Annotated in this window: 42 protein-coding genes, 2 tRNA genes and 1 riboswitch (1 of these 45 running past the window's edge); of the genes, 23 read left to right on the forward strand and 21 right to left on the reverse strand. The window is 54.5% G+C overall.

Features of this window, described 5'->3' with window-relative positions:
* Positions 1 to 174 carry the 5' portion of an NADPH-dependent FMN reductase gene (ssuE, locus tag DD606_RS05150; RefSeq protein WP_003858180.1) on the reverse strand. Its footprint begins 402 nt before the window's first position, so the window shows 174 of its 576 coding nt (coding positions 1-174); its start codon is at positions 172 to 174; the stop codon falls past the left edge of the window.
* Positions 175 to 423: 249 nt separating this feature from the next.
* Between ssuE and pyrD the strand changes: the two genes are divergently transcribed.
* Together pyrD and zapC are read left to right on the forward strand one after the other, a co-directional pair.
* Positions 424 to 1434 carry a quinone-dependent dihydroorotate dehydrogenase gene (gene pyrD, locus DD606_RS05155; protein ID WP_015570907.1) on the forward strand — a complete coding sequence of 337 codons (1011 nt, stop codon included), beginning with the start codon at positions 424 to 426 and terminating at the stop codon, positions 1432 to 1434.
* A 166-nt stretch (positions 1435 to 1600) separates the two neighbouring features.
* Positions 1601 to 2143, forward strand: coding sequence for a cell division protein ZapC (gene zapC, locus DD606_RS05160; protein WP_022650736.1), 543 nt, complete (start codon positions 1601 to 1603; stop codon positions 2141 to 2143).
* Here zapC and DD606_RS05165 read toward each other — a convergent pair.
* A complete protein-coding gene (locus DD606_RS05165; protein WP_050871134.1) occupies positions 2140 to 3249 on the reverse strand; it encodes a YcbX family protein in 1110 nt (369 codons plus the stop codon). The two genes, zapC and DD606_RS05165, sit on opposite strands and share 4 nt — an antisense overlap.
* A gap of 98 nt (positions 3250 to 3347) precedes the next feature.
* On the opposite strand from DD606_RS05165, the gene rlmKL reads away from it, so the two are divergent.
* From rlmKL to rmf, 6 genes are all read left to right on the forward strand, one after another.
* Positions 3348 to 5456, forward strand: coding sequence for a bifunctional 23S rRNA (guanine(2069)-N(7))-methyltransferase RlmK/23S rRNA (guanine(2445)-N(2))-methyltransferase RlmL (gene rlmKL / locus DD606_RS05170; RefSeq protein ID WP_003858171.1), 2109 nt, complete (start codon positions 3348 to 3350; stop codon positions 5454 to 5456).
* Positions 5457 to 5468: 12 nt separating this feature from the next.
* Positions 5469 to 7376, forward strand: coding sequence for an ABC transporter ATP-binding protein (locus tag DD606_RS05175; protein ID WP_006809352.1), 1908 nt, complete (start codon positions 5469 to 5471; stop codon positions 7374 to 7376).
* A gap of 13 nt (positions 7377 to 7389) precedes the next feature.
* A complete protein-coding gene (gene pqiA / locus DD606_RS05180) occupies positions 7390 to 8643 on the forward strand; it encodes a membrane integrity-associated transporter subunit PqiA (RefSeq protein ID WP_017693685.1) in 1254 nt (417 codons plus the stop codon).
* Between the two features lie 4 nt (positions 8644 to 8647).
* The gene (pqiB, locus tag DD606_RS05185) at positions 8648 to 10288 is read left to right on the forward strand and encodes an intermembrane transport protein PqiB (RefSeq protein ID WP_003858166.1); all 1641 of its coding nucleotides are present in this window, start codon (positions 8648 to 8650) and stop codon (positions 10286 to 10288) included.
* Positions 10285 to 10851 (forward strand): membrane integrity-associated transporter subunit PqiC, encoded by a 567-nt coding sequence (gene pqiC / locus DD606_RS05190; protein ID WP_017384809.1) that lies wholly within the window; start codon positions 10285 to 10287, stop codon positions 10849 to 10851. Before pqiB ends, pqiC begins: the two co-directional genes overlap by 4 nt.
* Positions 10852 to 11105: 254 nt before the next feature.
* Positions 11106 to 11273 (forward strand): ribosome modulation factor, encoded by a 168-nt coding sequence (gene rmf / locus DD606_RS05200; protein ID WP_003858162.1) that lies wholly within the window; start codon positions 11106 to 11108, stop codon positions 11271 to 11273.
* A 71-nt stretch (positions 11274 to 11344) separates the two neighbouring features.
* Here the strand turns inward: rmf and fabA are convergent, their stop codons facing one another.
* Both fabA and DD606_RS05210 read right to left on the reverse strand, forming a co-directional pair.
* Complete coding sequence (fabA, locus tag DD606_RS05205) at positions 11345 to 11863, reverse strand: bifunctional 3-hydroxydecanoyl-ACP dehydratase/trans-2-decenoyl-ACP isomerase (protein WP_000227926.1); 519 nt, start codon at positions 11861 to 11863, stop codon at positions 11345 to 11347.
* 68 nt (positions 11864 to 11931) lie between these two features.
* Positions 11932 to 13692 (reverse strand): Lon protease family protein, encoded by a 1761-nt coding sequence (locus tag DD606_RS05210; RefSeq protein WP_045894109.1) that lies wholly within the window; start codon positions 13690 to 13692, stop codon positions 11932 to 11934.
* 186 nt (positions 13693 to 13878) lie between these two features.
* On the opposite strand from DD606_RS05210, the gene matP reads away from it, so the two are divergent.
* A complete protein-coding gene (gene matP / locus DD606_RS05215; protein WP_003858158.1) occupies positions 13879 to 14331 on the forward strand; it encodes a macrodomain Ter protein MatP in 453 nt (150 codons plus the stop codon).
* A 65-nt stretch (positions 14332 to 14396) separates the two neighbouring features.
* On the opposite strand, the gene ompA is transcribed toward matP, so the two are convergent.
* Together ompA and sulA are read right to left on the reverse strand one after the other, a co-directional pair.
* Entirely contained in the window at positions 14397 to 15449 is a 1053-nt protein-coding gene (ompA, locus tag DD606_RS05220; protein WP_017694761.1) for a porin OmpA, read from the reverse strand.
* 356 nt (positions 15450 to 15805) lie between these two features.
* A complete protein-coding gene (gene sulA, locus DD606_RS05225) occupies positions 15806 to 16315 on the reverse strand; it encodes an SOS-induced cell division inhibitor SulA (RefSeq protein ID WP_048209418.1) in 510 nt (169 codons plus the stop codon).
* 217 nt (positions 16316 to 16532) lie between these two features.
* Between sulA and DD606_RS05230 the strand changes: the two genes are divergently transcribed.
* Entirely contained in the window at positions 16533 to 17159 is a 627-nt protein-coding gene (locus DD606_RS05230; protein ID WP_023315767.1) for a TfoX/Sxy family DNA transformation protein, read from the forward strand.
* Here the strand turns inward: DD606_RS05230 and yccS are convergent.
* Entirely contained in the window at positions 17116 to 19278 is a 2163-nt protein-coding gene (gene yccS / locus DD606_RS05235) for a YccS family putative transporter (RefSeq protein ID WP_003858151.1), read from the reverse strand. The genes DD606_RS05230 and yccS overlap by 44 nt on opposite strands.
* Before the next feature lie 18 nt (positions 19279 to 19296).
* Positions 19297 to 19743: a YccF domain-containing protein gene (locus DD606_RS05240; protein WP_003858149.1), complete on the reverse strand. Its 447-nt coding sequence runs from the start codon at positions 19741 to 19743 to the stop codon at positions 19297 to 19299.
* Positions 19744 to 19865: 122 nt separating this feature from the next.
* Between DD606_RS05240 and helD the strand changes: the two genes are divergently transcribed.
* Complete coding sequence (gene helD, locus DD606_RS05245; protein WP_129258342.1) at positions 19866 to 21920, forward strand: DNA helicase IV; 2055 nt, start codon at positions 19866 to 19868, stop codon at positions 21918 to 21920.
* A 53-nt stretch (positions 21921 to 21973) separates the two neighbouring features.
* Here helD and mgsA read toward each other — a convergent pair whose 3' ends face one another.
* Both mgsA and DD606_RS05255 read right to left on the reverse strand, forming a co-directional pair.
* Complete coding sequence (mgsA, locus tag DD606_RS05250; RefSeq protein ID WP_003858146.1) at positions 21974 to 22432, reverse strand: methylglyoxal synthase; 459 nt, start codon at positions 22430 to 22432, stop codon at positions 21974 to 21976.
* Between the two features lie 80 nt (positions 22433 to 22512).
* Complete coding sequence (locus DD606_RS05255) at positions 22513 to 23175, reverse strand: DUF2057 family protein (RefSeq protein ID WP_129258344.1); 663 nt, start codon at positions 23173 to 23175, stop codon at positions 22513 to 22515.
* 171 nt (positions 23176 to 23346) lie between these two features.
* Between DD606_RS05255 and DD606_RS05260 the strand changes: the two genes are divergently transcribed.
* The gene (locus DD606_RS05260) at positions 23347 to 23760 is read left to right on the forward strand and encodes a CoA-binding protein (RefSeq protein WP_003858138.1); all 414 of its coding nucleotides are present in this window, start codon (positions 23347 to 23349) and stop codon (positions 23758 to 23760) included.
* Between the two features lie 32 nt (positions 23761 to 23792).
* On the opposite strand, the gene hspQ is transcribed toward DD606_RS05260, so the two are convergent.
* Positions 23793 to 24110, reverse strand: coding sequence for a heat shock protein HspQ (gene hspQ, locus DD606_RS05265; RefSeq protein ID WP_003858136.1), 318 nt, complete (start codon positions 24108 to 24110; stop codon positions 23793 to 23795).
* A gap of 60 nt (positions 24111 to 24170) precedes the next feature.
* Complete coding sequence (rlmI, locus tag DD606_RS05270; protein WP_023315772.1) at positions 24171 to 25361, reverse strand: 23S rRNA (cytosine(1962)-C(5))-methyltransferase RlmI; 1191 nt, start codon at positions 25359 to 25361, stop codon at positions 24171 to 24173.
* Between the two features lie 93 nt (positions 25362 to 25454).
* On the opposite strand from rlmI, the gene yccX reads away from it, so the two are divergent.
* Positions 25455 to 25736 (forward strand): acylphosphatase, encoded by a 282-nt coding sequence (gene yccX, locus DD606_RS05275; protein ID WP_172745090.1) that lies wholly within the window; start codon positions 25455 to 25457, stop codon positions 25734 to 25736.
* On the opposite strand, the gene tusE is transcribed toward yccX, so the two are convergent.
* Both tusE and yccA read right to left on the reverse strand, forming a co-directional pair.
* Positions 25733 to 26062, reverse strand: coding sequence for a sulfurtransferase TusE (gene tusE / locus DD606_RS05280; RefSeq protein ID WP_003858129.1), 330 nt, complete (start codon positions 26060 to 26062; stop codon positions 25733 to 25735). The two genes, yccX and tusE, sit on opposite strands and share 4 nt — an antisense overlap.
* An 88-nt stretch (positions 26063 to 26150) precedes the next feature.
* Positions 26151 to 26810 (reverse strand): FtsH protease modulator YccA, encoded by a 660-nt coding sequence (gene yccA / locus DD606_RS05285; protein WP_003858127.1) that lies wholly within the window; start codon positions 26808 to 26810, stop codon positions 26151 to 26153.
* A 270-nt stretch (positions 26811 to 27080) separates the two neighbouring features.
* Here yccA and DD606_RS05295 point away from each other — a divergent pair, with 270 nt between their 5' ends.
* Positions 27081 to 28706 (forward strand): ABC transporter substrate-binding protein, encoded by a 1626-nt coding sequence (locus tag DD606_RS05295; protein WP_129258348.1) that lies wholly within the window; start codon positions 27081 to 27083, stop codon positions 28704 to 28706.
* A gap of 144 nt (positions 28707 to 28850) precedes the next feature.
* A tRNA-Ser gene (locus tag DD606_RS05300) sits at positions 28851 to 28938 on the forward strand.
* Between the two features lie 60 nt (positions 28939 to 28998).
* Here DD606_RS05300 and DD606_RS05305 read toward each other — a convergent pair.
* Genes DD606_RS05305 through DD606_RS05315 form a run of 3 tightly spaced genes read right to left on the reverse strand, consistent with a single transcriptional unit; the run spans position 28999 to position 31792 of the window.
* Positions 28999 to 29760, reverse strand: a complete 762-nt coding sequence (locus DD606_RS05305; protein ID WP_129258350.1) for an ABC transporter ATP-binding protein — start codon at positions 29758 to 29760, stop codon at positions 28999 to 29001.
* Positions 29757 to 30788, reverse strand: a complete 1032-nt coding sequence (locus tag DD606_RS05310; RefSeq protein WP_022650751.1) for an iron ABC transporter permease — start codon at positions 30786 to 30788, stop codon at positions 29757 to 29759. The genes DD606_RS05305 and DD606_RS05310 overlap by 4 nt, the downstream gene beginning before the upstream one ends.
* Positions 30785 to 31792 carry an ABC transporter substrate-binding protein gene (locus DD606_RS05315; RefSeq protein ID WP_032657972.1) on the reverse strand — a complete coding sequence of 336 codons (1008 nt, stop codon included), beginning with the start codon at positions 31790 to 31792 and terminating at the stop codon, positions 30785 to 30787. Before DD606_RS05315 ends, DD606_RS05310 begins: the two co-directional genes overlap by 4 nt.
* Positions 31793 to 31965: 173 nt before the next feature.
* Here DD606_RS05315 and DD606_RS05320 point away from each other — a divergent pair, with 173 nt between their 5' ends.
* Complete coding sequence (locus DD606_RS05320; protein ID WP_129258352.1) at positions 31966 to 33579, forward strand: mechanosensitive ion channel family protein; 1614 nt, start codon at positions 31966 to 31968, stop codon at positions 33577 to 33579.
* Positions 33580 to 33619: 40 nt separating this feature from the next.
* Here DD606_RS05320 and DD606_RS05325 read toward each other — a convergent pair whose 3' ends face one another.
* A complete protein-coding gene (locus DD606_RS05325) occupies positions 33620 to 34138 on the reverse strand; it encodes a LuxR C-terminal-related transcriptional regulator (protein ID WP_032657976.1) in 519 nt (172 codons plus the stop codon).
* Between the two features lie 254 nt (positions 34139 to 34392).
* On the opposite strand from DD606_RS05325, the gene DD606_RS05330 reads away from it, so the two are divergent.
* Positions 34393 to 34480: transfer RNA gene (locus tag DD606_RS05330), tRNA-Ser, on the forward strand.
* 42 nt (positions 34481 to 34522) lie between these two features.
* On the opposite strand, the gene DD606_RS05335 is transcribed toward DD606_RS05330, so the two are convergent.
* On the reverse strand, positions 34523 to 35524 hold the full coding sequence (locus DD606_RS05335) for a magnesium transporter (protein ID WP_109948744.1): 1002 nt from the start codon (positions 35522 to 35524) through the stop codon (positions 34523 to 34525).
* 60 nt (positions 35525 to 35584) lie between these two features.
* A riboswitch (M-box (ykoK) riboswitch) is annotated at positions 35585 to 35754 on the reverse strand.
* Between the two features lie 158 nt (positions 35755 to 35912).
* On the opposite strand from DD606_RS05335, the gene DD606_RS05340 reads away from it, so the two are divergent.
* Both DD606_RS05340 and agp read left to right on the forward strand, forming a co-directional pair.
* Positions 35913 to 36413 carry a DedA family protein gene (locus DD606_RS05340; protein WP_003858113.1) on the forward strand — a complete coding sequence of 167 codons (501 nt, stop codon included), beginning with the start codon at positions 35913 to 35915 and terminating at the stop codon, positions 36411 to 36413.
* A gap of 92 nt (positions 36414 to 36505) precedes the next feature.
* Positions 36506 to 37747 (forward strand): bifunctional glucose-1-phosphatase/inositol phosphatase, encoded by a 1242-nt coding sequence (gene agp, locus DD606_RS05345; protein WP_045331451.1) that lies wholly within the window; start codon positions 36506 to 36508, stop codon positions 37745 to 37747.
* Positions 37748 to 37779: 32 nt separating this feature from the next.
* On the opposite strand, the gene DD606_RS05350 is transcribed toward agp, so the two are convergent.
* Complete coding sequence (locus DD606_RS05350) at positions 37780 to 38007, reverse strand: YccJ family protein (RefSeq protein ID WP_003858110.1); 228 nt, start codon at positions 38005 to 38007, stop codon at positions 37780 to 37782.
* An 18-nt stretch (positions 38008 to 38025) separates the two neighbouring features.
* Positions 38026 to 38622 (reverse strand): NAD(P)H:quinone oxidoreductase, encoded by a 597-nt coding sequence (wrbA, locus tag DD606_RS05355; RefSeq protein WP_099543892.1) that lies wholly within the window; start codon positions 38620 to 38622, stop codon positions 38026 to 38028.
* A 391-nt stretch (positions 38623 to 39013) separates the two neighbouring features.
* On the opposite strand from wrbA, the gene DD606_RS05360 reads away from it, so the two are divergent.
* The 4 genes from DD606_RS05360 (at position 39014) to DD606_RS05375 (ending at position 41077) form a co-directional block, all read left to right on the forward strand.
* Positions 39014 to 39184 carry a general stress protein gene (locus DD606_RS05360; protein ID WP_001273664.1) on the forward strand — a complete coding sequence of 57 codons (171 nt, stop codon included), beginning with the start codon at positions 39014 to 39016 and terminating at the stop codon, positions 39182 to 39184.
* A gap of 116 nt (positions 39185 to 39300) precedes the next feature.
* The gene (locus DD606_RS05365) at positions 39301 to 40206 is read left to right on the forward strand and encodes a DMT family transporter (protein ID WP_045894130.1); all 906 of its coding nucleotides are present in this window, start codon (positions 39301 to 39303) and stop codon (positions 40204 to 40206) included.
* 73 nt (positions 40207 to 40279) lie between these two features.
* Entirely contained in the window at positions 40280 to 40549 is a 270-nt protein-coding gene (locus DD606_RS05370) for a DUF1778 domain-containing protein (RefSeq protein ID WP_001303459.1), read from the forward strand.
* A 6-nt stretch (positions 40550 to 40555) separates the two neighbouring features.
* Entirely contained in the window at positions 40556 to 41077 is a 522-nt protein-coding gene (locus DD606_RS05375; protein ID WP_032670168.1) for a GNAT family N-acetyltransferase, read from the forward strand.
* Positions 41078 to 41197: the final 120 nt, after the last annotated feature.

Here is a 41197-nt window from a genome sequence, read left to right on the forward strand (position 1 = left end):
TTTCAGCGCCGGGCTGTCGAAACGGGCGTAGAGCAGATCTTCAGGCGCGAAATTGTGCAAATTCCAGTGACACACTTCGACATCCAGAGCATTAAGCTTTTCGCGAGCGTATTCCAGCAGTGCGCTGGAGCGAGAGGGGAAGCGGGGGCTTCCGGCCAGGGTAATGACGCGCATGGTTGCTCCTTATAACTAATTGTTTGCTTTTATCTAACATTCATAACAATTTTCAGGAGTGTGACATTGCGTGGTTATTCCACTAAATGATTTATCCTCAGGATGAATGCAGAAAAATGCATAAGAAGCGAACCGATAAGTAAACGATTGCGTTTTACGTGGCTTTTTTTGCCACAGGTCAATTCCCTTTCCGGGCGGGATCGCACATAATCCCCTCCCGGTTTGCACACCGGGAATCCAGGAGAGTTCATGTACTACCCCTTCGTTCGTAAAGCCCTTTTCCAGCTCGATCCTGAGCGCGCTCATGAATTTACATTTCAGCAGTTACGCCGTATTACAGGAACGCCTCTGGCCGCGCTGGTGCGTCAAAACGTGCCGGAAAAACCAGTTCAGTGCATGGGCCTGACTTTCAAAAATCCACTGGGCCTGGCGGCCGGTCTGGACAAAAATGGCGAATGCATTGATGCACTCGGTGCGATGGGCTTTGGCTCGATCGAAATCGGGACGGTAACGCCGCGTCCGCAGCCGGGAAATGACAAGCCACGTCTGTTTCGCCTGGTTGAAGCCGAAGGGCTGATCAACCGCATGGGCTTTAATAACCTTGGCGTCGATCATCTGGTTGAGAACGTTAAGAAAGCCCATTTTGATGGCGTGCTGGGTATAAATATTGGCAAAAATAAAGACACGCCGGTCGAGCAGGGTAAAGATGACTATCTGATTTGTATGGAAAAAGTCTATGCCTATGCCGGTTATATTGCGGTGAATATTTCCTCGCCTAACACCCCAGGGCTGCGTTCATTACAATATGGCGAAGCGCTCGACGATCTTCTTAGCGCCATTAAAAATAAACAAACGGCGCTACAGGCGATCCACCATAAATATGTTCCGGTCGCGGTTAAGATCGCCCCGGATCTTTCGGCAGAAGAATTGATCCAGGTTGCCGACAGTTTAGTTCGCCATAATATTGATGGTGTGATTGCGACCAATACGACACTCGATCGCTCTCTCGTTCAGGGAATGAAAAACTGTGACGAAGCGGGTGGATTAAGTGGCCGTCCGGTACAATTAAAAAGCACCGAAATTATTCGCGCACTCTCCGCGGAATTAAAAGGCCAGCTGCCGATTATTGGCGTGGGTGGCATTGACTCCGTCATCGCTGCACGTGAGAAGATGGCGGCAGGCGCATCGCTGGTGCAAATTTATTCCGGCTTTATTTTTAAAGGGCCGCCGCTGATTAAAGAAATCGTCACGCATATCTAATCTTTTCTCTTAATCAGACAACCAGGGCTTTATTTCCAGCCCTGGTTGTTTTATATTCCGTCATTGTTGCTTATTTAGACATTATAGTCTTTTATTACTAGTGTTATAAGCGAAGCGGCAAACAGGACATTTTTAGTACAGGACGTTTAGGGGACGGGAGAGAAACATGCGAATTAAACCTGACGATAACTGGCGCTGGTATTTTTGTGAAGAGCATGACCGTATGATGCTCGACTTAGCCAATGGCATGTTGTTTCGCTCTCGTTTTGCGCGCCGAATGTTAACGCCAGACGCGTTTGCTCCCTCAGGCTTTTGCGTTGACGATGCTGCACTCTATTTCTCTTTCGAAGAAAAATGCCGCGAGTTCGATCTCTCCAAAGAACAGCGCGCTGAACTGGTATTAAATGCACTGGTGGCGATCCGTTTCCTGAAACCGCAAATGCCGAAAAGCTGGCATTTCCTTGCGCACGGCATGAGCTGGACCCCGGCTATCGGCGATGCGGCGAGCGTCAATCTGAGCGATACCGAAGAGGAGGTGAATTTGCTGGTGGTTGAACCCGGTGAAAACGCTGCGCTCTGTTTGCTGGCCCAACCCGGCGTGACCATTGCCGGGCGAGTTATGCAGTTAGGTGATGCCATCAAAGTGATGAACGACAGGCTGAAGCCACAGCTGCGCGTTGATTCCTTCAGCCTCGAACAGGCGGTTTAAGCTTCCAGCTGTACGGATGTTTTCGGGACACAGCTACAGCACAGGATCGTGCCGTCACCGCCAATCGCAGATTTCTTCAGGGCACTCACTTCACCATCGACCAGTTTAATGCGACAGCATCCGCAAATCCCCGCGCGACAGGAATACGGTACGCGGATACCCGCCTGTTCCAGTTGTTCCAGTAGCACCTGCTGATTGTTACCACGGATAACTTTGCCTTCCCAGTGAATATCCACCGCGGAAGCGACGTTGGCTACCACGTCAACCATCTCTTCTTCCTGACCTGCGCCGTACACCCTGGCAGGCCCGCGGGTAAGGATCTCGATCTCGTCGCCCACGCGGATCACACCGCTGGAGCGGGGGATCAGGTTCTGGCCGAAGTCGACATCACCTTTATCCTGCGCGGTGCGAAATGACTGCAATGTTTTTAGCGGTTCACCGGAAGGATGCTTCTGGCCTTTCTCCGGGCTAATGGTGGTGAGAATACAGCGGCTGCACGGTTTCACCACGTCAAAAATAACGCTGCCGATGCGGATGACTTTCCAGGTATCTTCATCCCAGGCCTCCGCTCCGGTCACCACCAGATTCGGGCGAAACTGCTCCATCTGCACGCTGGCTTTGCAACGTTTTTGTAAATCTCGCAGCGAGGCCTCGCTGGTCAGCAGAAAGGGAAAACCATCCGCGAAGGAGAGGGGAACCGCATCGTGGCGCTTCACGCGACGGGTCAGCGCAGGCCCAACCCAGCGCAGCTGAACGTCACGGGAGAAAAAGCCGCTGAGCCACTGGTTAATGTTATCCGGCGCGATACGCGCGGTAAAATGATTGCCCCACACTTCCGTTGGCGCATCAAGCGGCGCAAAATCAGCAAAGCGGATCACGACGCTTGAACCGTCTGGCGCGGTCAAATGCAGCCCGTCATGAAGCGGGGAAGGCGTAAAGCGAACCATCTGCGGGAACTGACGTGCGGTGATAAACGTACCGTCAGGCTCGGTGACCATAAAAATACGATCGAAGGCGAATCCGCTCATATCGGCCAGCGCGTGAGTCACGCCGATACCGCGCATCGATTTCACCGGATGAATAAAAAGCCTGGATAACGTCGCCACTACACACTCCCGCTAAAGAAAATAAGCCTTCAACTTTATGACATACACGCCATATTAGCTATAATGCGCGACAATTTTCTATGAGTAAAAGTGACGATATGAATTCTCTGTTTGCCAGTACGGCCCGTGGGCTGGAAGAGCTGTTAAAAACTGAACTGGAAGCCCTGGGCGCGAAAGAGTGCCGGGTGGTTCAGGGTGGTGTCCATTTTGAGGGCGACACGCGGCTTATTTACCAGAGCCTGATGTGGAGCCGTCTGGCGTCGCGCATCATGCTGCCGATGAAAGAGTGCAAGGTCTACAGCGATCTTGATCTCTACACCGGCGTACAGATGATCGACTGGACAGAGATCTTCACCCCGGACGCCACCTTTGCGGTGCATTTCAACGGCGTCAACGATGAGATCCGCAACAGCCAGTACGGTGCCCTGCGCGTTAAGGATGCCATTGTGGACTGCTTCACGCGTCGTAATAAAGAACGTCCGAACGTTGACCGTGAAAACCCGGATCTGCGTATCAACGTCTGGCTGAACGGCGATACGGCCAGTATTTCCCTTGATCTGAGCGGCGCAGGCCTGCATCTGCGCGGTTATCGCGATCGCACCGGGATGGCGCCGATCAAAGAAACGCTGGCTGCCGCTATCGTGATGCGCTCCGGATGGCAGCCAGGTACGCCGCTGCTCGATCCGATGTGCGGTTCCGGTACGCTGCTGATTGAAGCCGCGATGCTGGCCACCGACCGTGCGCCAGGGCTGCACCGCGGCCACTGGGGCTTCAAAGGCTGGGCGCAGCACGATGAGGCCATCTGGAAAGAGGTCAAAGACGATGCGCAGACCCGCGCCCGTAAAGGGCTGGCGGAATACACCTCTCACTTTTACGGTTCGGACAGCGATGCACGGGTGATTGAACGTGCGCGCAGCAACGCCCGTCGTGCCGGTATCGGCGAGCTGGTCACCTTCGAGGTGAAAGACGTGGCGAACCTGACCAACCCGTTGCCAAAAGGCCCGTACGGTACGGTGATCAGCAACCCGCCGTATGGTGAGCGTCTGGACAGCGAGCCGGCGCTGATTGCACTGCACAGCCTGCTGGGCCGCAACATGAAAGCGCATTTCGGCGGCTGGAACCTCTCCCTGTTTAGCGCCTCGCCGGAGCTGCTGAGCTGCCTGCAATTGCGTGCCGATCGCCAGTTCAAGGCGAAAAACGGCCCGCTGGACTGCGTGCAGAAAAACTACCATCTGGCAGAGATAGCGGCGGATAGCAAACCGTCAGGCGTGGCGGAAGATTACGCCAACCGCCTGCGCAAAAACCTGAAGAAATTTGAGAAGTGGGCAAAGCAGGAAGGCATCGAATGTTATCGCCTGTACGACGCTGACCTGCCGGAATACAACGTGGCGGTTGACCGCTATGCGGACTGGGTAGTGGTTCAGGAATACGCCCCGCCGAAAACTATCGATGCGCAAAAAGCGCGTCAGCGTATGCTGGATGTGATTGCGGCCACCATCGCCGTACTCGGCATTTCGCCAAACAAGCTGGTGCTGAAAACCCGTGAGCGTCAGAAAGGCAAAAACCAGTATCAGAAGATGGGCGAGAAGGGTGACTTCATCGAAGTGGGCGAATATAACGCGCGCCTGTGGGTTAACCTGACTGACTACCTTGATACCGGTCTGTTCCTCGACCACCGTATCGCCCGCCGCATGCTGGGCCAGATGAGCAAGGGCAAAGACTTCCTGAACCTGTTCTCCTATACCGGCAGCGCCAGCGTTCATGCGGGGCTTGGCGGCGCGCGTAGCACCACCACGGTCGATATGTCCCGTACTTATCTGGAGTGGGCAGAGCGCAACCTGCGTCTTAACGGCTTAACCGGTCGTCAGCATCGCCTGTTACAGGCCGACGTGCTGGGCTGGCTGCGCGATACCGACGAGCAGTTTGACCTGATCTTTATCGATCCGCCGACCTTCTCTAACTCCAAGCGTATGGAGGATAGCTTTGACGTTCAACGCGATCACCTGCGCCTGATGACCGACCTGAAGCGCCTGCTGCGTAAAGGCGGCACCATTATGTTCTCGAACAACAAGCGCGGATTCCGCATGGATCACGACGGCCTGGCCGAACTGGGACTGAAAGCACAAGAAATCAGCCAAAAAACGCTGTCTCAGGACTTTGCCCGTAACCGTCAAATCCACAACTGCTGGCTGATTTCCGCAGTCTGAAAGGAAAAATAAATGTCTTTAATTAGTATGCACGGCGCGTGGCTCTCTTTCAGCGACTCACCGCTTCTCGATAATGCAGAGCTGCATATCGAAGATAACGAGCGCGTCTGTCTGGTGGGCCGTAACGGCGCAGGTAAATCGACGCTGATGAAAATCCTCAACCGTGAGCAGGGGCTGGATGACGGCCGTATTGTTTACGAGCAGGATCTGATCGTCTCTCGTCTGCAACAGGATCCGCCGCGTAACGTCACCGGCAGCGTTTACGATTTTGTGGCCGAAGGGATTTCAGAGCAGGCGGAATACCTCAAGCGTTACCACGAGATTTCGCATCTGGTGATGACGGACCCGAGCGACAAGAATCTCAACGAGCTGGCAAAAGTGCAGGAGATGCTCGATCACCACGGTCTGTGGCAGCTGGAAAACCGCATTAATGAAGTGCTGGCCCAGCTTGGCCTGGAAGCGGATATGGAGCTGTCGGCGCTCTCCGGCGGCTGGCTGCGTAAAGCGGCGCTGGGCCGTGCCCTGGTGAGCGGGCCTAAGGTGCTGCTGCTGGACGAACCGACGAACCACCTGGATATCGAAGCGATTGACTGGCTGGAAGGGTTCCTGAAAACCTTTAACGGCACCATTATCTTCATCTCCCACGACCGTTCGTTCATCCGCAATATGGCCACGCGCATTGTCGACCTCGACCGCGGCAAGCTGGTGACTTACCCGGGCGATTACGATACCTATCTACTGGAGAAAGAAGAGAACCTGCGCGTCGAAGAGCTGCAAAACGCCGAGTTCGACCGCAAGCTGGCACAGGAAGAGGTCTGGATCCGTCAGGGCATCAAAGCCCGTCGTACCCGTAACGAAGGCCGCGTTCGCGCCCTGAAGGCGATGCGCCGCGAACGTAGCGAACGCCGTGAAGTCATGGGGAGCGCCAAAATGCAGGTTGAAGAGGCGTCCCGCTCGGGCAAGATTGTCTTCGAAATGGAGAACGTGAATTATTCGGTTGACGGCAAAGTGCTGGTGAACGATTTCTCCGCTCAGGTTCAGCGCGGCGACAAAATTGCGCTGATCGGCCCGAACGGGTGCGGTAAAACCACGCTGCTGAAACTGATGCTCGGTCAGCTCCAGGCCGACAGCGGTCGTATCCACTGCGGTACCAAACTGGAAGTGGCGTACTTCGACCAGCACCGCGCAGAGCTGGATCCAGACCGTACGGTGATGGATAACCTCGCTGAGGGCAAACAGGAGGTCATGGTTAACGGCAAGCCGCGTCACGTGCTGGGCTACCTTCAGGACTTCCTGTTCCACCCGAAACGCGCCATGACGCCGGTGCGCGCGCTGTCCGGCGGTGAGCGTAACCGTCTTTTGCTGGCGCGTTTGTTCCTGAAACCCAGTAACTTATTGATTCTCGATGAACCGACTAACGATCTGGATGTCGAAACGCTGGAACTGCTGGAAGAGTTGATTGATGGTTATCAGGGAACCGTGATGCTGGTCAGCCACGATCGTCAGTTTGTCGATAACACCGTGACCGAGTGCTGGATCTTCGAAGGCGAAGGACGCATCGGGCAATATGTAGGCGGCTATCATGACGCGCGTGGACAGCAATCACAGTCGCTGGCGCAAAAACAGGCGAAGACCAAAAATGTCGCTGAACCTGTTGTTGCAAAAGCAGAAACTGTCAAAAAGTCTCCTGCTAAAATGAGTTATAACTTGCAGCGCGAGCTGGAGGGGCTGCCGCAGCGTCTGGAAGAGCTGGAAGCTGCACTGGAAGCACTGCAAATCCAGGTCGCTGATGCGTCATTCTTTACGCAGCCTCACGACTATACTCAGAAAGTATTGGCTGAACTCTCCCAGGCTGAACAGGCGCTGGAAGAGGCATTTGAGCGCTGGGAGTACCTTGAGTCTCTGAAAAACGGCGCATAAACAGGGATAATCTATGTGTGACCAGCACCATGCCGATCGGCATATATTATGCTCGCAATGCGATATGCTCGTGGCGTTGCCAGAGCTTGGTCACGGACATAAGGCTGCCTGCCCGCGCTGCGGCGCTACGCTGACGACCGAGTGGGACGCGCCAAGGCAGCGTCCTACGGCTTATGCGCTGGCAGCCTTATTCATGTTACTGCTCTCCAATCTCTTCCCTTTCATCTATATGAAAGTAGGTGGGATGACCAGCCAGGTAGATTTACTGGAAATTCCTGGCGTGATGTTCTCGGAAGATTACGCCAGCCTTGGCACCTTCTTTCTTCTGTTCGTGCAGATCGTCCCGGCTTTTTGCCTGGTCGTCATTCTGCTGCTGGTCAACCGCGTCAGGATGCCCACTGTCCTTAAAATCAAACTCGCGCGGATCCTTTTCCAGCTGAAAAGCTGGGGGATGGCGGAAATTTTTCTCGCGGGTATCCTGGTCAGCTTCGTGAAGCTGATGGCCTACGGCGATGTGGGGATTGGCAGCAGCTTTATTCCGTGGTGTCTGTATTGCGTGCTGCAACTGCGCGCGTTCCAGTGCGTGGACCGACGCTGGGCCTGGGACGATATTGCCCCGGCGCCGACGCTCTCGCAGACGGTAAAGGTGGGCGTACCGGGTATCCGTCAGGGGCTTCGCTCCTGCTCGTGCTGCACCGCCGTGCTGCCCGCGGATGTCGAGGTGTGTCCGCGCTGTGAAACAAAAGGTCACGTCCGGCGCAAAAATAGCCTGCAATGGACCATGGCGCTGCTGGTGACCTCTGTCATGCTCTATCTGCCCGCCAATATCTTGCCGATCATGATCACCGATTTGCTCGGCGACAGAATGCCCTCGACCATACTGGCCGGGGTGATTTTGCTGTGGAGCGAGGGATCTTACCCTGTAGCAGGCGTCATATTCCTCGCCAGTATTATGGTTCCGACCTTAAAGATGATTGCCATTGCCTGGCTTTGCTGGGATGCAAAAGGGCACGGTAAGCGAGACAGCGAGCGCATGCATCTGATTTATGAGGTCGTGGAATTTGTTGGCCGCTGGTCGATGATTGACGTGTTCGTGATTGCGGTTCTCTCAGCGCTGGTGCGTATGGGGGGGCTGATGAGTATTTATCCCGCTATGGGAGCGCTGATGTTTGCGTTGGTCGTCATTATGACCATGTTTGCGGCCATGACCTTCGACCCTCGTTTATCGTGGGATCGTGAGCCCGATTCAAGCCATGAGGAAGAGTAAGAGCATGGAAAATAAGAGTGGAGAGGCTAAAGTGCAGAAGGTCAGAAACTGGTCGCCGGTGTGGATTTTCCCCATCGTGACCGCGCTGATCGGTGCATGGATCCTGTTTTATCATTACAGCCATCAGGGACCGGAAGTCACGCTAATTACCACCAATGCAGAGGGGATTGAGGGCGGAAAAACCACCATCAAGAGCCGCAGCGTGGATGTGGGTGTCGTGGAAAGCGCGACCCTGACGGATGATTTAACCCATGTTGAAATCAAGGCCCGCCTGAATGCTGGCATGGAAAAACTGCTCCATGAAGATTCTGTTTTTTGGGTAGTGAAACCGCAGGTTGGTAGAGAAGGGATCAGCGGCTTAGGGACGCTATTGTCCGGGGCTTATATTGAACTCCAGCCCGGCAACAAAGGCGCCCAGCCAGCAAACTATCAGCTGCTGGATTCACCGCCGCTTGCGCCACCGGATGCAAAAGGGATCCGCGTTATTCTGGACAGTAAAAAAGCGGGCCAGCTCTCGCCGGGCGATCCGGTGCTGTTCCGTGGGTATCGCGTCGGTTCGGTTGAAACAAGCACCTTCGATCCGCAAAAACGGACCATCAGCTATCAGCTATTTATCAACGCGCCTAATGACCGCCTGGTGACCAGCAACGTTCGCTTCTGGAAAGACAGCGGGATCGCGGTAGATCTCACCTCTGCGGGGATGCGCGTTGAGATGGGTTCACTCACCACGCTGTTTGGTGGGGGCGTCAGTTTTGACGTGCCGGAAGGTATAGATCTGGGACAACCGGTGGCGGAGAAAACCGCCTTCAGACTGTTTGACGATCAAAAAAGCATTCAGGATGCGCTCTATACCGATCACATCGACTACCTGATGTTCTTTAAGGACTCTGTACGCGGCTTGCAGCCAGGGGCGCCAGTTGAGTTCCGCGGTATTCGTCTGGGGACAGTGGGACAAGTGCCTTACTTTGTTCCGGGACTGAAGCAGATGCTTGATGATGATTATCGTATTCCGGTGCTGATCCGCATTGAGCCTGAGCGTTTGATTAACCAGATAGGCGAGGACCAGGATATTGGGGAGCATATCAGCGACCTGCTGAATCGCGGGCTGCGCGGCTCGCTGAAAACCGGCAACCTGGTCACAGGGGCGTTGTATGTCGATATGGACTTCTATCCAAAAGCGCCACCAATGACGGGTATCCGTGAATTTGGTGGCTACAAAATCATTCCTACGGTCAGCAGTGGCCTGGCGCAGATCCAACAGCGCCTAATGGAAACGCTGGATAAGATCAACAATCTGCCGCTGAATCCAATGCTTGAAGCTGCGACGGGATCACTGCATCAGAGCCAGGCGACGATGCAACGTCTGCAAACCACCCTGGATAATATCAACAAGATCACGGCCAACCAGTCCATGCAGCAGCTGCCGCAGGATATGCAGAAAACGTTGCGCGAACTGAATCGTAGTATGCAGGGCTTCCAGCCGGGCTCAGCGGCCTACAACAAGATGGTGGCGGATATGCAACGTCTTGATCAGGTTTTACGCGAGCTACAGCCCGTTCTGAAAACGCTCAATGAAAAGAGCAACGCACTGGTGTTTGAAGCGAAAGACAAAAAGGATCCTGAGCCTAAGAGGGCGAAACAATGAAAAAATGGCTAATCATCGCAGGCGCACTGGTATTAACGGCCTGTAGCTCTGGAAGCGATAACAAAAGCTACTACCAGCTGCCGTTAAGCGCCCAGTCCGGTGCGCAGAGCAGCACCTCGCAGGGCAGCCGTCTGCTGTGGGTTGAACAGGTTGCCGTGCCAGATTACCTGGCGGGCAACGGGGTGGTCTACCAGACCAGCGATGTGCAGTACGTAATCGCCAACAATAACCTGTGGGCCAGCCCGCTGGATCAGCAGCTACGCAATACGCTGGTGGCGAATCTGAGCAGCCAGCTCCCCGGTTGGGTCGTTGCCTCGCAGCCTCTGGGAAGCGATCAGGACACTCTGAATGTTAACGTGACGGGATTCCATGGCCGCTATGATGGTGCCGTTGTTATCAGCGGGGAGTGGCTGCTGAATCACCAGGGTCAGCTGATTAAGCGTCCTTTTCATCTTGAACTCAAGCAGCAGAAAGATGGCTATGACGAAATGGTGAAAGTACTTGCGCAGGGATGGGCACAGGAGTCGGCTGCTATCGCAAGAGAGATTTCCCGCCTGCCATAAGTAAAATTCATCGACGAAAGCCGCACTCAGCTTCTTGCTGATTGCGGCTTTTTTTTCGTTTTGCGTTCAGGTTGTTACTTGTCCCGCGTCACATTTTTTGTACAAACGATCTTCCATGTAGCTCACAAATATGACACCCGTATGAATTTTGAACGTTGACGCTGACGTCGATTCGGGGTATTCGTTAACTGTGCTTGCACATATTGCAACCACTGTTTTCTTTCCACCAGACAAAAGAATGAGGGAAACGAGGCATGAAGAGACAGAAACGAGATCGCCTGGAAAGGGCTCATCAACGTGGTTATCAGGCTGGCATCGCCGGACGTTCAAAAGAAATGTGTCCCTATCAGGCCCTGAATCAAAGGTCCCAATGGCTAGGGGGCTGGCGAGAAGCCATCGGAGACAGGGCAGTACTTGCTTGATACCGTCTCTTTAAAAAGAAACCTCCGCAATGCGGAGGTTTCGCCTTTCTGGATGGGGCTAAAAGCCGTTATCAGAAAGCGGAGGTATCCTGGAACAGACCCACTTTCAGGTCGTTCGCGGTATAGATCAGGCGACCATCTACCAGCACTTCACCGTCCGCCAGGCCCATAATCAGGCGGCGGTTAACGATGCGTTTGAAATGGATACGGTAGGTGACTTTCTTCGCGGTAGGCAGAACCTGACCGGTGAATTTCACTTCGCCTACGCCCAACGCACGGCCTTTGCCTTCACCGCCAAGCCAGCCCAGATAGAAGCCAACCAGCTGCCACATGGCATCGAGGCCCAGGCAGCCAGGCATTACCGGATCGCCAATAAAGTGGCAACCGAAGAACCACAGGTCCGGGTTGATATCGAGTTCTGCTTCTACGTAACCCTTATCAAAGTTGCCGCCGGTTTCGGTCATTTTCACGACACGGTCCATCATCAGCATATTTGGGGCTGGTAACTGCGGGCCTTTCGCGCCAAACAGTTCACCGCGACCAGAGGCAAGAAGGTCTTCTTTAGTATAGGATTCGCGTTTATCTACCATGTTCTCAGTAAGCCTTATTTTAGTGAAGGACGCAGGATAGCTAACACGTGTACGCTGAACAAGTCCGATCAGTTCGCACTAAACCAACTTAACCAGCGTAACGGCCACGGATAACGATGACGAGCATCCTGCTGTGTCGCCTGAGCTATACGTTCCTGAATGGTCTGCATCAGGGTTGTCTGGCCTTCGCCGTCCCAGACCAGGTTTGTCAGTAAGGGTAGTGCATCCTCAACCCCTTCGATGGCCCAGACGGTGAATTGTTCCTGCTCTACCGCATCCAGAATCGCCTGGCTCAGGCTCAAATGGCGAGCGTTTGGCGCCGGAATAATCACGCCCTGTTTGCCGTTTAAACCGCGCTGCTGGCAGATAGCGAAGAAGCCTTCGATTTTCTCATTCAGTCCACCCACCGGTTGGGCACGGCCAAACTGATCCACGGACCCGGTAATCGCAATATTCTGGTTAATCGGCACGTCTGCAAGCGCGCTGATCACGGCGCACAGCTCCGCCATCGAGGCGCTGTCGCCGTCGACTTCGCTGTAGGACTGTTCAAAGGTCAACGAGGCAGAGAAGGGGATCTGCTGCTCGAGCTGAAGTTCAGACATCAGGAATGCCTGCATGATCATCATGCCTTTGGCATGAATGTTTCCGCCCAGTTCGGCCTTGCGTTCGATATCGGTAAATTCGCCGTCACCAATGTGTACGACACAGCTGATACGGGAAGGCTCACCAAAGGCGCGCGGGTGTCCGGGGAACTCGATGACGGACAAGGCGTTGATTTGCCCGATACGTTCGCCTTCGGTCTCCACCAGAATCTGTTCCAGCAGAATTTCATCCTGCATACGGTCAGCAAGATAACCTTCACGCCATTCACGCTGGGCCAGCATCTGGCTCAGTTGCTCACCGTTGAACGTACCGTTGCCGCTGATAACCCCCACTTCACGCAGCTGTTTACCGATCCAGAGCGGGCAGAGCGGCAGGGTTTCCTGATCGCCAGTGTAGCGTACGGCCTCGCGGATTAAGCCCGGCCACGCATCCTCGGCAGGCGAGGGCAGTGCGAAACGTTCCGCCACGGCCATAACCCACTGACACCACTGCGCCATGTCATCGGCATCGGCGATCTGAATATTGTCTTCAAATTCGCTATAGACAGCCTGCTCCGCGAGTTCTGGCTCCATTTCCTGGAAATCAGCCAGAGATTCACGGTCGCCCGTCAGCACGACGGTCAGCGACAGCGGCATAGACGGAATGGATACAGGCAGCGGACGCGAATCGTCGTAGCCTACCCAGTCAAAACGTTGCTGTGTCACCACCGTTTTCAGGCGCATCCACAGCAGAGGCTGCGCAAGCAGGGTGCGAAGGGAGATGAGCAACACGCCGCCATTCGCGCGGTGTACCAGCCCCGGTTGCAGTGACACATCGCCATTGAACTGACGAAGGCAGCCGAACAGCTGTTCTGCTTCCACCCAGTTGGCGGTGATCACCTCGCCTTTTGCAGCGAACTGTCCGTCTGCCTGCGTGGCAGGTTCGTACGTCACGTCACGTCCGGCAATATGATACTGGCCACCAAAAACGGCATTCGTTTTTGGCTGCAACTGGCGCATGGCATCACCGAGAAGCGTCAGATACTCGGCTTCTTCCGGGGCTTTGAGCAGCATGAAAGGAGATGTAGCCCATGGGGATGACATCTGCTCCAGCGCGTAATGCAAACGCGGTTGTGTATCGCTAAGTATGAATTCGTGTTCTTTTGTGAGGTCTGGCTGTGCAAACAGCTCCTGATAGCTCTCGGTATCCGGAACCAGGTCACGCCATGCAAGTTTCGTAATGGTCAAAGTTGATGTTTTTTAGTCAGAAGTAAAACCGTGGAGTATACCGTAAGCGGCGCACTCTGCCCAATCAGGATTCGGGTTTTCGTCATGCGGATCGCCTGCGGCGTTTCACAGGATATGATTTCTTTTCAGCAGATTGCCAAAAAACTGATATTCTGAACAGAGTTACACGGTAACACTGAGATCGCAATGAAATATCAACAACTGGAAAACCTCGAAAGCGGCTGGAAATGGAAGTACCTGGTCAAAAAGCACCGTGAAGGGGAGCTGATCACCTGCTACATCGAAGCCAGCGCGGCGCAAGAAGCTGTGGATATGTTGCTGACCCTCGAAAACGAACCGGTACTGGTCAACGGCTGGATTGAGAAACACATTAATCCGGCCCTGTTAAACCGGATGAAGCAAACTATCCGTGCTCGTCGTAAACGGCATTTCAATGCCGAGCATCAGCACACCCGTAAGAAATCCATCGACCTGGAGTTTATGGTCTGGCAGCGTCTGGCCGGGCTTGCGCAACGGCGCGGGAAAACCCTGTCGGAAACGGTGGTGCAGCTGATTGAAGATGCCGAGCACAAAGAGAAGTATGCCAGCCAGATGTCGACGCTGAAGAACGATCTACAGGCACTGTTAGGTAAAAAATAAGCGTTTTGCTTTTCTTCAGATAATAAAAAACCCCGCATGGCGGGGTTTTTTTATAAGACGATAACTTATGCCGCAGGCTGAGTTACAACGTCTTTGATACCTTTAACTTCGATCTCTACGCGACGATCTGGTGCCAGGCAGTCGATCAATGCAGCGCGTGGTTTCACGTTGTCACAGGTAGAACCGGTAACTGGGTTAGATTCGCCCATACCACGTGGGGAGATCTTGTTAGCTGGGATACCTTTAGATACCAGGTAATCAACTACAGACTGAGCACGTTTCTCAGACAGACCCTGGTTGTAAGCGTCAGAACCGATACGGTCGGTGAAGCCCAGAACCACTACAGAACCGTCTTTAGGATCCAGGTTGCTCAGCTGGGTGTACAGCTGATCCAGTGCCTGCTGACCTTCTGGTTTCAGGGTAGCTTTGTTGAAGTTGAACAGAACGTCAGACTTCAGAGTGAAGTGCTTGGTCTGTACTTCTGGCGCTGGAGCCGGAGCTGGAGCTACGACTGGCGCATCTTCCTGCTGACCGAAACGGTAAGAAACACCAACGCTCAGCATGCCGTTGTCTGGACGAACGCCAACGGTAGCACCGTCACCGATGTTGTTAACCCACTGGTATTCCAGACGGGTAGCGATGTCACGGGTCATTGCCCACTCAACGCCACCAGCGAATACTGGGGAAACACCCGTGTCGTGGTCGTCACCAGCGATGCTGTTGCTGGAGTCTGCACGCCATACCATGCCGCCCAGACGGGTGTACACGTCCAGATCGTCAGTTACTGGGTAACCCAGTTTAGCGGTCAGCTGTACGCCTTGAGCTTTGAAAGCGCCATTTACGTTGTCGCCTTTGTAAGGCATACGACCTAACCAGTCGTAACCCATTTCAAAGCCAACATACGGGTTAACCTGATAGCCACCGAACGCACCTGCACCCAGCTGGCTCTCGTGAGTAGGGCCATCGTTGTTCAGGCTGCTGTTGTACCAACCGGTGTCATGGAACTGAGACCAGCCCAGTTTACCACCTGCATACCAGGTATTATCTTTCGGAGCGGCCTGCGCTACGGTAGCGAAGCCAGCCAGTGCCACTGCAATCGCGATAGCTGTCTTTTTCATTTTTTGCGCCTCGTTATCATCCAAAATTTGCCATGAATATCTCCATCGGAGGAATCACGGTTAAATCCTTCACCGGGGGGCGTGGTCAAATATAAACCTACCGATATCTTCGGCTTAGGCCGAGCACCCCTGGCGATGTAAAGTCTACAACGTAGCTGAAAACTTACAAGTGTGAAGTCCGTCAGGCATATGAAAAAAAAAGTTCCGTATACCTAATATTTAACAATTTTTGAACGAATTTTGTGCAGTAAAATTAACGAGAACCGCGTCAGACAAGACTTGCCGCAGTTTTGGCGCGTTGAACTTTTTTTGCATACTGCGGTCGAAAAAAATTCCAGGAAAACTCTTAAAATCACTCAATGGTACACATTTGAGTGAATTTTTAGCCCGGGATGTTGTCCTCTGCGATAGGAATCTCCACGAACTGGCCGCATGATGAAACCCATCGCGTTACCTTCTTCAGCCGCTTCAGTCAGACGCAAATGTTCCTCTTGCGACAGATCCTCATGCAACCACCCAATCACGACGCTATAGTTCCCGGTACGTAATGCCCGGACCATCGACTCGACCGTATCGCAAGGGGAGAGTTGATTAATCTGCATCACCTTCGCTAACGGCAGCCCAGCCGACTGAACCCATTCGCGACTTAATTTTTGCTGTGGCGTCAGCCAGAGCTGCCAGCGAGACTGTTGCCCGAGCTGCTGCAAAAGCGGCAGGAGTAAGAGTTGTGTCAACAGCGGCTGGTCTTCACGGTAAACCACTTCACTGATAAGCCCTGTCGATTCACGCCCGATAGAATTCTGCGCAGCATTGCCTGCGGCAGAAGTAGAAGGTGTTAAGTGATTTGCATAGCCTGAAGTGTACATAATCATTCCAGCCCTGTAGTTACTGTATGGATATACAGTAACCCCTGTATGCATAAAGATCAACCTCATTTTCGGAAAGCGACTCGCAAATTTCATCCATTCCTGGTGAACATGAAAAAATCATCTTGCCCAACGGCAATAAGTTGCCTATTTTCCTGCTAACGGATCCGTTAGTAAGAAATATCGTGGTTACTGTATGATTTTTAATGGAATTATCATGAAAAAGATATCTTATGAGCGGATTTATCAATCTCAAGAATACCTCTCTCCGCTGGGCGAAATTCATCATCGCGCCCTGTTTGGCGGTTATACCCTGGCCGTGGATGAAGCGGTGTTCGCGATGGTGTCTGACGGCGAGCTGTACCTTCGCGCCTGTGAGCAAAGTGCAAAATACTGTGTAAAAAACGCTTCCTCTTTTCTGACCCTGATGAAACGAGGACGCCCAGTGCTGCTTAATTACTACCGTGTGGACGAAGGTCTGTGGCAAAACAGGGAAAAACTGCTTCAGCTCTCCTCGTTTGCGCTCGATGCCGCCAGGAAAGAGCGCTACCAGCGCCATCAGCGTAACCGGCTTAAAGATCTGCCGAACCTGACCTTTCAGATTGAGGTCCTGCTTATGGAGGCGGGCATTACCAATGAAGAGACGCTACGACAGTTGGGGGCGAAGACGAGCTGGCTGAAAATGCGCTCGAAGAATAAAGCGCTGAGTATCCGGGTATTGTTCGCGCTTGAAGGCGCGATTGAAGGGTTACATGAAGCGGCACTCCCGGCGGATATTCGCCGGGAGCTTACGGAGTGGTTTAATGCGCTGCCTGAGTCGCAGGGCCATCATTCCGCCAGGTAGCGATCTGCTGTCGCAGCCGACAAATTTCCGGCAGCAAAGCGATAAGCAGGCCAATTTGCTGAAGGACCAGTGGAGCTTTGTTGTCGGTGCCTGGATCAAGGTGTGCGATACGTTGCACCAGTTCATCCAGTGCCTGGTGAACCCGTGGCTCATCCGCAGGTTGATGATGAAGCGCATCATCAACGTAGCAAACGGCGTCGTCCAGCAGCGCCAGGATGTCCGGATTCGTCAGTTTCTCTCGGTGGGCGCCAAGGGTAGAGATATAGCTGGTGAACGTGTGGTTCAGACACAGCAGGCGGAAGGCTGTCTCACGGATTTCTGCCGTAGCGCGCGGCTCAGTTGACATATTCGAGACAACGGAAGCCAGCTCTGCGTCAGTGTTATGCGCATCGCGACGGGCAATCCGATAGGCCAGACGGTTATCGCGACCCTGATGGTATTGCTCAAGAATAGCATCCAGGTAGCGGCAGTTGGCGTTCATTGCTCTGTCGGACACGCGCGGTAAATTTCGGAAACGCCAGTCAGGCCAGATAAAACTCACCGCCGCCCAGGCGATGGCGCAGCCGATTAGCGTGTCAATCACACGGGGGAGGGCCACCTCAAAGCCTTCACCCAGCAGATTGAAGCAGAGCAGCACCAGCAGCGTGATGAACATCGTGGCGTGGGCATACTGCACATTGCGGAAAGCGAAGAACAGTACACCGGTAATCACAATCAGGATCAGTTGCCCTTCTACGGATGGCACAAAGTAGAGCACCGGCAGCCCGATGGCGACCCCGACTAATGTCCCGACAATACGCAGCGCGAGCCGATGGCGGGTAGCGTTATAGTTCGGCTGGCAGACAAATAGGCTGGTCAACAGGATCCAGTAGCCGTGGTGCAATCCTGTTATCTGGATAAACGCGTAGCCGACGCACAGTACCAGCGACATCCTTACCGCATGGCGAAAGAGGGCGGATTCCGGCGTAAAATGACGGCTCAGGCGCAGCCACATATCGCTGAAACCGTTGAGACTGTCGTCGGCAAGCTGGTTGTCAGCGTCATTGCCCGGCATCGCCATCGCCTGTTCAGACTCAATGGTGGCGAGCTGAGCATCAATGGCTCTCAGGTTGTTGAGCAGGAATCCCAGGGCTTTGAACTGTTCCGGTGATGTCCCACTGGCCTGAACGCGATCGAGCGCCGCATCCAGGTGGCTGAATGCGCGTTCAAAGCGCGGATCGTGCTGATAGGGCGTGCGCAGCAGTATTGAGCGCGCAAGTTGCTGGCAGGCCTGAGACTGCATCGACAGCAGGCGCTGGAAACGGAACATCACGTCGCTATAGCGGAATTTCTCGCGCAGGTCAGCGTACTGCACATGCGAGGAGCTGGCGCGCTCGTGAATATCCTGGGCGACAAAATAGTAGTGCAGTGTGCGCCGTGTACCGCGCTGACCGCGATCGCCGCGCAGACGGGTGAGCAGAGACGCTTTGGTCTGATTCAGCGTGGCGACCAGCTGGCCATTTGCCAGCGCCAGATCGTACAGGGGCGCCTGACTGTCCTCTTCAATATCCGGATCAAACAGCCGGGATTTCAGCTCCAGATAGTGGGCCAGCTGTTCGTAACTGCGGGCAATGTTGTCCTGTAAGGCACGAACCGGAAAAATAAGATGCCCGGTTAAGGTCAGCAGGTTATACCAGATAGCACCCAACAGCAGCAGGACCGGTTGCTGATACCACTGCTCGTAAAGAGAGACGCCCAGCATGGTGTAAATGGCAATCAGCAGGGCGCCAAACGCGATAGTGGCGTAGCGTTGCCCGAGGCCGCCGAGCAAAATGAAGCCGCTGGTGGACACCGTCAGCCCTAAGGCAAACAGCCAGGGCCACGGGAAAAGCAGCTCAACGGAGGCGGAAGCAATAAAGAAGCAGACCAGCGTGATGACCAGATTACGCAAACGACCGGCCAGGCGGTCGTCGAGATCCGCCAGCGCACCGGCCACCACCCCAAGCGTGAGGGGGATGGTGAGCTTCACATCATTCAGCCACCACGGCAGAGCGACGGTGCCGCAGAGGGCGATAAAAATCCTGACGTTATACAGCCAGTTACTGTTCCATGTATAGCGACGAAGCAGGGGGCTTAGCATGAGAGCGGCCAGTCCTTATTACTGAAAACGACGACGGGCATTGGCTTCACGCGCGGCTTGCGCGACTTCGACCGGGACAACTCGGCGTCCTACCGGCCACAGGGCGATGGTGGCAATTTTGAAATTAGCGATGCCAACCGGAATGCCAATAATCGTAATGCACTGGGCGATGCCGGCGAAAATATGCATCAGACACAGCCACCAGCCAAAGAAGATCAGCCATAAAATATTCAGCAGCGTGCCGCCGGTATTCATCAGGGCATTTTTTCTTTCCGGCTCCAGCTCATCCACGTGCACGGCTTCATTTCCATAAGGAACGAGGGACAGTTTGGTGATTTCCCAGCAGGAGCGCGTCAGCGGAAGGGTGAAGATGAGCACAATGCTCACCAGGGTGGCAAAAAGCCAGGAAAGGGTGGTGGCAAAACCGCCAAGGACAAAATTCAACACATTCAGAACGGTACGCATAAACCCTCATTTCCTTCGATATGATTAACGCCCGGTGATTGTAACGTTTTTTTGGGCTGGAGCACCTTAAAACTGGCAGTTAAACTGTCTGACAAATTATGACCTCGTGGATCCGGCAGGATATGGAACTGAAAGCAACTTCAATGGGCAAACGCCTGGCGCAGCACCCTTACGACAAGGTTGTCCTTCTCAATGCGGGAGTGAAAGTCTCCGGGGAACGCCACGAATATCTTATTCCGTTTAATCAGCTACTGGCCATTCATTGTAAACGAGGGCTGGTATGGGGGGAGCTGGAGTTCGTCTTGCCGTCAGACAAAGTGGTGCGGCTTCACGGGACCGAGTGGGCGGAAACCCAACGCTTCCACTACCATCTGAATACGCGCTGGCAACAGTGGAGCCAGGAGATGAGCGTGATAGCCGCACAGGTGCTGCAACAGGTGCTGGACGATATCGCGCTAAGCAATACGCAGCAGAAGTGGCTGACGCGCCAGCAAACCGCCGGGCTTCAGCAAAAAATTGCCCAGGCGCTGACGGCATTGCCTTTACCGGTGGCGCGGCTTGAGGAATTTGATAACTGCCGCGACGCGTGGCGGAAGTGTCAGGCCTGGCTGAACGATATCGAGAAAAGCCGTCTGGCGCATAACCAGGCCTGGACTGAGGCGATGCTTACGCAATATGCCGATTTTTTCAGTACGGTGGAATCATCACCCCTCAATCCTGCCCAGGCGCGCGCCGTGGTGAATGGCGAGCAGTCTCTTTTAGTGCTGGCAGGCGCCGGGAGCGGCAAAACGTCGGTGCTGGTGGCACGCGCGGGCTGGCTTCTGACAACGGGCGAGGCGGTTGCCGACCAGATTTTGCTGCTGGCCTTTGGTCGCAAGGCGGCGCAGGAGATGGATGAGCGCATTCAGGCGCGTTTGCATACCCAGGATATCTCGGCGCGCACGTTCCACTCCCTCGCTTTACACATCATTCAACAGGGCAGCAAAAAAGTCCCTGTTGTCAGCAAGCTGGAGAACGACGCTCAGGCTCGCCAGACGCTGTTTATCAAGGCATGGCGTCAGCAGTGCAGTGAAAAAAAGGCGCAGGCGAAAGGCTGGCGTCAGTGGCTTGAAGAGGAACTCAACTGGGAGGTGCCGGAGGGCAGCTTCTGGCAGGATGAAAAGCTGGCGCGCCGGCTGGGCTCTCGTCTAGACCGGTGGGTAAGCCTGATGCGCATGCACGGCGGCTCTCAGGCGGAGATGATAGAAAGCGCACCGGAGTCGATCCGCGCCGTGTTTTCTAAGCGGGTTAAGCTGATGGCGCCGATGCTGAAAGCGTGGAAAACCGCGCTGAAAGACGAAAACGCGGTCGATTTTTCGGGGCTGATCCATCAGGCCATTATCATTCTGGAGAAAGGGCGCTTCGTCAGCCCGTGGAAACACATTCTGGTGGATGAGTTTCAGGACATCTCGCCGCAGCGCGCTGCGCTGCTTTCGGCGCTGCGGGCGCAGAATAAACACACGTCGCTGTTTGCCGTGGGCGATGACTGGCAGGCTATCTACCGTTTCAGCGGGGCGCAACTTTCTCTCACGACGGCCTTCCACCACTATTTTGGGGAAGGCGATCGCAGCGATCTGGACACCACCTACCGCTTCAACGCGCGGATTGGCGAAATAGCCAACCGTTTTATTCAGCAGAACCCGCATCAGCTGTCGAAACCGCTTAACAGCCTGAGGTCTGGGGATAAAAAGGCCGTCACGCTGCTGGCGGACGATCAGCTGGAACCGCTGCTGGATAAACTGAGCGGCTATGCGAAACCGGATGAACGAATTCTGGTGCTGGCGCGTTACCACCACCTCAAGCCGACGGCGCTGGAAAAAGCGGCGACGCGCTGGCCAAAACTACAGCTCGATTTCATGACCATTCATGCCAGTAAAGGGCAGCAGGCCGACTACGTGATTGTGGTGGGGCTAAAAGAGGGGAGCGACGGTTTCCCGGCGCCGGCGCGGGAATCCGTGATGGAAGAGGCGTTATTACCTGTTCCGGAAGATTTTCCGGATGCAGAGGAGCGGCGCTTACTGTACGTGGCGATAACCCGCGCGCGCCATCGCGTGTGGCTCTTGTTCAACAAAGAGGAGCCGTCGGTGTTTGTCGATATTTTGAAGAGTATTGACGTGCCGGTGACGAGAAAGCCGTAACGCGCCGGGCAAATTCTGTAGGCCCGGTAAGCGCAGCGCCACCGGGCAAAAAACTACTTCAGTCTCTCCGCAAGATAACGCTGATAATCCGGGATCAAAATCTCCACCGGATCGTTAAACTGCGGCGATTCAATGATGAAATCTGCCGTTGAAAGATTGGTGGCTACCGGAATGTTCCACACCGTAGCCAGACGCAGCAGCGCTTTAACGTCCGGATCATGCGGAACCGCGTTCAGCGGATCCCAGAAGAAAATCAGAACGTCAATTTTACCTTCTGAAATCTGAGCGCCTACCTGCTGGTCACCCCCCATCGGGCCGCTCAGCATGGCATTCACTTCCAGACCAGTTTCGCGGTGGATCAGGTTGCCGGTTGTTCCCGTAGCAGAAAGGGCATGATGCTGTAAAAGAGGCTGATGGCGACGAACCCAGTTAAGCAGCATTTGTTTACAGTGATCGTGCGCAACCAGAGCAATGTGCTTGCGCGCCGGAAGTGTGCGTGTTGTCAGTTCCATAATCTTATCCGTGAGGTTACCTCGCTACACGATGACGGGAACTGACTGATGCTGCAAGAGAAAGGACAAAAAAATGTGGCTTACGACGAAGGTTGCTGTTTCGCCCATTGCAGAAAACGGGCGCGCGTGTCCGGATCGGCATTCTGGAACCAGAACTTGAGACGTTGCTCAGTAAGGGTCTGCGACTGAGGGGGGAGTACATCCAGCTCCGATACGCCCGAAAGCAGGGTACTGTCATCCGCCATCATGGTGGCGAACTGGGGCAGCGAGGCGCGCCTGCTGGCCCTGTTGTAGGTCTCGGTGTCCGCTTCATAGTCAGTTCCCTTTGGCCTTTTTGTCAGCGCCAGAATATCCAGCTTTACCGGGATGGGCATGGAATCCCCGTCCACCAGTTCAATGCGCGGCGAGGCATCAAATGCCAGTGACTCCTTTTCTGTCTCAAGGCGCGGGAGACGAAAATTGACCTGGCTGATACGCTGGGTATTAAAGCTGACCACCAGCGGAGGCGAAATGTACACCTGCTGTTCGTTGTCGGCGAGGCGAATGGTCTTTTCCACCCGAAAAACCACCTGGTGCGGGCCGTTATCCAGCTCGATGCTGTCTGCGCCCCGCAGCAGGGAGCTGGAGACTTTTTTCCCGTCCAGCACCAGCAGGTCAATGTCGGTTGTGAGTCTGAGAATAGTTGCGAAAACACAAACCGGCATGATTAACGCAACCACAGCCCAGGCAATGCCGGTTTTCATAGCAGACTCCTGTAGACAAACTACCCGGTAAGAATGTATCAAAATTTTTCGATAAACACGTTTACTAACATATAGACATATTCTGCCGTTTTGCCCTCATACTTCTGTATGGGATGCGTGGTTGAGATGTTCGCTTTGACGTACACTTTGAAAAAAACCAGGAGGAACAGCATGAAAGAGAACGACATTGTCGAGATTCTGACGACCACGCGCACTATCGCGCTGGTCGGCGCGAGCGATAAACCGGATCGCCCAAGCTATCGGGTCATGAAATACCTTCTGGACCAGGGATATCACGTGATCCCGGTCTCGCCGAAGGTGGCGGGGAAAACGCTGCTGGGTCAGCAGGGTTATGCGACGCTCGCGGACGTGCCGGAAAAGGTGGATATGGTGGACGTTTTTCGTAATTCAGAAGCGGCCTGGGGCGTGGCGCAGGAAGCGATCGCCATTGGCGCGAAAACGCTGTGGATGCAACTGGGCGTGATTAATGAGCAGGCGGCCGTGCTGGCACGCGATGCCGGGCTGAAAGTGGTGATGGATCGCTGTCCGGCAATCGATATTCCCCGTCTGGGGCTGGCAAAATAAAAAAAGCCCGTTTGACGGGCTTTTTTACACCTTTAGTTACGCAGTCTTGGTGCCTGTAACTGTTTGCGGATGGTCTGAGCAAGCTCGTCCATAGTGGGTTGTTCCGGATGCTCATCCTGTAGTTCACCACTCAGCTGCGCTTCGGCAAGATAGGTATGGACAGGCTGACCATCGTCGCCCTCCATAACCACATGATACCAGGGCGCGGCGCGAAGCTCTGCGTCAACGGCCAGATCGTCTGCTGACGGTTCATCAAGGGAATACTCCGGGTCGATATCCACGACCACACCCAAATATCCGAGCAAGGTGTGGCGGACCTGCTGGCCGATACCGAATTTGCTGGCAATCATAGTCACCTCCCGGGAAACATTACATACACACTATGTGCGGGCAATATTTCTCTTTTCAAGTTACATGACGCGACAGGCAAACCCTTTCAGATACAGCCCTTCCGGGTAGGTAGCGATCACCGGGTGATCGGCGGCCTGACGGAACTGCTCTATAAATTGTACATCACGACCCGCATCTATTGCGGCATCGGCGATGATTTTTTGGAATAAATCTGTCGTCATCAGGCCAGAGCAGGAGAACGTCAGCAGTACGCCGCCCGGGTTCAGCAGCTGGATCGCCAGCATGTTAATGTCTTTATAGCCACGGCAAGCGCCCATCAGCTGGCTTTTATTTTCTACAAACTTAGGTGGGTCCATCACGATAACGTCAAATTTCTCGCCCTGGTCGCGGTATTTACGCAGCAGTTTGAACACGTCGTCGCGCACAAACTCCGCTTTGCTCAGATCCAGCTTGTTCAGCTCAACGTTCTGTTTCGCCACGTCCAGCGCTTCCTGTGAGGTGTCGACGCTCACAACCTGGGCACAGCCGCCCATCAGGGCAGAGACCGCAAAGCCGCCGGTATAAGAGAAGCAGTTCAGCACGCGCCTATCGGCAACGTACTGGCGCGTTGCCAGACGGCTGTCACGCTGGTCGAGGTAATAACCGGTCTTATGGCCGCCCTGGATATCCACCAGCAGCTTCATGCCATGCTCTTCAATAGGCAGCAGGGCAGGCGGCAGTTCGCCGGTGACCGGGCCTTGCGTCAGCTCCATGCCCTCTTTTTTACGTACCGCCACGTCGCTGCGGTCGTAAATGGCACATTCCGGGAACAGGGTTTGCAGGGCGCTAATCAGCGCGGCACGCTGGTATTCCGCCCCGGCGCTCAGCAGCTGCAACACCAGGAAATTGCCGAAGCGGTCAATGGTCACGCCCGGCAGCCCGTCGGACTCTCCGGCAATCAGACGATAGCTGTCCAGCCCGTCACGCTTTGCCAGCCACTCACGCCACTGCTGCGCCTGTTGCAGACGACGGACAAAGAAGTCGATATCGATGGCTTCTTCTTTATCGAACGTCCAGACGCGCGCGCGGATCTGAGATGCAGGCGAGTATGCGCCGCGTGCTAACCATTTCCCCTGATGGTCAACAATATCGATGGTTTCACCGAGGCTGGCTTTACCTTCCATGCGGGCAACCGCGCCGGAAAAGACCCAGGGATGACGGCGCAGTAATGACTTCTCGCGCCCTTTGGCTAACACTAAACGTACACTCATAATTTGCTATTCTGTCGATTCCAATGAAATGGCCGCCATTTTCCCGACTTCAGTGAGGAAATGCAACGCGCCAGTCGGATAAGGAGAAGGATGATGTCAAATGTTTGCACCATTGCCTGGGTCCATGGCCTTGTACAGGGCGTCGGATTCCGCTACAGCACCCAGCGCGAAGCCCTTCAGCTCGGGCTGACGGGGTATGCGCGTAACATGGATGATGGCAGCGTGGAGGTTGTGGCCTGCGGTGAGGCGGATCGGGTAGAGAAGCTGGTGGCGTGGCTGAAAGCGGGCGGACCGTGCAGTGCGCGGGTTGATAAGGTGCTAACGGAACCGCATCAACCCGGCCGGGAATACGCTGACTTCAGTATTCGCTATTAAATGCATTTTACCGGCTTTGGCAGGCCGGCGATTTTTGTCGCCTGTTTAGCCGGGCCTTTCGGAAACAGGCGATACAGATAACGGCTGTTGCCTTTCTCTTCGCCAAATTTATTCGCCATGGCTTTGACCAGCATGCGGATAGCTGGCGACGTGTTGAATTCAAGGTAAAATTCTCGCACGAAGCGCACCACTTCCCAGTGTTCCGGGGAGAGGGTAATTCCTTCGTTTTCCGCAATTTTCTCCGCCAGCGCTTCGCTCCACTGGCTGCTCTCTTTCAGATAACCGTCGTTATCGGTTTCGATCTCTTTGCCTTCAAAACTCAACATATTCATTCACGCGTTAGTCAAAAACCGCCTCAGTCTACCAAAAAAACAAAGCCCCGCATAAGCGGGGCCCTGTTCACAGCACGGTGAGTTAATCGCGGCTGGCGAAGCCCAGGATGCTCAGCAGGCTGACAAAAATGTTGTACAGCGACACATACAGGCTCACGGTGGCGCGGATATAGTTCGTCTCACCGCCGTGAATGATGTTGCTGGTTTCATACAGGATTGCGCCGGATGAAATCAGGATAAACACCGCGCTGATTGCCAGATGCAGCGCAGGCAATTGCAGGAAGATGTTCGCCAGCATACCGACCAGTACAATCACGATACCAGCCATCAGCATACCGCCAAGGAAGGACATGTCCTTACGGGTGGTCAGCACGTAGGCCGAGCAGCAGAAGAACACCAGCGCGGTACCGCCCAGCGCCATACCAATCACGTCGCCCATTCCGGCAGACAGATAGGCATTCAGGATTGGCCCCAGAATGTAGCCCAGGAAGCCGGTAAAGGCGAACGCGGAGAGAATCCCCACCGGTTTATCCGCGGTTTTGTAGGTCAGGAACATCAGACCGTACATACCCACCAGCGTCAGGATCAGGCCTGGAGAAGGCAGCATCAGTACGGTGCTGGCCGTTGCGGTGATCGCCGAAAACGCCAGCGTCAGGCTGAGCATGAAATAGGTATTGCGCAGCACCTTATGGGTGCTGAGTAGCGATGTGCGGTCGCGTGAAGAAGTAATTATACGATCCATGAGTCACTCTCTTATGACAGATGTAATTAGCGCAAAGAATAGGAAACGGCGCGGCAGACGCAAAGTGGTTTTACCCATCTTTACTCAGCCCCTTAGGGATTATGCTGGTTTTTTATTCTGGCAAAGCCTTTGTACTCAGAATGAAGTGCGGTTTGTAGGGCGTATTCAGATCAACCTCTTATAGGTCACTGAAAAATATTGCGTTATTTCCCTAAGGCCGCTAAGAGTTATTTCCGGATCGTCATAAAAACAGACAATAAGGCGAAGGAAATGAAACCACAAACACGCACGCGCTTTACGCTCTCTTTGTTAACCGCAGGGGTCCTGTGCGCCAGCACGGCAACCTGGGCGGCTAACGTGCCGGCAGGAACCCAGCTGGCAGATAAGCAGGAACTGGTCAGGAACAACGGCACTGAGCCCGCCTCGCTCGACCCGCATAAAGTCGAAAGCGATGTCGAATTTAATATTATCAGCGATTTATTCGACGGGCTGGTCAGCGTCTCTCCGGCAGGTGAAACCCAGCCGCGCCTGGCGGAGAAATGGGAAAATAAAGACAACACCGTCTGGACGTTCCATCTGCGCCCGGGCATTACCTGGAGCGATGGAACCCCCATCACCGCGGAAGATATTGTCTGGAGCTGGCAGCGGCTGGTCGACCCGAAAACCGCCTCTCCGTATGCCAGCTATCCCGGTAGTATGCGTATCGTCAACGGCACTGATATCGCAGAAGGCAAAAAAGCGCCCGAGTCGCTGGGGGTGAAAGCCATCAATGACACCACGCTGGAAGTGACGCTCACGCAACCTAACGCCGCTTTCCTGGCGATGCTGGCTCACCCGTCTCTGGTGCCAATTGATAAAGTCCTGGTAGGCCGTTTCGGTGATAAGTGGACCAAACCGGAGCACTTCGTCAGCAGCGGGGCCTATAAACTGTCACAGTGGGTGGTTAACGAACGCATTGTGGCGGTGCGTAACCCAAAATATTGGGATAACGAACATACCGTCATTAACAAGGTGACCTATCTGCCCATTTCCTCTGAAGCTGCTGACGTTAACCGCTACAAAGCGGGCGAAATCGACATTGTCTACACGGTGCCCATCAACCAGTTTGCTCAGCTGAAGAAAACGCTGGGGAGCGAGCTGGATGTATCGCCGCAGCTTGCCACCTATTATTACGAATTCAACACCACCCGGCCGCCGTTCAACGACGCCCGCGTGCGCAAGGCGCTGAACCTGGCGCTGGATAAAGACATTATCGCCAAAGTATTAGGGCAGGGTCAGCGCCCGGCATGGCTCATCAGCCAGCCGGATATTGGCGGCGTCAAGCTCCAGAACCCGGATTACGCCAGCTGGCCGATAGATAAACGCATTGCCGAGGCGAAAAAGCTGCTGGCCGAAGCCGGATTTAACGACAGCCATCCGCTCAGCTTTAATCTCCTCTATAACACCTCGGAATCGCACCAGCGTATTGCCATTGCCGCCAGCTCAATGTGGAAGAAGAACCTCGGCGTGGAGGCGAAGCTGCAAAATCAGGAGTGGAAAACCATGCTTGATACCATGCACACCCATAACTTTGACGCGGTACGCTACGCCTGGATTGCCGATTACGACGATGCGGCAACCTTCCTGAACAACTTCCGTACCGGGGACAGCCAAAACACCACTCAGTACAGCAATCCGGACTACGATCGGGCACTGGTGAACGCGGCGAAATCGAAAACGGCGGAGGAGCGCGGTAAATTCTACCAGCAGGCAGAAGATCTGCTGGGACGGGATGTACCGGCGATCCCGGTCTATCATTACGTGCGCACGCACCTGGTGAAACCGTGGGTAGGGGGCTTCACGCCAGACAAGCTCGGGTACTACTACACCAAAGATATGTACATCAAAAAGCACTAACGATCCGCGGTGGATATTATGCTGTCAAAACGGCCAATCTGTCGTCTATTCAACCGATTAAACGCATTTTGGCTATTTTTAAAGCGAACGAATGCGCGCACTCTTTACAGCGCGCGGTGAGGTGTTTATAGTTCGCCTCACTTAGGAAGCGTGGCCGAGCGGTTGAAGGCACCGGTCTTGAAAACCGGCGACCCGAAAGGGTTCTAGAGTTCGAATCTCTACGCTTCCGCCAAATTCGAAACCCCTGCGATAGCAATATCGCAGGGGTTTTTGCTTTTGCGCCAGTCTTCCGTCATGCCACCATGTTGTAGCTTATCGTGATCCCGGCGTCGGCCTTGCAGACCTGAGCTTTTACGCACCAGGTGTCCTCGATGTTTACCGGCGTCAGAACCGCTTCGGGCGCGCCCGTGGCGGCGATCTGCCCGGCCTTCAGGAGGATCAGACGCTGGCAATAATTGGCTGCAAGATTGAGATCGTGCAGTGCAACCACCACCGTAAGCGGCAGCTGTGAAACGAGCCGCATCAGCTCCAGCTGGTGCTGAATGTCCAGGTGGTTTGTCGGTTCATCGAGCAACAGCACCTGCGGCTGCTGGGCCAGCGCGCGGGCTATCTGGCTTCGCTGGCGCTCTCCGCCAGACAAAGAGTGCCATCGCCGCTGGCGTAAGCGGCATAACTGCATCAGGCCAATCGCCTGCTCAACCGCAGCCTCATCGTCGCGCGAGGTTTTCTGGAATGTTTTCCGGTAGGGCGTACGCCCCAGTCTGACAATGTCCTCAACGGTCAGTTCTCCGTCGACCTCAGCATGTTGCGGGACAAACGCCATGTGCTGCGCGCGTTTTTTCAGCGGCATCATGCCGAGCGTTGTGCCATTAAGCGCCACGCGTTCGCTGAGTCGTGGAAACAGCCCGGCGAGACAGCGCAGCAGCGTCGACTTGCCCGAGCCGTTTGGCCCTAACAGGCCGATAATCTGCCCGGATGGCAGGTCGAGATCGATATCCTTAAGCACCGTCTGCGCTTGTCGGGTTACGGTTAACCCGGCCACAGTAATATTCATGGATGCTCCTTTCGGTTTTGATAAAGCAACGCCACAAAGACGGGGGCGCCCACCAGCGCAGTCACTACCCCGATGGGCAGAACCTGGTGCACAATCAGCGTGCGTGAGACGATATCGGCGAGGATCATAAAGTGGGCGCCGATAAGAAACGTCAGCGGGATCGAGCGACGATGGCCCGGCCCGCATAGCATGCGCGTCACATGGGGAATGACCAGCCCGACAAACCCCACTGCGCCGGTGGCGCTCACCAGCGTTGCGGTAACAATGGCACAGGTCAGCAATAAGACAATACGCACGGCGGTAACCGGGATCCCCAGCGTGGTGGAGACCTCATCCCCGAAGGTGAAGGTGTCCAGCGCCCGTGAAAAGAGCAATACCACCAGTAAACCCGCCAGCGTAACGGCCAGCGCCAGCAGCGCGTCAGGCCAGCGCACGCCGCTCAGACTTCCCAGCAGCCAGAACATGACGCTACGGGACTGCTCGGCATTGGCGGACGTGCTGACGACGTACGCGGTCATGGCGTTGAAGAGCTGGGTGCCCGCAATGCCAGCCAGCAAAATGCGCGACGGGCTTTCACTCATCCCGTTTGTTATCACCATGATGAGCGCAAAGGCGGCGCATGAGCCGACAAACGCACCGCTGCTCACGCCAATCACGCTTCCCCCCATGCCGAGAAGCATCACGCAGACGGCCCCCAGCGAGGCGCCCGCGGAAATCCCCAGCAGATAAGGCTCAGCCAGAGGGTTACGCAGGATCGACTGTAACACCAGCCCGCACATCGCCAGGCCGCCGCCGTTGCACGCGGCCATTACTGCCCGGCTCATGCGATATTGCCAGACGATACCTTCCTCCGTTTGCGGCAACGCATAAGAGGTCAAACCCAGTCCGTTGAGGATCGCTTTCCCGGTACTGGCATACGACACCGGCATATCCCCGATACTGGCGGCAAAGACCAGCATCAGCGGCAGCGCCATGGCACCTGCTGCCAGTAAACCCTGCTGGCGGCGGTCAAAAGCGAAATGACTCATTGTTCATCCTGGAAAGAAGCCAGCCGATCGCTGATAAGCTCAACCGCATCGACGTTACGCAATGAAGGGTTTAACGACATCGCTGGCACCACGATGATGTGGTTGTTCCTGACCGCAGGCATGTTCTTTGTCACCGGGTCACTGCGCAAGAACGCTTTTTTTACCTCAACCTCATCGGCAGGATAGAGCCTGCGGGACATCCCGGCGATAACAATCACGTCCGGCTGCGATCGGGCAATATGTTCCCACGTTACAGCGGGCCATTCGTCGTGAGAGTCAATAATGTTCTTCAACCCCAGCGTGCGGCTGATCCAGCCAGGCGCGCCGTAATTCCCCGCCACCCAGGGATCGCCATTCAGACGGCTGCTGGAGAACCAGAATACGACGCTAAGTTGTTTCGCGGAGGCGCGCGCCTGGGCCTTTTTAATACGCTCCGCCAGCGCACGATTGAGCTGCTCACCTCGCGCGGAAACATCAAAAATCGTCGCCAGATCTGTCACTTCCCGTGTAATTTCCGCCAGTGAAAACGGCGCGCTACGTGCTCCGTCTGCGTTTGAGGTTTCCGTTACCGTTTTATCCGTGCAGTCGGCAGGGGAGATCCACGTATTAATCCCCAGCGACGCAAACTGTTCACGGGTTCCCACTTCTCCCTGCGGACCAATGTGCCAGTGATACTGCGCGAGAACGAGTTCAGGTTTCTGCCCTACCACGGCCTCAAAGGAGGGGGAATTATCCGCAAGCCGGGGGAGGTTTTTCCCGGCATCCTCCAGCGTGGGTGGCAGCGTGCCGAACCAGACTGACGTCGCGGCGATCGTTTTCTCCAGCCCCAGTGCGAGCAGTAATTCTGTTTCATGCTGACCCACGGTCACGACGCGCTGAGGAGCCTGCGTAAAGGTCTGCTTTACGCCGCAATTTTCAATCGTGAGGGGCCAGGTGGTTGCGGCGAAAGCGGCAGGTGCCATGAAGAGCAGTGAAGCCAGAAATAACCCTTTTTTAAGTAACATAGAACGCAATCCGAAATTGTTATGTTATAACATAATACATATATTGCGATTGAGAGCAACACGCTCACCGTCGCTTGTTGCAGAAACGAAAGGCTGGACTATTCTCAACATACCCACCTGGCATTCGCGGGTTGCCTGAAAAATAACAAGATTTCTGACCTGGGGGAGTGAGGATGAAAAAGATCCTGCTCGCGTTTGCGTTCTGTTTTGCCGCCCTGAGCGCCTTCTCATCGTATGCCGCAGAGCCCCGCCAGGCGCCTACGGAGCAGGAGCGCGCCCGAACGGTCTATATCTTCCATCAGCCCATCGTCATGCTACAGGCGAAATTTGGCCTGACCACGCCGGAAGAGCGCGTTTTACGCATCCGCAACACCCTGCGCAATTTTACCGAGGCGGATGTGCGTGAGCCGCTCAGCATCGTCCCCGTGACCCGCTATAACCAGCAGGGACGGCTGATAGTGATGAACGGTAAGCCCGTGATGCTGCTGACGGAAGGGGATTTGGACGAAGGGGACGATCTTACCCTCGATCAGGCCGCACAGCGCGTGCTGGCGCGCATGGAAGCGCAGAGAATGGCGCTGCGCGATCAATACGATTCCGGCTGGCTGGCGCTGTCGACGGTAAAAACAGCCGCTGGCCTGCTGGCGCTGTTGCTGCTCTGCTACGGCGCGTGGCGATCCTGGCGCTGGTTTCGACGCGTCTACCGTCTGCGTATTGTGGAGAATCGCAGCCGGGTGCCGCAAAGCTGGCGGCGGTACATTGGCGCCATTGAGATTCGGCTTTACGCCTTGCTGATGTTCCTGCTGGGTTTGATTGGCTTTTACGTCTGGCTGAGCTGGGCATTCAGTCTGTTTCCGTGGACGCGGGTGTGGGGCACGTCGCTGGGAGACTGGACGCTTCGCGTGGTGCAGCAAATCGCCCTGGCGATTGTCTCGGCCTTGCCGGGGCTGACGATTGTTCTGATCATTTTCCTCATTACCGCTTTTATTCTGAAGCTTCTTAAGATGGTGCTGAATCAGGTGGAGGCTGGTCGTCTGCAACTTCCCGGCGTACATCCGGAAACCGTGGGGGCTACCCGTAAGCTCATTTCCGTTGCCGTCTGGCTATTTGCTCTCTCCGCCGCCTGGCCGTTTCTTCCCGGTGCAAACTCGCTGGCGTTTAAAGGTATTAGCGTCTTCTTTGGACTGATGTTAACGCTGGGTTCGGCAGGGGTGATGAACCATGCCATGAGCGGTCTGGTCCTGATTTACTCCCGCGCACTGCGTAAAGGCGATGTCATTCGGGTGGCGGATAACGAAGGTAAGGTCAGTGAAATTGGCATGCTGGCGACCAAAATTATTACCCGGGAAAATTATGTCGTTACCGTGCCCAACGCGGTGGTGGTGAGCGGTAAGATCACCAACCTGAGCGCGCTACAGCCCGATGGCAGCCTCAATCTGACGGTCAGCGTCACTATCGGTTATGACACCCCATGGCGTCAGGTGCATGCCATGCTGGAGCTGGCCGCGAAACGGGCAAAAGGGATTGACCTTTCCGAGCCGCCGCTGGTGCGCCAGTTAGGGTTAATGGACTGGTATATCGCTTACGAATTGCAGGTCCGCCTGCTGCCCGATCAGTCCCTCGCGGTTGCCCGCAATGAACTGCATAGCCAGATACAGGATGTGTTTAACGAATTTAACGTGCAGATCATGTCCCCGAATTTTGTTATGCAGCCAGAGGGCAGCGTGATGGTTGCCAAAGAGAACTGGTATACCGCGCCAGCCAAACCCCCTCAGGGCGAAACGTGACGGCCCGGTTTTTCCGTGGCAAGGCAAAATGTTACAGCTTTTAATCGACGATCGCCGATTTTACACGGGTCATTGCCAGAATGTTTTTTGAGCGCATATTTAATTTCTCGATGATCCTCACGCGGTAGGTGCTGGTCGTTTTTTGTGACAGTTGCAGCTTTTTCGCGATCTCATGGTTTTCCAAATGAAACAGCTTCAGCACGTCATACTCGCGTCGCGTAAAGGAGTGTGTCCTGAGCGCCCGATAAAAACGCATCAGCTGCTGAAAAGGGTGAGCAGTAAAATGCATCGACGAATAGATAATATTATCGATTCTCACTGCGCGGTTGGCTTCTATCTCATGCATCAGGACAATGTAATCACGCTTAACTTTTTTGACCTGCCGAATGGTTTTATTGCGTAACTTATCCTGTTCAATCGCAATGATAAAATCCATCGCCTGATCGACCCCATCAAGATCGTGAATATCCGCGTCATCGCGAATCAAATGGGTTGATGTCAGGGAGCTTGATACACCATGGCAAAGGTAATAGTTATCACTGATAAATAAAAAATTCATAATCGTCGTTAAATAAAGTCATGGCTAATCTCTTATCGCAGTGATCCACGGTTAATGGGTGTTGTGCGAAAAAGAGTCTAAATGACCACCCGCGAATCTAATAAACGTTATGAATGTAAAAATAAATGTTTACATTTTAACCAGTCGATGACGAAGAAATCAGCGGGACGGAAGGGGACGACGAAAGACGTGTAACGTTATGCAATTTCGTGCTTTACATCATGCTCAGAGATGTTTATAGTGCGCCTCACTTTGGAAGCGTGGCCGAGCGGTTGAAGGCACCGGTCTTGAAAACCGGCGACCCGAAAGGGTTCTAGAGTTCGAATCTCTACGCTTCCGCCAAATTCGAAAACCCTGCGATAGCAATATCGCAGGGTTTTTTCGTTATTCCAGCCCCAGCGTATACTGCGCAATTTTGAAGTAGATAATCAGCCCGGTGCCGTCGATTAGCGTGGCGATAAACGGTGCGGAGACCACCGCTGGGTCGATTTTGCAGCGTTTCAGTACCATCGGGATCACCGACGAGACGATAGCGCTCCACAGCGTAATGCAGACCAGCGTCAGGCTGACGATGAGCGTGATTTCCATCCCAATGCCCATCATCCAGGCGCGAACGCAACCCGCCAGACCCAGCGTGGCGGCAATCATTAACGAGGTGCTCATCTCTTTGCGCAGCACGCGACCCACATCGCGAAGGTGGACTTCACCCAGCGCCATGGCGCGCACCAGCGTCGAGGTGATCTGCGTCCCGCTGTTTCCGCCGGTGCCAATCAGCAGCGGAATAAAGAACGCCAGCGCAATGGCGGATTCCAGCGCCTCTTCAAAATGCTGGATCACCGAGCTGGTATACGCTTCCGCGACAAACAGCAGCAGCAGCCAGACGGAGCGTTTCTTCCACAGGCTAAAGGCGCTGGTTTCCAGATAGGGCTTCTCCAGCGGCAGCGTCGCCCCCTGAAGCTGGGCATCTTCAGTAACGTCATCTTCCAGCAGATGGGCGATTTCACGCTCGGTAAGGCAGCCCACCAGCTTGCCGTGGGTCACCACCGGAACTACATCCGCACCCGCGTGCGCCAGCACCCCGGCGACATCCGCCCGCTCATCTTCCGGTTTGAGCTGAATAAAATCCGATATCATCAACCCCTTAACGGGCTGCACGGTGTCGGTGGCCTGCAACAATTTGCGTACGGCGATCAAACCCGCGAGGCGACCGTTATCTTCGATAAAAATATGCGACGGAATATCATCATCTTTTAATTTTTCAAAGAACTGCTCGCGTGCCAGAGCCACGCATAATGAAATATCAATAACGATAAAATCGGTATTCATATATTGCGCGATGGCGCTGTCGTTAAAAGCCAGGTTTTGGTTATGAATAGCGTAAGACATAGTAAATTCCCTTTGAATAATAAAATCTCTCAGGGGCGAGCAAGACAGGGCATGTCGGAAAGGAGATCCCCACGTCCTGGGTTCAGCACTGTACACCGTATCCCGCTAGGGAAGTTATACTGACAAAGCCTTGATTCGACAGTGCCTGTTTTACCCTGTGCCGGTTCTCTCGAACCCACCAGAGCGATAACGTTTATTTGTACAGGAGCCTCGCCATAACGAGATCGTTGTAAAACGAGAGGGATAATACGCTTATTTAAAACTGCTGCTGAGGAATTTTAATAATGTTGAAGAACGGTTTAAATGAATAGTATTAAACGCATGTTGAGGTTTTATTTAACTGTTTTCTTTTTAAATGGAGAATTCATTTGTTACCGGAGAGAGTAAAATGGCATGGCTGGACACGCTGCTGGATCATTTTGCGCATTATCCGACGCATCTGTTCGCGCTGCTCGTTGTTATGGCGTTGAGTAAATCGACGGTGCTGGTCTCCTCGGTGCTGCCGCCCGCATCGGTCATGCTGATGGCGGGGATCGCCGTCAGCCAGTCGAGTCTGCATCCCGGAATGACGTGGCTGGCGGTGGTGATGGGCGCTACGGCAGGTTCGGTGCTGAATTACCATATCGGCCAGCTGATGGGGCATACCCGGCTGGTGTCACGCCTCACCGCAAAACATGCCGATAAGATTCTGCGGGTACAGCATCAGCTGCAAAAGAACGGCGTAGTCGCGCTGTTCACGTCGCGTTTCCTGGCGGTGCTGCGTTATATCGTGCCGCTGGCGGCCGGCATGCTCAGGATGAGCGCGATGAAGGTTTACGTCGTTAGCCTGCTGTCAGCCTGCGCATGGGCGGCGCTGTATGTCGGCATCGTCACCGGCATCAGCATCTGAACGTATTCATCAGTTTGAGAAATGCTTCCCGAAAAAACGGTCACCAGTCTGTCACACTCAGCGTAACGATAAAAACGCATGAGGAAAAAGGGATGAGAAAAGCACTACTCGCTGTCGCCGTGGCAGGAACGCTTTCAGTGACGTTTGGGGCGCAGGCACAGGACACGCCGGATGGCTATCAGCTGGAACAGGTGCTCATCATGAGCCGCCACAACCTGCGCGCGCCGCTTGCCAATAACGGCAGCGTGCTGGAGCAGTCCACGCCGAAGCAGTGGCCGGAGTGGGACGTCCCGGGTGGACAGCTCACCACCAAAGGTGGCGTACTGGAAGTGTATATGGGTCACTATATGCGCGAGTGGCTGGCAGAGCAGGGAATGGTGAAGACGGGTGAATGCCCGCCAGCGGATACCGTCTATGCCTACGCCAACAGCCTCCAGCGCACCGTGGCGACCGCGCAGTTCTTTATCACCGGCGCGTTCCCCGGGTGCGATGTTCCTGTGCATCATCAGGAAAAAATGGGCACCATGGACCCCACCTTCAATCCGGTCATTACCGATAACTCCCCTGAGTTTCGCGAGAAAGCGCTGAAAGCGATGGAGACGGAACGGCAGAAAATGCATCTGGATGAAAGCTACAAACTGCTGGAACAGCTGACAAACTACAGCGACTCGCCGTCCTGCAAGGAGAAAAAAGTCTGCTCCCTGACGGAGGCGAAAGATACCTTCAGCGCCGATTATGAAAAAGAGCCGGGCGTCTCCGGGCCGCTGAAGGTGGGTAACTCGCTGGTGGATGCGTTCACGCTACAGTATTACGAAGGCTTCCCGACAGACCAGGTGGCCTGGGGGGAAATCAAAACCGATCAGCAGTGGCGCGTGCTGTCGAAGCTGAAAAACGGCTATCAGGACTCGCTGTTTACGTCGACGGAGGTGGCGCAGAACGTGGCTAAACCGCTGGTGAAGTACATTGATAAAGCGCTGGTGACCGACCAGGCAAAAGCGCCAAAAATCACCCTGCTGGTAGGGCACGACTCTAACATCGCCTCGCTGCTGACCGCGCTGGACTTCAGGCCTTATCAGCTGCACGACCAGCAGGAAAGAACCCCGATTGGCGGTAAAATTGTCTTCCAGCGCTGGCATGATAAAAACACTAACCAGGAGCTGATGAAAATTGAGTATGTTTACCAGAGTTCAGATCAGCTGCGTAACGCCAGCGTACTGTCGCTGCAATCCCCTGCGCAGCGCGTGACGCTGGAGCTGAAGGGCTGTCCGGTGGATGGCAACGGCTTCTGTCCTGTCGATAAATTCAATGCGGTGATGGATAACGCGGCGAAATAGAAAATAACCCCCCGCGTGGGCGGGGGGAACGTTCAGACGTTTTTACGTTCGATGGTTTGCTCGCCCCAGAACAGCGAGTCTTTGTCGGTTTTTTTGAAGGCGCGAACCAGCACTTCATCGTTGCCTTCTTCCCAAATCTGTTCAGCCAGCTTTTCGTCATAATTGGCGACTTCAAAGATGGCTTCGGCAATCTCCGGAGAGGTATTGCGTAAACTTGCCCATTCGCCCACGTGGTGAGCTTTGGATTCTTGAGTTGGCATACTTGTCCTCCTGTTAGGTTAGCCGTTCAGTTTTTTGGCAAGACCCGCGACGTATTCACCCTGATAGCGGGCGATTGAAAGTTCTTCATTGCTTGGCTGACGTGAACCATCCCCACCGGCAATGGTGGTCGCACCATACGGTGTCCCGCCACGAACCTGGGAAACATCGAACAGTTCCTGCGCGCCGTAGCCAATCGGCACAATGACCATCCCATGATGGGCAAGAGTAGTCCAGGTGGAGGTGATCGTCTGCTCCTGGCCGCCGCCCGTGCCGGTAGAGCTGAACACGCTGGCCAGCTTGCCGTATAACGCGCCGGAGGCCCAGAGCCCGCCCGTCTGGTCGAGGAAGGTGCGCATCTGGCCGGACATATTGCCGAAGCGGGTCGGGGTGCCGAAGATAATGGCATCATAGTCCGCGAGCTCCTGCGGGGTGGCGATCGGGGCGTTTTGTGTTTTCCCCCCGGCTTTGGCGAAGGCTTCCGCCTGCATGGTTTCCGGTACGCGTTTAACCACGACCTCAACGCCGTCTACTCTGTTTGCGCCTTCTGCTACTGCGTGAGCCATGGTTTCAATGTGTCCATACATGGAATAATAGAGCACCAGAACTTTTGCCATTTTGCATCACTCCTCGTTGGTTTTTCTTACAGCGGATCGCTGCGTTACTTTAAAGATATGACATCACGGCCAGACTGCAAAAATGAACGGCATTTATTTGATATATAACAATATCTTTTCGTTACGTGCTTTGTAGCAAAATGAAACAACTTTCGCGGCGCGGATTTTTCAAAATATAAGAATGGCTTATGAATGACTTCCTCAATATTTCATACGAAAGGCTGAGATCATGTTGCAGAATATTACCTCTCGCTTGCCGGATAGCCGCATTACACTAAGCTTAGTTTCACGCGGCACAGATAAAGGCACTGTCCTTGAGTCGCGAGGTGAAAGAATCCTCTTTTACTGAATGCAATATGATGTCTAATGTTTCACACTCTGGAGGTTAGAGATGGCAAACCATCGTGGTGGTTCAGGTAATTTCGCTGAAGACCGTGAAAGAGCATCAGAAGCAGGTCGTAAAGGTGGCCAGTCTAGCGGGGGCAACTTTAAAAACGACCCTCAGCGCGCATCAGAGGCTGGTAAAAAAGGGGGTAAAAATAGCCACGGCAGCAACAAGTAGTACGCCGGGTTAACTCTCTGCCGCCGGGTTTCCCGGCGGTTTTTTTATGTCTGCTACATTGAACTGTCATCAAAGGCATCGCACACTACAGGATTGATTCTTCGTGCTGGTGTCCCATGTCCGTTTCCCGTTTTACCTTCTCCATTAAGCCTCAGGAAGCCATCCTGATTTTGATCACCATGTTCTGGGGCGGAACCTTTCTTGCCGTTCAGTACGCGGTCACGATGAGCGATCCGTTTTTCTTTGTAGGGCTGCGTTTTGCAACCGCGGCGGTTGCCGTGGCGCTTATTTCACTGAAAACCCTGCGCGGATTGACCCTGAGAGAGCTTAAAGCGGGTGTCGCCATTGGCGTGGCGATTGCCATGGGTTACAGCCTGCAAACGTGGGGGCTCCAGTCTATCTCCAGCAGTAAATCCGCCTTCATCACCGCCATGTACGTACCGCTGGTGCCGCTGTTGCAGTGGCTGTGCCTCGGCAGAATGCCGGGCCTGATGTCGTGCATTGGCATCGTGCTGGCGTTCATCGGCCTTATTTTATTAGCCGGGCCGGAAAATAATCTGCTGGCGCTGGGGCCGGGGGAGATCATCACTCTGGTGGGGGCCGTCGCCATTGCGGCAGAAATTATTCTGATTAGCGCCTGGGCAGGAAAAGTGGACGTCAAGCGGGTGACGGTGGTGCAGCTTGCCACCGCGTCGCTGGTGGCGTTCGCGACGATGGTGCCGGCAGGGGAGTCCGTCCCGCCGATGTCTACCGGGCTTATCGTCGTGGCGCTGGGGCTGGGTATTTTCAGCGCCATTATCCAGGTTACCATGAACTGGGCGCAGCGCAGCGTATCCCCGACACGGGCGACGGTCATTTACACCGGTGAACCGGTGTGGGCGGGTATTTTCGGGCGACTCGCCGGGGAGCGTCTGCCGCTGCTGGCGCTGGTGGGCGCGGCGTTAATTGTTCTCGGCGTGCTGGTGAGTGAGTTAAAGCTCAGAAAGCGTCGGAATGCGGTGAACGATTTAACGGCCGAATAAGCTTTTGATTGAAATAAAGGGCAGGTTTAACTACGATGTGTACGGATGAAAACCGTACACGATAAATGAAACCATGCCAGCACTCAAAAAACAGCGTATCGATCTTCGCCTGTCGGACGAAGACAAAACAATGATTGAAGAAGCGGCAGCGATGACCAACCAAACGATCACCCAGTTTATGGTGAACAGTGCGTCAGAGCGTGCTGCCGAAGTCATCGAACAGCATCGGCGTCTCGTATTAAACGAAGCCTCATGGAATGCCGTTATGGATGCCATCGACAATCCGCCAGAGCCAAATGAACGCCTGAAGCGAGCGGCGAAACGTCTTCGAAACATGGAGTGAAGCGTCGTGGCAAATCTCACGATCGAAATGTTATCAGAGGGAACCGATTACGATTTCGGCGATTTCGATTGTGGTGAACCCTCGCTAAATGCCTTCCTTACCGAGCACCTGGTACGTCAGCACGGCGGGCGTATTTTACGCGGCTACCTGCTTAAAGAACGCGACCATCCGCGTGTCCTGGGCTATTACACACTCTCGGGAAGTTGCTTTGAAAAAGCGATGCTTCCTTCAAAGACTCAGCAGCGCCGCATCCCATACAGCAACGTCCCCAGCGTGACGCTGGGGCGTCTGGCTGTCCATAAAGAACTACAGGGAAACGAGTGGGGAACAACGCTTGTCACACACGCTATGCGCGTTGTTTATCTGGCGTCGCAGGCTGTTGGCGTCCACGGAATTTTTGTGGATGCGCTTAACGAACGGGCCAAACGATTTTATCTAAAGCTGGGGTTTATCCCGTTGGCAGGTGAAAACAGCAGTTCGCTGTTCTTCCCCACGCAATCTATCGAACGACTGTTTGAGCAGGCGTGATCGCTCTTAAGGAACATGCACGTCGGGTAAGGCGTCGCCGTCACCCGACGTGTAGATTTCATGGATCCTGAGTCGCCACGGCGCCCTGCGGCGCGGCAGCCACCCGGCGGCTCAGCAGGG

Source organism: Enterobacter cloacae complex sp. GF14B (assembly GCF_004136805.1).
Taxonomy (GTDB): Bacteria; Pseudomonadota; Gammaproteobacteria; order Enterobacterales; family Enterobacteriaceae; genus Enterobacter; species Enterobacter hormaechei_C.

Excerpts from the sequence above, each read along its gene's own strand:
- fabA (WP_000227926.1), bottom strand. The coding sequence starts at position 11,863 with ATGGTAGATAAACGCGAATCCTATACTAAAGAAGACCTTCTTGCCTCT.
- yccA (WP_003858127.1), bottom strand. The coding sequence starts at position 26,810 with ATGGATCGTATAATTACTTCTTCACGCGACCGCACATCGCTACTCAGC.
- rlmKL (WP_003858171.1), top strand. The coding sequence starts at position 3,348 with ATGAATTCTCTGTTTGCCAGTACGGCCCGTGGGCTGGAAGAGCTGTTA.
- hspQ (WP_003858136.1), bottom strand. The coding sequence starts at position 24,110 with ATGATTGCCAGCAAATTCGGTATCGGCCAGCAGGTCCGCCACACCTTG.
- DD606_RS05255 (WP_129258344.1), bottom strand. The coding sequence starts at position 23,175 with ATGAAAACCGGCATTGCCTGGGCTGTGGTTGCGTTAATCATGCCGGTT.
- pyrD (WP_015570907.1), top strand. The coding sequence starts at position 424 with ATGTACTACCCCTTCGTTCGTAAAGCCCTTTTCCAGCTCGATCCTGAG.
- ompA (WP_017694761.1), bottom strand. The coding sequence starts at position 15,449 with ATGAAAAAGACAGCTATCGCGATTGCAGTGGCACTGGCTGGCTTCGCT.
- DD606_RS05365 (WP_045894130.1), top strand. The coding sequence starts at position 39,301 with ATGTCCGTTTCCCGTTTTACCTTCTCCATTAAGCCTCAGGAAGCCATC.
- DD606_RS05175 (WP_006809352.1), top strand. The coding sequence starts at position 5,469 with ATGTCTTTAATTAGTATGCACGGCGCGTGGCTCTCTTTCAGCGACTCA.
- pqiA (WP_017693685.1), top strand. The coding sequence starts at position 7,390 with ATGTGTGACCAGCACCATGCCGATCGGCATATATTATGCTCGCAATGC.
- DD606_RS05350 (WP_003858110.1), bottom strand. The coding sequence starts at position 38,007 with ATGCCAACTCAAGAATCCAAAGCTCACCACGTGGGCGAATGGGCAAGT.
- DD606_RS05315 (WP_032657972.1), bottom strand. The coding sequence starts at position 31,792 with ATGTTACTTAAAAAAGGGTTATTTCTGGCTTCACTGCTCTTCATGGCA.
- rmf (WP_003858162.1), top strand. The coding sequence starts at position 11,106 with ATGAAGAGACAGAAACGAGATCGCCTGGAAAGGGCTCATCAACGTGGT.
- wrbA (WP_099543892.1), bottom strand. The coding sequence starts at position 38,622 with ATGGCAAAAGTTCTGGTGCTCTATTATTCCATGTATGGACACATTGAA.
- DD606_RS05335 (WP_109948744.1), bottom strand. The coding sequence starts at position 35,524 with ATGTCTTACGCTATTCATAACCAAAACCTGGCTTTTAACGACAGCGCC.
- sulA (WP_048209418.1), bottom strand. The coding sequence starts at position 16,315 with ATGTACACTTCAGGCTATGCAAATCACTTAACACCTTCTACTTCTGCC.
- pqiB (WP_003858166.1), top strand. The coding sequence starts at position 8,648 with ATGGAAAATAAGAGTGGAGAGGCTAAAGTGCAGAAGGTCAGAAACTGG.
- agp (WP_045331451.1), top strand. The coding sequence starts at position 36,506 with ATGAGAAAAGCACTACTCGCTGTCGCCGTGGCAGGAACGCTTTCAGTG.
- tusE (WP_003858129.1), bottom strand. The coding sequence starts at position 26,062 with ATGTTGAGTTTTGAAGGCAAAGAGATCGAAACCGATAACGACGGTTAT.
- DD606_RS05310 (WP_022650751.1), bottom strand. The coding sequence starts at position 30,788 with ATGAGTCATTTCGCTTTTGACCGCCGCCAGCAGGGTTTACTGGCAGCA.
- yccX (WP_172745090.1), top strand. The coding sequence starts at position 25,455 with ATGTCAAATGTTTGCACCATTGCCTGGGTCCATGGCCTTGTACAGGGC.
- DD606_RS05360 (WP_001273664.1), top strand. The coding sequence starts at position 39,014 with ATGGCAAACCATCGTGGTGGTTCAGGTAATTTCGCTGAAGACCGTGAA.
- DD606_RS05295 (WP_129258348.1), top strand. The coding sequence starts at position 27,081 with ATGAAACCACAAACACGCACGCGCTTTACGCTCTCTTTGTTAACCGCA.
- DD606_RS05260 (WP_003858138.1), top strand. The coding sequence starts at position 23,347 with ATGAAAGAGAACGACATTGTCGAGATTCTGACGACCACGCGCACTATC.
- rlmI (WP_023315772.1), bottom strand. The coding sequence starts at position 25,361 with ATGAGTGTACGTTTAGTGTTAGCCAAAGGGCGCGAGAAGTCATTACTG.
- yccS (WP_003858151.1), bottom strand. The coding sequence starts at position 19,278 with ATGCTAAGCCCCCTGCTTCGTCGCTATACATGGAACAGTAACTGGCTG.
- mgsA (WP_003858146.1), bottom strand. The coding sequence starts at position 22,432 with ATGGAACTGACAACACGCACACTTCCGGCGCGCAAGCACATTGCTCTG.
- zapC (WP_022650736.1), top strand. The coding sequence starts at position 1,601 with ATGCGAATTAAACCTGACGATAACTGGCGCTGGTATTTTTGTGAAGAG.
- DD606_RS05305 (WP_129258350.1), bottom strand. The coding sequence starts at position 29,760 with ATGAATATTACTGTGGCCGGGTTAACCGTAACCCGACAAGCGCAGACG.
- DD606_RS05340 (WP_003858113.1), top strand. The coding sequence starts at position 35,913 with ATGGCATGGCTGGACACGCTGCTGGATCATTTTGCGCATTATCCGACG.
- DD606_RS05325 (WP_032657976.1), bottom strand. The coding sequence starts at position 34,138 with ATGAATTTTTTATTTATCAGTGATAACTATTACCTTTGCCATGGTGTA.
- matP (WP_003858158.1), top strand. The coding sequence starts at position 13,879 with ATGAAATATCAACAACTGGAAAACCTCGAAAGCGGCTGGAAATGGAAG.
- DD606_RS05230 (WP_023315767.1), top strand. The coding sequence starts at position 16,533 with ATGAAAAAGATATCTTATGAGCGGATTTATCAATCTCAAGAATACCTC.
- pqiC (WP_017384809.1), top strand. The coding sequence starts at position 10,285 with ATGAAAAAATGGCTAATCATCGCAGGCGCACTGGTATTAACGGCCTGT.
- DD606_RS05320 (WP_129258352.1), top strand. The coding sequence starts at position 31,966 with ATGAAAAAGATCCTGCTCGCGTTTGCGTTCTGTTTTGCCGCCCTGAGC.
- helD (WP_129258342.1), top strand. The coding sequence starts at position 19,866 with ATGGAACTGAAAGCAACTTCAATGGGCAAACGCCTGGCGCAGCACCCT.
- DD606_RS05370 (WP_001303459.1), top strand. The coding sequence starts at position 40,280 with ATGCCAGCACTCAAAAAACAGCGTATCGATCTTCGCCTGTCGGACGAA.
- DD606_RS05240 (WP_003858149.1), bottom strand. The coding sequence starts at position 19,743 with ATGCGTACCGTTCTGAATGTGTTGAATTTTGTCCTTGGCGGTTTTGCC.